The following is a 56,760-nucleotide window of genomic DNA, read 5'->3' on the forward strand; positions in this document are numbered from 1 at the left end:
AGGAACTCCTTCCCGATCCGCTGGACCTGGAACGGCATCGTCGCCGAGAACATGTAGGAGTCGCGCTGCTTCGGGAGGTAGCGGCGGACCTTGATCATGTCCGGGAAGAAGCCCATCGAGAGCATCTCGTCGGCCTCGTCGAGGATGATGGTCCGGAGCTTGTCGAGCTTGAGCGACCCGCGCGCGAGGTGGTCCAGCACGCGGCCCGGCGTGCCCACGACGAGCTGGACGCCGCGGTTGAACGCGTCGATCTGCGGCCCGTAGCCGACGCCGCCGTAGACGGGGATCGCGTCGAGCTGCTCGTCCTTCGCGAGGCCGGCGTTCATCCGCTCGAACTCGGCGTGGATCTGGCTGGCCAGCTCGCGGGTCGGGCAAAGCACGAGGGCCTGCGTCGTCTTCTCGTTCGGGTCGAGCTTCTCGAGGAGCGGGAGCAGGAACGCGCCCGTCTTGCCCGAGCCCGTCCGGCTCTGCACGATGAGGTCGCGCCCTTCGAGGATGTAGGGGACGGCCTCGGCCTGGACCGGCATGAGCGCGGGCCACCCGAGGGCCTCGATGCCCTGCTGAAGCCGCTCTGGGAGGTCGGCGATCCCCGCCGACTCGCGGTCGGCGTCGGGCTCGTCGAAGGGGGTCTGGAGCTTGCGCTCGGACTTGGCCTCGTTCTGGGCCTTCTGGGTGAGGTCGAATACGGCTTTGAACGCCATGATCGGGGGGAGAGAGTGAGGACCGCCCGGGCTGTGTCACTCTTCCCGACCGGCGTCGCAGGCACCGGCCTTCCGGCCTCGGCACCGACGCGGGGAATCCGCGTCTGCGGCAGAGTACGCACGAGGCCGCGCCTCTCGCGTCCGGGCCTCCCCTCTTCCGCCGGAGTTCTCCGCTCCGGACGGCCCGCGGGCGTATCCGGCCCCCTCCCGCCTCGACGCCGAGGCGGGCAGGGCTAGAGGTCGACCTGGAGGCGGAGCCCGGCCCCACGCTCTCCCTCGGGCCCGACCAGCGCGGCCGGCGTCCCCCGAACCCCGCGGAGGTGTGACAACCGGATCACGTGGGCCGCGGCCACAGTCGCGGCGCCCACGGCCGCGCCGACCACGACGGCCTCCGTCTGCCCCCAGAAGTTGGGATCGGTGGACCGCCGGTACACCTCGTACGTCGCGAGGCCGGCCACCGAGCCGACCGCCGTGTCGAGCAGAACGCCCGGCACCGTGGGACGGAGGCCGAGCGCGGAGCTCGTCCCGAGGACGGCCGCGCCCATCGCCACCGGAACGGCCAGTGTCGGCGACGACTCGCCCACGGCGGCGAACGCCGCGATGGACGCCCCCACCCCGACGACGGTCAACACGGCCCCGTCCTCGACCGTCGGGACGCGGTGGGAGGTCGCCGGCTGGGCGTGGGCGGCGACGCAGAGGACGGCGGAAGCGATCAGGACCGAGCGCACGGCGAGCATCAGAGGGAAATGGAGAGGGTGAGACCAGGCGGCGGGCCGCCGGCCGGAGTCCGGAGCAGCGCGGGGGCGGTTTCCATCCGCAGCGTCGCCAGCCGGACGCCGTGAGAAACGCCGATCGCGGCCGAGCCCACTGCAAGACCGACGAGCACGCTGCCGATCGAGGTGCTGAGGTCGCCCTCGGCCCCAGCCACCTCGGTGAGCACTCCGTAGGTGCCGGCACCGACCAGGATCGCGACGCCCGTCCCCACCGCCGTGTCGAGCACGACACCGCCGATCGTCGGGTCGAGGTCGAGGAGCGCACTCGCGACGTACGCCCCGGCCCCCGCCCCGATGAGCAGGAACGGCCCGGCCGGCGACGCGACGACGCCCCCGGCCAACGCGCCCGCCACGAGCCACATTCGGTCGCCCCCCGTCGGTGCCCGAGGCGGAGCGACCTGGGCGCGGGCGGAGGCCGCCAGCAGGACGATCAGGAGCAGGGCGCGGCTCACAGGTCGAGCGCGATCCACAGTCCGAGGGTGCGCTCGCCCTCGGTCCCCATGACGGGGACGGGCACAACCTCGAACCCGTGCAGGGTCACGGCCAGGGGGACCACGGCGTACGCACCGGCCGCCAGCACGGCCACGCCCAGCCGGTCGAAGAACGCGTCCGACTCGGGCGTCACCGCCATCCCGACGAGGTACACGGCCGCCCCGACCCCGAGCCCGAGGGCGGACCCGCGGGCGGCGTCCCTCAGCACGCGCACGAACGCGCGGTCGCGCCCGAGGACCGGGCCGATCGCGGACATCCCCAGCGCCACGCCGAGCGGGTAGCCCACGAGGATCGCGACCGCCTCGGCCTCGGTGCTCCCGTCCCCAGGGACGAGCGTGACCGCGGCGCCGGCCGTCGCCCCCCCCCCGACGAGCCCACTGACGGCAAGCACGGGCACGTCGAGGTCACGCGGTTGCGCGCTCACGGAGACCGCCAAGAGGGCGACGAGGGGCAGGAGGCGGGCCTTCATCGGTTAGGGCGGACGGTCAGCACGCACGATAGCGGGGCCCGACAGCCACCCCATGGTGCAATCGAACCAAAACGTCTCCACGGCGAGGGCCGGCCAGATCATGTCAAATCACACGTTTCGAGTACGTAACGGTACGCCCCCGGCTGGGAGGCCGTACGTTGGCGCCGTTCCCACCACATGACACGGGATGGACAGCACGACCCTCGCTGAGGAGAGCACCGCCCTCCTCGACGCACTCGGTCGCGGGGAGGCCCCGTCCGGCGCGCTCTTCGAACGACTGTACGACGACCTCCGGCGGATCGCCGAGCGGCAGCGGGCCCGATGGGTCGGCAACGACACGATCAACACGACGGCGCTCGTCCACGAGGCGTACCTCAAGCTGGAGGGCTCCACCGTCGAGAGCCGGTCGCACCTCCTCGCGGTCGCCTCGCGCGCGATGCGGCAGGTGCTCGTGAGCTACGGCGAGGCGCGGAAGGCCCAGAAACGCGGCGGCGGCGCGGCCCACACGGCCATCAACGACGAGATCATGAGCTCGCCGTTCACCGAGGCCCAGGCCGACCGCGCGGCGGTCATCGAGGACGCGCTCGCACGGCTCGAGGAGGCCGACCCGCGGGCGGCGCGCGTCGTCGAGTGCCGGTTTTTCGGTGGGCTCACGGTCCAGGAGACGGCCGAGGCCCTCGGCGTCTCGGAGGCGACGGTCGCGCGGAGCTGGCGGGCCGCCCGGGCCTGGCTCTACGGCGAGCTCCAGAACGACGTGACCGGTGCGCGCGACGCGCTCGACGTCAGTTCGTGAAGAACGGATGACAGGCGGGCCCGTGCCTCACGGTACTGGAGGGTAGACCCCGCCACCCATGACGTCCGACCGCTGGCACGCCATCGAAGCCGTCTTCGACGAGGCGGCCGACCTCCCCCCGGCCGAACGCCGGGCCTTCCTGGACCGGTCCTGCCGTACGCCCGACGGCCACCCCGACCCCGCGCTCCGCGAGGAGGTCGAGCGCCTGCTCAAGCTCGACGTCGGGGCCGAGGCGTTTTTCGAGAGCCCGGCCGTTCCCGACCCGGACCGGGCGCCGCCCGAGGCCGGTCCGTGGCGGCTCGTCGAGCGGGTCGGCGTGGGCGGGATGGGCGAGGTCTGGCGCGCCGAGCGGGCCGACGGTGCCTATGACCAGACGGCGGCCGTCAAGCTCGTCCGCCCCGGCCTCGGCGACGACCTCCTCCGGCGGTTCCAGGCCGAGCGCGCCGTGCTCGCGCGGCTCGACCACCCGGCCATCGCGCGGCTCCTCGACGGGGGCACCGCCAGCGACGGCCGGCCGTACCTCGCGCTCGAGTTCGTCGAAGGCGAGCCGATCACCGACTTCTGCGACCGCCGCCGCCTCGGCGTCAACGAGCGGCTGGCGCTCTTCGGCGACGTGTGCGAGGCGGTCGCGGCGGCGCACCGCCGGCTCGTGGTCCACCGCGACCTCAAGCCGTCGAACGTCCTCGTGGCCGAGACGCCGGAGGGGCCGCGCGTCAAGCTCCTCGACTTCGGCATCGCCAAGCTCCTCGACGACGACGCCGGCCTCTCGCTCGTCCAGACCCGCGCCGACCGGCGCGTCCTGACGCCCGAGTACGCCGCGCCCGAGCAGATCCGCGGCGAGGCACCGACGACGGCGACCGACGTGTACGGGCTCGGCGTCCTGCTCTACGAGCTCCTCACGGGCCAGCGGCCGTACCGCCCCGCCAGCCGCGTCCGTCGCGCCATCGAGCAGGCCATCCTCGAGGCCGACCCGACCGAGCCCTCGACCGCCGCCACCGACGCCCACGCGGCCCGGGCCGCGGCCGAGAACCGGGCGACGCAGCCCGATCGCCTCCGACGCCGCCTCCGCGGCGACCTCGACCGGATCGTGCTCAAGGCGCTCCGCAAGGAGCCCGACCGGCGCTACGACGGCGCCGCCGCGCTGGCCGCCGACCTCGACCGGCACCTCGGCGGGCTCCCCATCGAGGCGCGGCCGGAGTCGACCGGCTACCGGATCGGCAAGTTCGTGCGGCGGCACCGGGCGGCGGCGGCCGCGGCGTGTGTCGCACTGCTCGGCGTCCTCGGCGGGGCCGGCGCCGCGCTCTGGCAGGCCCGCGAGGCGAGCGCGGAGCGAGATCGGGCCGACGCGCGCGCCGCCGAGGCCGAGGCGGTCACGGGCTTCCTCGTCGACCTCATCGGCGAGGCCCGGCCCGCGGGCTCCGACGGCGACACGCTCCGCGTTCGCGACGTGCTCGACGCGGGCGTGGCCCGGCTCGACACCGGGTTCGCCGACCGGCCGCTCGTGGCCGCGGCCCTCGCGACGGCGTTCGCGCGGTCGTATGCCAAGCTGGGCCAGAGCGAGCGGGCCGTCCCGCTCTTCCGCCGAGCCCTCGACCTCCGCCGAGCCCACCTTCCCCCGCTCGACCCGGACGTCCTCCAAGCCGAGAACGCGCTCTCCCTCGCCCTCCTCAACAGCGACGATCTCGACGGCGTCGATTCCCTCATGACCGCCGCCGTGGCCACCCGCCGCGCCGGCCTCGGAGCGGCCCACCCCCAGGTGGCCATCGCCCTCAACGACCTCGGCATCGCCGCCGACGCGCGCCGGCCCGACTCGCTAGCGCGGGCCGCGGCGGAGGGCTACTTCCGCGAGGCCATCGACGTGATCGAGGCCGCCGGCCCCGCGGCGTTCGCGGCGGCCTACGACGGCAGCGCCTCGTTCGACGGCTTCCGGTCCGGCCTCTACTACAGCCTCGCCGTCCACTACATGACCACGGGCCGACAAGAGCAGGCCGTCGAGCCCATGGGGCGAGCCGTCGAGCTCGACGACGCGCCGCCGGAGTCGCTGGATCACCAGATCCTGGCCAACGGGTACGGCGTCCTGCTCCGCCAACTCGAGCGCTACGACGAGTCGATCGCCGTCCACCGCGAGGTGGTCGAGGCCGCCCGCCGGGCCCACGGGCCGGACCACCCGTTCTATGGGCATCCGGTCCTCAGCCTCGGCTCGGCGCTCCAGGCCAGCGGCGACGCGGAGGGCGCAATCCCCGTCCTGAGAGAAGCGCTCCGCGTGTTCGGCGGGCCCGACGCCGACGACCAGGCGGCCCTCGAGGCGCGGTTCTACCTCGGCCGCGCGCTCGTCGAGGCGGGCCAGGCCGCCGAGGGCCGTCGCGTCCTCCGGGCCGCGCTGCCGGGGCTGGCCGAGACGTTCGGCCCCGACAACGTCCGCGTGCGGAGGGCGCGCGAGCTCACGGCCGGCGCCTGAACCAGCCCGCCTCGGGCGCCCTGTGGAGAGGGCCGCCTCCCGACCGCGCCGGGACCGGCTACATCGCCATCCCGCCGTCGACGCAGATGACCTGGCCCGTCACGTAGGCCGCGGCGTCGGAGAGGAGGAAGAGGACGGCCGCGGCGATGTCGTCGGGCTGGCCAAGGCGTCCGAGCGGGATCTGGCCCATGAGCTTCTCGGCGGCCGGCCCGAGGTCGGCCGTCATGTCGGTCTCGACGTAGCCCGGCGCGATCACGTTGGCGCGGACGCCGCGGCCGGCCAGCTCGCGCGCGAGGCTCTTCGTGAACCCGATGAGCCCGGCCTTCGACGCCGCGTAGTTCGCCTGCCCCGCGTTGCCCATCACGCCGACGACCGACGAGATCGTGACGATGCTCCCGGCGCGCTGCTTCATCATGGGCCGATAGGCCGCCTTCGCCACGTGGAAGGCGCCCGTCAGGTTCGTGTCGATCACGGCCTGCCACGCCTCGGCGTCCATCCGGATCATCAGCCCGTCGCGCGTGATGCCGGCGTTGACGACGAGCCCGTCGATGGCGCCCCATTTGTCGAGGACGGCCTGGACGGCGGCCGCGGCGTCGTCGGCCGACGCCGCGTCGGCCTGGATCCCGAGGGCCTTATCGTCGCCGAGCTCGGCGACGAGGGCGTCGGCGGTGTCGGACGAGGAGCGGTAGGTGAACGCGACGTTCGCGCCGGCCGCGGCGGCGGCGTCGACGATGGCGCGGCCGATGCCGCGCGTGCCGCCGGTGACGAGGACGGTCTTTCCGGAGAGGTCGAGGGTCATGGATCGAGGTCAGAGGGGCCGGAAAGATCGCACGCGCCCCCGCCCGCTGCCTCCGCCTCGGCGCCGAGGCGGGCTAGGCCGTGAGGGCGTCGATCTCGGCGGCCGTGCCGGCCTGCGCCGTCTCCGCGTCGCGCCCGAGCGTCCGCCGCACGAGCCCCGAGAGCACCTTCCCCGTGCCGACCTCCACGAACCGCGTCGCGCCCTCGGCCTGCATCCGCTCCAGCGACTGCGCCCAGCGGACCGGCGCCGTGAGTTGATCGAGGAGCCGGAGCCGGATGGCGTCGGGGTCCGTCGTCGGCTCGGCCGTCACGTTGAGCACGACGGGGCACGACGGGACGCGGATCTCGAGCGCGTCCAGCGTCTCCTTCAACCCGTCGCGGGCGAACTTCATGAGCGGGCTGTGGAACGCGCCCGACACGGGCAGCGGCACGACGCGTCGTGCGCCGGCCTCCGAAGCCGCGGCGCCTGCCCGCTCGACGGCCGGCGCGTCGCCCGAGATCACGATCTGGCCCGGGTCGTTGTAGTTGGCCGGGACGACCTCGCCCTCGCCCGCCTCGGTCGCCTCCTGGCAGACCGCTTCTAGAGCCTCCGCGTCCAGTCCGAGAACGGCCGACATCGCGCCGGGCCGGACGTCGCCGGCCTGCGCCATCAGCTCACCGCGCCGACGAACCGCCTGGAGCCCGTCCGCAAACGACAGGGCGCCGACGGCCGCGAGCGCGCTCCACTCGCCGAGGCTGTGGCCTGCCGCGAGGTCCGGCTTCACACCGCGCGCGGCGAGGGCCGCGTTGGCCGCGAGGCTGTGCGCGTAGAGCGCCGGCTGTGTGATCTCGGTCGGCTTAAGCACCTCGGCGTCGTCCCCGAACATCAGCTCGGTCAGTGAGAAGCCGAGGACGTCATCGGCCTCGTCGAGAATCGCGCGGGCCTCGGGGATCTCGGTGAGGTCGGCGGCCATCCCGGGCGCCTGTGAGCCCTGGCCGGGGAAGAGGAATGCGAGCATGTCCGTGATGCGTGATGAGTGAGTCGCGATGGTGGCCCGTGGCGCGGGGTGCCAGACGAGCACCCGTCACGCACGAACCACACATCAGAGCGCGCGTCAGCGCGCGCCGTCGTAGCTCCACTTGAGCCAGGTCGCGCCCCAGGTGAAGCCGCCGCCGAAGGCCGCCAGCACGAGGTTGTCGCCGGCGCGGAGCTGGTTCTCCCAATCGGCGAGGCAGAGCGGGAGCGTGCCGGCCGTCGTGTTGCCGTAGCGCGCGATGTTGATCATCACCTTGTCGTCGGTGAGGCCCATCCGGCGGGCCGTCGCGTCGATGATGCGGAGGTTGGCCTGATGCGGCACGAGGTAGCGGACGTCCTCCGGGCTGAGGTCATTGCGCTCCATGATCTCGGCCGCGGCGTCGGCCATGCCGGTGACGGCGCGCTTGAACACGGCCCGGCCGTCCTGCTGCGCGTAGTGCATCCGGGCGTCGACGGTCTCGTGCGTCGCCGGGTGGAGCGAGCCGCCGCCGGGCTGGCTCAGCGAGTGGACGCCGGTCCCGTCGGCGTACTGGACCGTGTCGAGGACGCCCGTCCCGTCCGTCCTCGGCTCGAGGAGCACGGCGCCGGCGCCGTCGCCGAAAATGACGCACGTCGTCCGGTCGGTGTAGTCGATGATCCGCGTCATGGCGTCGGCGCCGATGACCAGGACCTTCTGGTGCATCCCGGCCTCGATCATCTTGGCGCCCGTCGTGAGCGCGTAGAGGAAGCCCGAGCAGGCCGCCGAGATGTCGTAGCCCCACGCGTTCGTGGCGCCCAGCTTGGTCTGGACGAGGCAGGCCGTGGCCGGGAAGACCATGTCCGGCGTGACGGTCGCCACGAGGATGCAGTCGACCTCGGTAGGCGCGACGCCGGCCTTGGCGAGGCACTCGCGGGCGGCCTCGACGGCCATGTCAGAGGTCGCCTTCGTCGGGTCCTTGAGGATGCGGCGCTCCTCGATGCCAGTCCGCGTCCGGATCCACTCGTCGTTCGTGTCGACCAGCTTCTCGAGGTCTGCGTTCGTGAGGCGGTCCGGGGGGAGGTACTTGCCGACCGCGGTGATGGCGGCCGTCGGGGTCGTCTGGGGCATCCGTCGGGGTGGGGCCTAGGAGGTGGCCTCGGAGGAGTCGTGGAGCGCGCGGGCGATCCGCGCCGTCAGGTTCTGCTCGACGAGGCCGGCCGTGGAGAGGACCATCTGCTTGCACGCCCGCGCCGACGACCCGCCGTGGCCGATCACGACCGTCCCGTCGATCCCGAGCATCGGCACGCCGCCGAAGGCCTGGTAGTCGAACGGCGCCAGCATCCCCTTGAGCACGCCGCCGACGGTCTGGGCCGAGGGCCCGTCGAGGTCCTGGCGGCCGATCTCGGTCTTGACCATCGCCGGGAGGATCGTGGCGACCGACTCGGCCAGCTTGAGCACGACGTTGCCGACGAACCCGTCGCAGACGCAGACGTCGGCCCCGTGCTGGAGGATGTCGCGGCCCTCGACGTTGCCGACGAACCGGAGCGCGCCGCGCTCGCCGAGCTCGCGGAGCGTGTGGTGCGCCTCCTTGACCGTGTCGGTCCCCTTGCCCGGCTCCTCGCCGACGTTGACGAGGCCGACCGACACGTCGTCCTTGCCGAGGAACGCCGCGCCGAAGACCGCGCCCATCTGGGCGAACTGGACGAGGTGCTCGGGCCGGACCTCGACGTTAGCGCCGACGTCGAGGAGCACGCACGTGCCGGTCGGCGTGGGGAGGTAGCCGGGGAGCGCGGGGCGGAGGACGCCCGGGAGGCGCCCGAGGCCGAAGAGGGCGGCGGCCATCACGGCGCCCGTGTTGCCGGCGCTGGCGAACGCGTCGGCGCGCCCTTGCTTGACGGCCCCGATGCCGAGGTGGATCGACGACTGGGGCTTGGCCTTGAGCGCGACCGTCGGGCTCTCGCCCATTTCGATGGCCTGCGGCGCGTCGACTACGCGGAGGTGCTCGCCCTCGGCGCCCCCGATCCGGTCGAGCTCGGCGCGGACCTCGGCCTCGCGGCCGACGAGCAGGACGGTCAGCCGGTCGCCCGCCTCGGCGATGGCATCGAGCACCCCCTCCACGACGACGCCCGGGGCGTGGTCTCCGCCCATGGCGTCGACGGCGACTCGGACGGGCATGGGCGGGCGGGGCGGAGGAGTGGCGGGGCGGGGAGGGGCACCCGAAGATACCCGCCCCATCAACGGACGACGCCCGCGCGGGCTCCCGGGAGCTCGCGCGGGCGCGGTACAAATCTGTGCGAACCGGCGGGCGACGGCGGTGCCGCCCTGGCGAGAGCGCTAGTAGAGCTCGCCCTCGACCTCGATCACGGCCCGGCCTCGGTAGTGCCCACACGTCGGGCAGGCCCGGTGCATCAGCTTGGCGTGGCTGCAGTTGGGGCACTCCTGCGTCGTCGGCACGCTCTTCACCTTGTACTGGGAGCGGCGCTTAGCGGTACGGGCCTTCGAGTGGCGGCGCTTCGGGTTGGCCATGGGAGTCGGGGGAGGGTCGCCCGGAGGCGGGGGTCAATCGGAGGAATCGGAGTCGCCCTCGGCGTCGCCGGAGCGGAGGGCCTGGAGGGCGGCCCAGCGGTCGTCGGCCAGGCCGTCGTCCGAGGACTCGCCGAACGCGGTCGGGATCTCGGCGGCGCGGGCGGCCGGGCTCACGCGGCGCAGCGGGAGCGCCAGCAAGAGCGTGTCGTGGACCGAGGCGGTGAGGTCGATGTCGAGCGAGTCGTCGGCGAGCGGCTGGATGTCGTCGTCGGGCTCGTCCTCGGACGGCGGCGGGGCGTCGGCCGTGAAGAGCACGGCGTGGTCGCCCTCGACGGGCTCGTCGTACATGTCGAGCGTCCGGTCGCACTCGAGGCGGGCCGTGGCTCGCGCCGTGTAGGCGGCGAGCACGCGGCGCTCGGCCACGTCCAGCCGGAGGTCCACCTCGACGCCGGAGAACGTCTCCGGGTCGAGGCCGAGGTCGTCGGCCGACGGACGGTGGGTCTCCTGGTGGAGACCGTCGGGGAGGTGGGCGATGCGGACCCGGAACACGGTGTCTCGAGCGTCGGTCGTCAAGGAACGCGGGCGGAACGTCTGCCCGGCGGGGGCATGGAGCCCCGGGAGCCCGTGAAGGTAGACCGTCACGCCAGCCGCGTACAAGGGCCTCACGGGATGTTCGAGGAAGCCCCACCGGCCATCCATCGACTGCCTGAGGCCTCCCAGCAGGGGCCGCGCCGTCCTTACAGGCTCCCTCCGAGGGTGGCGCGCGCACGCGTTTCTCTCGTGCGCGGGCGGGCGGGCACGGCCCGCCTCACCCCCTGGGGCTCTCCGAGCGAACGGGCATAGGGGGTCTTCCGAGCCCACCTCTTCCGATACTCGAGCTCCTCCGTTGGCAACGTGTGGACAACCGGGTTACGAAATCTGGACCACGGCGCAGGAGGCTGATAATCTCGGGGTCATCTGACGACTTTCGACTCTACCTACCCGCCCTATCTCCCTGTGCGGCAGGGATGCGGCCTCTTATCTAGAGCGTGGATGGCTGGTGGACAACCTGCGGGGAGAATCCACGATCGCAGCGCGTATTCGGCGGTGACTCCGCTCGAACATGTGGACAACTCGGTGGGCAGCGCGGCGGGACCCCTTCTTTTTGTCCCGGGGCTCCCGATATTCCGGCCCCCCTCACCCCCTCTCCTCGCCCGCTCTCGCTCCATGGACCGCTCGCGCGACGACGTCTGGAACGAGTGCCTCGGGATCATCCGGGACAACATCAGCCGCCAGAGCTTTCGGACGTGGTTCGAGCCGCTCCGGGCGGTCGGACTCGAGGAGGAGGACGGCGCGCTCAAGCTGACGGTCCAGCTCCCGAGCCGGTTCTACTACGAGTGGCTCGAGGAGCACTACTTCGCGCTCCTCCGCAAGACGATCACGAAGGTCCTCGGGCCGGGCGGCCGGCTCTACTACGACATCGTGATCGAGCGCGACGAGCCGGCCGCGGGCGGGCGGCGTGGCTCGTCGATGGAGCTCCCGGCGCGCCAACCCGCCAACGTCCCGCCGGCCGAGCGGATGCCGAAGGTGGAGCTCCCCGACGGCGTGACGCCGCCGCGTACGTCGACCGACGTTCCGTCCGACGCCGGCCGCGCCGTCGACCCCACGCGCGGGTACGACGGGGGCGCCTCGGCACCGAGGCGGGCACCCTCGGCCCACCCGTTCGCGTTCCCGGGCGTCAAGCCCATCGAGGTCGACCCGCACCTCAACCGGTCGTACACGTTCGAGCGGTTCATCGAGGGCGACTGCAACCGGCTCGCGCGCTCGGCGAGCTGGGCCATCGCGCAGGACCCGGGCGGGACGTCGTTCAACCCGTTCCTGATCTACGGCGGGGTCGGGCTGGGGAAGACGCACCTGATCCAGGCCATCGGCAACTACGCGCTCGCGAACAACCACGCCAAGACGGTCCGCTACGTCTCGTCGGAGATGTTCACGGCCGAGTTCGTCCAGTCGATCCAGTCGAACCGGATCGCCGAGTTCAGCCAGTTCTACCGCGGCGTCGACATCCTGATCATCGACGACGTCCAGTTTTTCGGGGGCAAGGAGAAGACGCAGGAGGAGTTCTTCCACATCTTCAACGAGCTCCACCAGCAGGGGAAGCAGCTCGTCCTCTCGGCCGACCGGCCGCCGAAGGACATCGTCGGGATCGAGGAGCGGCTCCTCTCGCGGTTCCAGTGGGGCCTCGCCGCCGACGTCCAGCCGCCCGACTTCGAGACGCGCGTGGCGATCCTCAACCGCCGCGCCAAGGACGACGGGACGAAGGTCAAGCCGGACGTGATCGAGTACATCGCGACGCACGTCAAGAGCAACATCCGTGAGCTGGAGGGGGCGCTCATCCGGCTCCAGGCCCACGCCGCGCTGACGAGCCGCGAGATCGACCAGGACCTCGCGCGGGAGGTGCTCAAGGACCTCATCAAGGAGTCCCGCCCGGTGCTCACGATCGAGGCCATCCAGTCGGTCGTCTGCGACTACCTCGGGATCCCCGAGGACCTCGTCCGGGCGCGGACGCGAAAGCGGGAGGTCGTGCAGGCCCGGCAGGTCGCCATGTACTTCTCGAAGGAGATCACGAACCACTCGCTCAAGACGATCGGGCTCCACTTCGGCGGGCGCGACCACTCGACGGTGATCCACGCCGTGCGGAGCGTCGAGGACCAGGTCGACACGGACCCGAGCTTCCGCGAGATGGTGGGCAACGTGCAGAAGAAGCTGGAGATGCACCAGCGGTAGGCGGCGGCATCGCCGGGACTGGGGCCACGGCGGGGCCGGCGATGGCCTCCTCAGGTGGGCCCGCCTCGGCGCCGTGCTCGCCAGAGGTCCTTCGGCGGCGCCGCTCCGGGGCTCCGCTCTGGACGACACGTGGAGAGGCCGAGGCGACACCGGGAGCCGTTGTCTCTGGCCTCCTCTGCCTCGGCGTCGAGGCGGGTGGAGTCGGCGATCGGAGTCCGTCGACGGCGGTCGCCGAGGCCTCCGGTTTTCATCCGCCAGCGGGACCGTGGGAGGGGGCCGGCGAGTACCTTCCTTGACCAGCAGATGCCTCAGGCCGATACCGCGGCCGCACCCCGCCGACACCATGAAGTTCACCGCCTCCAGCGCCGACCTCCAGCGGGCGCTCACGACCGTCAACGGGGCCGTCCCGTCCAAGAGCACGCTGCCCATCCTCGAGTGCGTCCTGTTCGAGCGCGAGGAGGACACGCTGAAGATCGCGGCGACGGACCTCGAGATCTCGATCGTCCAGCGGCTCAAGGTCTCGTTCGAGCAGAACGGGACGGACGCCAAGCAGCGGATCGCGGTCCCGGCCAAGCGGCTCCTCGACACGCTCCGCGCGCTCCCCGAGCTCTCGGTCACGGTCACGACCGACGCCGACTTCAACGTCGAGCTGACGACCGACCAGGGCCGCTACAAGATGGTCGGCTACGACGGCGGCGACTACCCGGCGCTCCCGGCCCTCGACGGCGCGCAGGCCATCACGGCCGCCGGGCCGCTCGTCAAGCGGGCCATCGAGAAGACGGGGTTCGCGGCCTCCAAGGACGCCCTCCGGCCGGCCATGATGGGCGTCCTGTTCCAGGTCCGCCCCGAGAAGTCGACGATCGTGGCGACCGACGGACACCGCCTCGTCAAGCTCGTCTCCGACGGGATCACGGCCGAGGAGCCGGTCGACGTGATCGTGCCCGAGAAGGCGCTCTCGCTCGCCGGCAAGGCCGCCGGCGACGGCGAGTGCACCATCCGCATCGCGAGCGGCTACGTCGGGTTCGACTTCGGGGACACGCAGGTGATCGGGCGGCTCATTGAGGAGCAGTACCCGAACTACGAGGCCGTCATCCCGGTCGAGAACGAGAAGCGGCTGACGGTCGGGCGCGACGCCATGCTGGCCGCCGTCCGCCGCGTGGCGCTCTACTCGTCGTCGATGACGCACCAGATCCGGCTCGCGCTCGAGAGCGACCAGCTGGCGATCTCGGCCGAGGACATCGAGCGGGCGAGCGAGGCCAAGGAGCGCGTCCTCTGCGACTACGACGCGGACCCGATGGAGATCGGGTTCAACTCGCAGTACCTCCAGGAGGTGCTGTCGAACGTGGACGGCGAGGACGTCGTCTTCGAGTTCTCGTCGCCCAACCGGGCCGGCGTCGTCTCGCCCGCCGAGGGCGCCGACGGCGAGGAGCTCCTGATGCTCATCATGCCGGTCATGCTCAACACGTACGCCTAGGGCGTCGGACGTAGAGCGTAGGATCTTGGACGCCCCGGTCGCGAGTCGGCCGGGGCGCTCTTTTGGGGTCGGCCCGCCTCGGTGATCTCCCGGGCCACCCCGCAGACCCGCCAAGGCGGAAGGGTCCGAATCAGCGGGTGCGGATTGCTCCCTCGATGGTGGTGAGTCCGCGTATCCTTTCGTTCCCCACCCCGCCCTCATGCGTCGCGCCCTCGCCCTGCTCGCCGTCCTCGTCTCGCTTCCGCTCGCCGCGCAGGAGGCCGGCGTCCCGTTCGCCGCAGCCTACGGGGCGCCGGGGGTCCCGGACTTCCCCCCGCTGGCGCGCGGGCTGACGAACCCGTCGATGGTCACGGTCCCCGTTCCAGACACGTCCCAAACGATCCAGATCGCGTGGGGCGAGCGCGAGGGCGAGAGGGTCGCCGTCGTGTTCCACCGGTGGTCCGACGGGGTGTCGTTCACCCCGTTCCCGGTGAACCCCGACGGCGTCGCCGCGCAGACCGTCGACCTGAAGCTGACGCCCGGGAGCGAGACCGCGACACCCCTCGAGGTCCGCGTGATTCCGGAGCATGGGCTCGCGCTGTACCGCTGGACGCTCTCCGAGGCGACGGCGGCCGGCGGCGTCCCGACCGCCGCGCCCAACCCGCTCGCCCTTGGGACGACGCCCGCCCTCACCGTCCGCCACCTCGACGGGACCGAGGCGCGCCTGGCCGACTACCGCGGGCAAGTCGTCGTGCTCAACTGGTGGTCCGTGACGTGCTCGCCGTGCGTGGCCGAGATGCCGGGCCTCAACCGGCTCGTCGAGGCGTACGGCGACCGCGCGACGTTCCTCGCCGTCTCGTGGGACACCGCCGAGGACGTCGACCGGCTCCTCGCGCGCTTCCCGTTCGACTACACCCAGACGCTCGGCGACGACACCGCCACAGCCCTCTTCGGCGAGGCGTTCCCTCGGCACGTCGTCCTCGACCGCGAGGGCCGGGTCGTCTTCGACACGTCGGGCGGGAGCGAGGGCACCGGCGACGAGCTGGCGCCCGAGATCGAGGCCGCGCTCGCCGGCTGACCCGGCCCGCCTCGGGGAGCCCGTGGGCCGACCGAGGCGGAGCTAGTCGCGGTCGCCGTAGAGCGTGCGCGTCCGGATCTTCTCGCACAGGTCGAGCGCGCGCCGGACGCGCGTGGCCGGGCGCTTGGCCTGGTCGATGTAGACGCCGAGCGACCGCTGGCGGCCGGGCGTGAACGTCTCGAACCGCTCGCGCGCCGCGTCGTCCTGCCGGAGCGCCTCTTCGAGCTCGGCCGGGAGGTGGACGGCGTCGGGATCGGCCGCGGGCTCGAGCTCCACGAACGCCGTCGCGCCGAACGCGAGGCCGGCCTCGGCCAGCACCTTCTTGCCAAAGAGGAGCTTCGGGGCGCCGTCGCCGCGGCCGTGGACGGCGCGGCGGAACGGGACGCCGTCGCTCTCGGACCCGGCCAGCGTGCCCGTCACGATGCGGGCGCCGTCGAGCGCGCCGTCGACCTCGGTGGGGATCGGGACGTAGTGCATCCCCAGCCCGCCGTCGGTGCGGAGGACGGGGCCGGCGAAGACGTGCTCGGGCATGGCGCGGCGGGGGGACCGGCCCCAGACTACGACGCCTCGCCCGATGGGCGGAGCGCGGCGACGAGCGCCTTCGCCTCGGCGTCGGCCTGGCAGCGGACGAGCCAGTCGTGGGCGTTCCGCCGCTGGATCCAGACGACGGCCTCGTATCGCTCGACGCCGCGGATCGTCCGGAGCGACGTGGTGCGCCGGCGGTGACCCTCGAAGATCAGGTGTTCGTCCGTGACGGAGACCGCGCCGGGGCCGTCCCATCCGCCCGGTCCGTGTTCGAGCCGGCGGAAGACCTTCCGCCGGGCCGGCTCGCCGAACCAGCCGACGGTGGCGTCCTTCACGTCGCTCACCAGGACCGCCCGCCAGCGGGCGCCGACCGCCGCGGGCTTTCAGTCGGGGCCCTCGGCCCGCCGGGCGAACATCGCCTTGTGGAGGACCGTGTAGAACGTCTCGTTGCGCGTGCCGGGGTCGAGGTAGAGCCGCCGGTCGCTCTTGGTCCGGAGGACGGTCCCGTTCCGAAAGCGGAGGATCTGCAAGAGCCGGTCGATCCGGATCTCGTCGGGCAGCACACCGTCGGGACGCAGGAGGATGCGACGGTCGGTGAGGACCACCTGGCCGATGTAGCGGCTGCCCGAAAGCACGTGGCCGGGGACCTCCAACCCACCGGTTCGCCCCGTCTGGAGCGCCGTCGCGCCGACGTGCCGCTCGTACCGGCGGACGTCGAGCCGGCTCCACCGCATCCGGCCCTCGAAGTGGGCGACCTCGTCCCGTCGGAGGTCCACGTCGACCTCGACCGTGGGCATCTCGCCGCGGCGGACCTTCCACCGCTGCCGGGCGTGGCCGAGCATCGTCTCCAGATGGCGCGGGATCTCGAGGCTCAGCGACCGGCGGACGGCCTCGATCTCTTCCTCCTCGTCGGGCGAGAGCTCGCCGTCGCAGAGCGCCGCGGCGATCGTCTTGAGGAGCCGCTCGCGGGCGATGACGTCGTAGGCCCCGTCGGCGAGGCGCGGGTCGAGGCCGAGGAGGTGCTGGAGCTTGTAGAGCAGGAGCCGCTCTTCGACCTCGAGGCAGTCGTCGGAGACGGCCTCCGAGACGACCGTCCCGAACGCCCGCTCGTGGACGGCCCGGAGCGAGTCCGGGTCGAGGGCGAGGGTCTCGGCCACGCGAGCGAGGACCCGGCGGTCGTCGAAGTCGAGGTCGCCGTTGACCAGGCGGTCGTCGAGGAGGTCTTGGTAGAGGGTCCGCCGCTCGTCGACGAACTCGTGGGCGAGGTCGACCCCGTGGCGCCGCGAGATCCGGACCCGGTCGGCCGGCCCGAACTCGGCCGTCGACGCGGCCGCGGCGATGAGGTTGTGGAGCTCGACGTACGCGTTCCGCCGAGGGGCCGCGCCGAACCGGGGGGCGGGCTCGGGCGCGAGGAGATCAAACGGTCCCATGCCGGGAAGCTAGTGGCGCGCCGGGGACGTGAGGCGTGAGGCATCGTGCTGCCGACCACGCGCATCGCTGTCAGTCCGATCGGAACCACCCCACTCTGTCATCCTGAGCGCAGCCAAGGATCTCGCATCCGTTGGCGGCCTGCCTGTCGCAAGCGGAGCGGTCGCGTCTGACGAGATCCGTCCCTCCGCCGCGGCGCGGCCCCGCTCCGGATGACAGGGAGTAGACGCCGCGTTCGCCGAAGCTGCCTCGCCTCCCGCTCCACAGCAGTCTCCGCCCCAGCCCCGCCCGCCTCGGCGCCGAGGTGGGCAGAGCTCGGGGCCGAACGCCGCGCCGCCACTCGGAGTGAGAGGAACTTATCCGAGGCCGTCTGCCCTATCCCCCCCCCCTCCTCTCCCGCCCCTCATGACCAACAAAGCCGTCGCCCGCCACCTCAAGCTCACCGCCGACCTCGTCGAGCTCACCGGCGGCAACCCGTTCCGGGCGCGGGCCTACGGCTCCGGCGCGCGCGCCGTCGAGCGGCTGGACGTGCCCGTCGAGACGCTCGTGGCGGATGGCGAGCTGAGCACGGTCCAGGGCATCGGCAAGGGGCTCGTGGCCGAGATCGAGGAGCTGCTCCAGACGGGGACGATGGAGACGACCGAGGACCTCCTCCAGTCGCTCCCGCCGGGGCTCCCGGAGGTCCTGCGGGTGAAGGGGCTCGGCGTCAAGAAGGTGCGGACGCTCTGGACCGAGGCGGGGGTGACGTCGATCGAGGACCTGGAAGGCGCGGCGGCCGTCGGGAAGCTGGCCGACCTGCCGGGGTTCGGCAAGAAGACGGTCGAGAACATCCTCGCGTCCATCGAGGAGCTCAAGGCGTACCGCGGGAAGGCGCACCTCCGCGACGCGGCGACGGAGGCGCTCGTCGCCCGCCAGCGGCTCCGCGACGCCGGCCTCCGCGCCGACCTCGCCGGCCCGGTCCGCCGCCAGTGCAACGTGGTCGACCGCGTGGACCTCGTCGCCGTCGGCACGCCCGAGGCCGTCGCCGAGGCGCTCGGAGGCGGCACGACGCACGACGACCGCGTCGAGGCCACGCTCCCCCTCGGCCTCCCGCTGACGGTCTGGACGACGACCGAGGCCGCCTACGGCCGCACGCTCTTCGAGCGGACCGGCCCCGAGGCCCACGTCGGCGCTGTCGCCGAGAAGGCCGGCCTCGGTGACGTGGCGGAGGAGGACGCGGTCTACGAGGCCGCCGGCCTCTACCCGATCCCGGCCCCGCTCCGCGACGACCCGCACTGGCTGACGGTCGCCGCCGACGGCCCGATCCCCGCGCTCGTCCGCACGGCCGACCTCCGGGGCACGATCCACAACCACACGACCGCGTCGGACGGGGCGCACACGCTCCGCGAGATGTGCGACGCGGCGCGCGAGCGCGGGCTCGGCTACTTCGGCGTGTGCGACCACAGCCGGAGCCTCCAGATCGCCCACGGGCTGAGTCTGGGCGAGATGGAGGAGCAGATCCGGCGCGTCGAGCGCCTCAACGCCGACTACGCCCAGGAGGGCGTCGACTTCCGCGTCTTCGCCGGGACCGAGGCCGACATCCTCTCGGACGGCGCGATGGACTACCCGGACGAGCTGCTGGCCCGGCTCGACCTCGTCGTCGCGAGCGTCCACACCGGCTTCCGGATGACGGAGGATGAGGCGACGGCGCGCGTCGTGGCGGCCGTCTCGAACCCGTACGTCGACGTGCTCGGCCACCCGACGGGGAGGCTCCTGCTCCGCCGCGAGGGCTACCCGCTCGACCACGAGGCGGTCCTCGACGCCTGCGCCGAGCACGGCGTGGCCGTCGAGCTCAACGCGAACCCGTGGCGCCTCGACGTCGACTGGCGGTTCGTCCGCGCCGCCACCGAGCGCGGCGTCCTCGTCTCGATCAACCCGGACGCCCACTCGACCGACGGCCTCGACGACACGCGCTGGGGCGTCGCCTCGGCCCAAAAGGGCGGCCTCACGCCGGAGCAGTCGCTGACGTCGAAGTCGGCCGACGAGCTGGCCGACTGGCTCACGGCGCGTCGGCCGTGAGGCGGAAGTGCCGCTGACAGGGCGCGTCGGCCCGCCCGAAACGCGGCGCCACCGCCGAGCGCTCATGCTCCCTGCCGTGTCCGGGCAGAGCGAGGGATCCCCTATCGCCCAGTGTTCCGCCCACTGCGAGCGAGCCGATCGAGTCCAGCGAGATCGTTCTCCGCCGCTGCGCGGCCCCGCTCAGGATGACACCCGGTGAGGTCGCGCCCGTCCAAGACCGGCCCGCGGGTCCGCCCGCCTCGGTCCCGAGGCCGAGGGAGCTGGCTACAGGAGGCGCGCGACGTGGAAGCTCACGACGGGCGTCCAAAACGCCTGGCGAGACGGCTCCTCGACGTCGGGGCGGATCTCGAGGAGGTCGACCTCGACGGGGAAGTAGGTCCCCTGGAAGCCGAAGCGGAGGGCCTGCGTGGTCCGCCGGCCGCGGCCGAAGAAGGCGCCCACGCTGACCTCGGCGCCCACCCCGACCCGTGGCTCGCCTTCGCCGACGGCGCCGAACGGACCGAGGACGGGCTCGCCGAGGTCGAGCCGGCCGTCGGCGTCCTCATCGTCGAAGTAGGGCCACTGGTAGGCCAGCGTGGGCCCGATGCCGACGTGGACGAACGGGCGGAAGTTGTCCTCGACCGACTGGCGGAAGAGCCGCCGCTCGATGCCGACGTGGAGCGGGACGAGGGCCACGTAGTTCCGCTTGAACGGCGTCGTCCGCTCGCCGAAGAAGCCGATGAAGCTCTGCTCCCGCTCGTCACGCCCGGCCCCGAGCGAGAGCTCGCCCACGAACGAGACGTCGTCGGTGAGGCGGACGCGCGCCGAGGCGCCCGCGCCGAAGCCGTACTCCGTAAGGACGAGGACGAGCGCGCCGCTCGTGCCGTAGCGCGAGGCCGTCGTGTCGGGGAGGGGCGGCGCCACGCGGTCCTGTGCCCGGGCCGGGCCGGCGGCGAGGGCCACCAGGAGGAGAAGCGGGAGGAGCGGCCAACGCATGACGTCAACGTACCCACCTCGGCCGTCGGGCGGTCCCGCGTAGGGCGTACGTTTCGGGATGCCCGATGCGCCGCCGCCCCCATCCCTGCTCGCCGAGCCGTCCCGCCTCCGCCCCGTCCTGCTGGCGGGCGGCGTGCTCGCCGTGTTCGCGCTGCTGTGGTCGCTCGGCGAGGAGCTCGGGCCGTTCTGGATCGCCGTCGCCGGCGCCGCGCTTCTCTGGCCGATCCGCCGGGAGCGCGCGGCGGAGGCCGTCCTGTGGGCCGGCGGCCTCGTGTTCGGCGCGTACGTCGTCCACCTCCTGGCCGGCACGCTGGCGCCGTTCGTGGCCGTGTTCGTCGCGGCGTACCTCCTCGACCCCGCCGTGACGTGGGCGGAGAAGCGGTGGGACGTCCCGCGCTGGGCGTCGACGCTGGCGCTCACGCTGTTCGTGGTCGGCGTGGTCGCCGGGGCGCTGGTGCTCCTCGTGCCGATGCTGATCGGTCAGATCGAGGACCTCGCGGGCCAGGCCGTCGCGCTGGCGCTCCGCGCGCCCGAGTGGGTCGCCGAGTCCGACGCGCTCGCGCAGGCCGAGGAGGCGGGGCTCGTCGACCGGAGTGCCCTCGTGCAGCAGATCACGACGTTCATCCCAGGCCAGATCCAGGCGGCGCTGGGCCGCGTGCCGGCGTTCGTGGGGGGCCTGTTCCGCCAGGTCGGCGCGCTCCTCGGCATCGTGACGACAGCGGCGCTCGTGCCAGTGCTGCTGTTCTTCACCCTCAAGGACTTCCCGATGCTCAGCCGCAGCGTCGTGCGGCTGCTGCCGCGCGTCAGTGGGGAGCGGGAGTACCTCGAGCGGGCGACGACCGTGTTCGGCAGCTACATCCGCGGCCAGCTCACGATCTCGGCCGCCAGCGCCGTGCTCGTGGCCGTCCCGCTCCTCCTGTTCGGCGTGCCGTACTCGCTCCTGCTGGGGCTCGCGGCCGGGGTCCTCAACCTCATCCCGAGTCTCGGCTCGGTCCTGACCTACGTGCTCGGGGTGGGGCTCATGCTCGCCTTCGGCACGTTCTCGGACGTGCTGATCGTGCTCGCCGTCCTGGCGGTCCAGGCGGTCATCGAGCAGGCGGTCCTCACGCCGAACATCATGAGCCAGCAGGTCGGGCTCCACCCGGTCGTGATCCTGGTGGCCTTGTTCGCCTGCGGCGCCCTGTTCGGGTTGCTCGGGCTGATCCTCGCGGTCCCGGCGGCCGCGCTCGTGGCCGGCGCCATCCGGGCCCGGCGGGAGGCCCTCGTCATCGACCTCGGCGACGACGAGGGCGACGAGGTCGTCTAGCCGCCCGCGACGGCGGCCGGCGCCGTCTGGACGACCTCAACGGTGGCGGCCGGCGCGGTCTCGGTCTCGACGGGCGGGTAGGCCGAGCCGCACTGCCCGAGGAGCCAGAACAGGAGGATGAAGACGATGACCGTGGAGAAGCAGCCGCCGCCGAGCTTCTTGGCGCCGTAGCCGGCGATGAGGGTGCGAAAAAGGTTGTTCATGGGAGAGGGGCCAGGGGGGAAAGGACCGCTCCTACCGCACGGTGTCCTCAAAGGGTCCACCCGGTCCGCCTCGACGTCGAGGCGGGCGGGGCGGATGTACGTTCCGCCATGCGCGTGTTCGTCACCACGGCCGGCTCACGGGGCGACGTCCAGCCCTACGTGGCCCTCGCCGCCGGGCTCCGGGACGCCGGCCACGACGTGACGCTGTCGACGGCCGGCCGCTTTGAACCGCTTGCCGAGGCCCACGGCGTCCCGTTCGCCCCGACGACGAACGCGCTCCTCCACCTCATGGACGAGCCAGCGATCCGCCAGGGGCTGGAGACGATGACGGGCCTCGGGCCGATGCTCCGCCAGATGCCACGGCTGGTCAGGCTGAGCGGCGCCGTCCAGGCCGAGCTCGTCGACGACTCGTGGGAGGCCATCGGCGACGCCGCGCCGGACGTGATCGTCTCCAACCAGAAGGCGTACTGGGGGCCGTCGTTCGCCGCCCACCTCGGCGCGCGCTCCATCTTCGCCGTCCTCCAACCGGTCTACGTCCCGACCGGCACGGCGCCGCTGGCGGGCGCCCCGGCCCTCCCGCTCGGCGCGGCCTACAACCGGCTGACGTACCGCGCCGTCGCACTCGGCCTCCGCGCCTCCGCCCGCCGCTATCTCGCCGGCTGGCGGAAGCGGACCGGCGCAGGCCCGCCGCCACGCGCGGCGGTCCCGACCGTCCACGGCATGAGTCGACACGTCGTCCCCGAGCCGCCCGACTGGCCGGACTGGGCAGCGATGTCTGGCTACTGGTTCGTGGAGGAACCGTCCTGGGCACCGCCGCCCGATCTCCAAGCGTTCCTCGACGCGGGCGAGCCGCCGGTCTACGTCGGCTTCGGGAGCCTCGCCGGACGCGACCCGGAGCGGGCGACACGGCTCGTGGTCGAGGCCCTCCGGGCCGCTGGCGTCCGCGGACTGCTGGCGACCGGCTGGGGTGGACTCGCTCCCACCGACCTCGGTGACGACCTGTTCATGATCGAGCAGGCGCCACACGACGCGCTCTTTCCACTGTGCGCCGCTGTGGTCCACCACGGCGGGGCTGGGACGACGGCGGCCGGCCTCCGCGCGGGGCGGCCGACGGTGATCTGTCCGTTCTTCGGCGACCAGCCGTTCTGGGGCCGCCGCGTCCACACCCTCGGCGCCGGGCCTGCGCCCGTCAAACAGACCGACCTCACGCCGGTCACGCTGGCAGCGATGATCACCGAAGCGACCACGTCCGCCTCGGTGCGCCAGCGGGCGGAGGCGTTCGGCGAGGCGATCCGGGCGGAGGACGGGGTCGCGAACGCGGTCGCGTTCATCGAGCGGTTCGGCTCGCGGTAGGTCCGACCGAACGCCCAGGGGGGGCGGGGCCGAGTTCGCCGACGGTTGCCGGTCCCATCCGCGTGGCGACGCTACCCTGACCGCCTGCGAACCGACCGACCGATGCCCCTGACCTTCGAGCTCCAGGCCGAGTGCCCCGAAACCGGCGCCCGCGCCGGCCTCCTCCACACCGACCACGGGACGGTCGAGACGCCCATGTTCATGCCGGTCGGGACGGTCGGCAGCGTCAAGGCCGTCGCCCCGCGGACGCTCCGCGACGACCTCGGCGTCCAGATCCTCCTCGGCAACACGTACCACCTCGCGCTCCGCCCCGGCCGCGACGTGCTCCGGACGGTCGGCGGGCTCCACCCGTTCATGCAGTGGGACGGCCCGATCCTCACCGACTCGGGCGGCTTCCAGGTGTTCTCCCTCGCCGATCTCCGGAAGGTGACCGAGGAGGGCGTCCGCTTCCGGAACCACCTCGACGGCCAGTACCTCACGTTCACGCCCGAGTCCGTCGTCGACACGCAGCGCGACATCGGGTCGGACATCATGATGGTGCTCGACGAGCTCACGCCGGCGACCGTCGACGAGGCCGAGGCGCGGCGGGCGAACGCGCGGACGGTCCGCTGGGCCGAGCGGGCCTTTGCGCACTACCGCGCGACGGAGCCCCACTACGGGCACCACCAGGCCCTCTTCCCCATCGTCCAAGGGGCCGTCTTCCCCGACGTCCGCCGGGAGAGCGCCGAAGCCCTCCTCCAGCTCGACGCCGAGGGCTACGCCATCGGCGGGCTGGCGGTCGGCGAGGAGGCCGAGGTCATGTACGACACCGTCGCCCTGACGAACGAGGTTCTCCCGCAGGACCGGCCGCGCTACCTCATGGGCGTCGGGACGCCCCAGAACCTGATCGAGAACGTGGCCCGCGGCGTCGACCTGTTCGACTGCGTGATGCCCACGCGGAACGCCCGGACCGGGACGCTCTTCACGACCGACGGCACGGTCAACATCAAGAACGCCCGGTTCAAGACCGACACGTCGGCCATCGACGAGGCGCTCGACGTGTACCACAGCCGGACGTTCTCGAAGGCGTACCTCCGCCACCTCACGAAGGCCAACGAGCCGCTCTACATGGAGATCGCGAGCGTCCAGAACCTCGCGCTCTACCTCTGGACGATGCGGTCGATGCGGGCGGCGATCCTGGAGGGCCGCTTCCCCGCCTTCCGCCGCGAGTGGTCCGACCGCCTCGTGCAGAAGGCGTAGCGCCAGCCCACCCGCCTCGGCGTCGAAGCGGAGGGGGTCGGCTACCAGAAGCCGTCGTCCTCCCGCTGGCGGACCGCCTCGGCCCGCCGCTCGGCGATCTGGCGGATCAGGTCCTCCGGCAGTGGCTGGTCGTAGCGGACCTTGAGGTAGTTCTTCGTCGCGGCGTACGGCCCGAGCGCGTCGCGGAACGGGTCCAGCCCCTCGGGCGACGGGGCGAAGGCGAGGTGGGCCGTGAACGCCGAGAACGAGAAGAGGTAGCGCGGCTCGACGTAGAACGGCGCGTTCCACTTGATGACCTCGTCGGCCTCGGGCGCGACCTCGCGCAGGAGCGCGCGGAGACGCCGGAGGTGGCCCCGCCCCGCCTCGGGCGCGGCGTCGATGTAGGCGTCTACGGTCGTCGGTCGGTCGGCAGCCATCGGCTCGGGTCGGGCTCGGCGTCAGGATAGCGCGAGTACGCCCGCCTCGGCGACGGCACCGAGGCGGGCGGGGCCGGGCTACTCGAACCGCTCGAAGCGGAGGTCGCGGGCCCGGCCCGCGTCGACGGTGAAGGCGACGACGGCGCCCGACGCGTCGCGCTCGAACGCGACGGTGAAGGCGCCGGCCATGAACGTGTCGCCCGTCGTGTGGCGGAGCGCCTGGCCCTCCGGGAAGCGGAGGCTGGAGGCGCGGAGCTCGCCGTCCTCGACCTCGATCGTGCGGAACGCCTCCAGCGTCGCGCTGGCGTACTGCCCCACGTAGTCGTCGAGGTCGATGGGCTCGGCCGCCTCCGCCGGCTCCACGCCGAGCTTCGTGGCCCGGTGGTCGCCGTTCTGGTGGAGCGTCGCCGAACGGACGACGCCGTCGGCGTCGCGGTGGAACGTGACCGACGCGTCGACGACCGTGACCGCGAACGTCGAGTCGGAGACCGGGACGATCGGGGCCTCGGGCTGGCCCGTCGCCTGGGTCACGTAGCCCCCGTCGTCGCCGCGGCGGAAGGCGAGGACGAAGTCGGGCGCGATGTCGAGCGCGTACTCGCCGGCGTAGTCGTCGAAGAGCGCGTCGTCGAAGTCGACGGCCTCGGGACCGTCCGCCTCGGCGGCGGGCTCGTCCGAGCCGTCGGGGATCCGGTCCTCAAAGAACGCCTCGGCAACTTGGCCCGCGAGGGCGTCGACGTCGGCCGGCGAGTTCGTCAGGACGATCACGCCGAAGTCGAGCTCCGGCACGAACGCGAACGATGAGCGGTGGGCCGAGTCGGCGCCGCCGTGGTGGATGCGCGTCACGCTCCCCAGCTTCTCGATGAACAGGCCGAGCCCGTAGCTCGTCGTGTCGCCGTCGGCGAGGACGTAGCGCGTCGTCATCTGGTCGACGGCGTCCTGGCCGCCGAGCGTCGGCGTCCAGTAGCGCCCCATCCACCGCGCGAGATCGCCGAGGGTCGAGTAGATCCCGCCCGCGCCGATGGCGCCGCCGAGGTCGCGGGCGTCCTTCCAGCCCTCGTCGCCGGACACGTAGCCCTGGGCGCTGTTCGGCACGAGCGTCGACGGCGTCGCGCGGACGACCGTGTGCTCCATCCCCATCGGCTCGAACACGTTCTCAGCCATCCACTCGGGGAACGGCTGGCCCGTCACGCGCTCGACCACGAGCGCCGCCAGCCCGTACCCGCTGTTGTTGTAGTTCCACTCCGTCCCCGGCGCGTTCTGGAGCTCCGGCTGGCGCTGGATGAGCGCGACGATCTCCGCCCGGTCGACGTGGTCGCCCTCGTCGAGCCGGCGCCCACCGACGGCGAGCGCGTTGAGGAACTCGCGGTAGCCGCTCGTGTGCGTGAGGAGGTTCCGCAGCGTGACCGTCTCGCCGAAGTCCGGCAGCTCCGGCACGTACTCCCGGACGTCGTCGTCGAGGTCGAGCTCGCCGCGCTGCTCCAGCAGGAGGAGCGCGAACGCCGTGAACTGCTTCGACGTCGAGCCGATGTTCGACCGCGTGTCGACGGTCATCGGGACACTGTGCGTGAGGTTGGCCGTCCCGTAGGCGCTCTGGTAGACGACCTCGCCGCCGTCGACGACGGCCACGAGCGCACCGGGCGCGCCGTCGCGGTTCCGCTGCGCGAAGATCTGGTCGACGCGGCCCTCGGGCGTCGCCGCCAGCGGCTCGACCCGCTCCACCGTGAGGACGTAGGCGCCGGCCTCCTCCTCGAACGGCGTGACCGTGAGCGTGTACGTCCCGCCCGCCTCGGCCTCGAACTGGAAGAGGTCGTCGCCGCGGGCCGTCTCGTCGAACCGACCGACCTCGTCGCCGTCGGGCCCCGTGACGGTCACGACCACGTCGGCGGTTTCTTGAAAGGCCGCCCCTGTGACGAAGGAGCCGGCGTCGAGGTCGAGCGCGTAGGCGTCGGCGCCGTCGGCGGCGAGGGTGCCGGCACGCGGCTGGCCCGGGTCGATCGGCTGCTGTGCCGAGGCGGACAGGGCGAGAGCGAGGAACAGGGCGAGGACGGGCGCGAGGCGCATGGAGAGCGTGGTGTGTGTCGGCTCGTGCGTTCGGACGATCGGCCTCCAAGTTGCGGCTCCCCCGGCCTCGGTGTCGAGGCGGACGGGGCCGCGGCGTGGGCCGACACAAAAAACGGCGGGGCGGAGCCCGAAGGCCCCGCCCCGCCGCGGTCCGTCAGAGGACGCGGTCGCTAGCGGACGACCGTGACCGTTCGGCTGACCATCACGTCCTCGCCCTGGAGCCGGAGGACGTAGACCCCCGAGGCGAGGCCGGCCGCGTCGAGACGCGCCGTCCGCTCCTGCGGGCCGGCCGGGCCGTCGGCCACGACGGCGACCTGGCGGCCGAGCATGTCGAACAGGGCGACCGACACGTCGCCCGCCGTCTCCAGCGAGTACCGGACCGTCGCGCCCGTCCGGATCGGGTTCGTCACCGAGAGCGTCGCCGCGGTCTCCTCGACCGGGTTCTCCGCGGCGACCTCCCCGGCCGGCGTGATCGACAGGTTGTCGATGTAGATCGTGTTGCCGACGTTGGCCGCGTACGAGAAGTGGATCGGCGCGCGGATCTCGGTGACCCCATCGGGCACCGTGAACTCGACCGTGAACTCCTGCCACTCCGTCGTCAGCGCGGCGTCACTGATCCGGCCGAGCTCGTTGTACGACGGGGCCGGCTGACCAATGGTGAAGCTGGCGGTCCCACCGTCGGTCTCGGACCGGGCCCACACCGAGTAGAGGTAGGTCCGGCCGGCCTCGACCGTGAGCGGCTCAGCTGCCACCTCGATCTCCCAGGGGTTCGCGCCGGTCCCGTTGACCGTAACGGCGAGCGACTGGTCGCCCTCATAGGCCACGTCGTCGACGATGGCGAACTCGGGGGCCATCGTGACCGCCCCACCGACGTTGAGCGCGAAGCCGGGGACGTCGCCGCCGGTGACCACGCCCGGAGCCGGCATCTCGAACCCGCCGTTCACCACGACGTCGAGCGACGGCGCCGGCGCGTCGATGTCGGCCGCGTCGAGGACGAGGAGCTGGAAGCCGCCTTCGGGGTCGTCGGCGTTGAACTGGCCGATGACGCCAATGATGCCGACGGGCCCGTCCGGGATCGGCGTGTCGTCGACCGTCGTGTCGTCCGCGTTCGGGACGCGGAGCGTGACGAGGCCGCTGGCCTCGGAGTTGTCGTCGATGAGGTAGGTCGTGGCCGCCGTGAAGGCGCCCGACCCGTCGACCGTCACGCCGGCGACGTAGACGAGCTCGCCTTCGTAGTCCTCGCCGTTCGCGGCGAGCTCGGCGAGCGTGACCACCTGCGGTTGCGGGACTGCGGCCGTGCCCGTGACCTCGTAGCTCTCGAGGTCGCCCCCGTTGATCTGGAGGAGGCCCCGGAACTCCGAGAGCGTCCCCGTCACGTCGAGCACGGTGCCCGGCCCGACGTCGCCGCTGGCGATGGCGTCGAACAGGTCACCCGAGGTCTGGCGGATCGTGAGGGCGCCCGTCTCGTCCTGGAGGTACAGGAACGCGCCGGCCGCGCGCGTCACGACGCCCTCGATGCGGACCGTGGCGCCGACGCCCTCAGCGCGGGCCTCGGCGATCGGGACGATCTCGTCCCCGCCGCCACCGCCGGACGCGTTGCCGACGTCCTCGGCGTTGATGAGCAAGAGCTGGTAGCCCCCGTCCGGGTCGTCGGCGTTGAACTGGCCGATGATAGCCGTGACGTCGGCGACCTCCGGGATCTCGGTCCCGTCGACCGTGCTGTCGGAGCCGTTCGGCACGCGGGCCGTGACCACGCCGGAGTCGTCCGAGTCGTCGGAGACTGTGTAGGTCGTGGCCGCGGAGAACGTGCCGGTCTCCGCGAACGAGACGTTCCGGACCGTGACGAGCTCGCCCTCGTAGGCCTCGCCATTCTCGGCGAGCTCGGCGAGCGTGACCACCTGCGGCTCCGGCGCGTCGGTCGTGCCGAGGACGTCGTAGCTCTCGAGGTCGCTGCCGTTGATTTGGAGGAGGCCCCGGAACTCGGACAGCGTGCCCGTCAGGCGGATCTGCGTGCCCGGCGCGACGGCGCCGCTAGCGACGGCGTCGAACAGCGGGCCCGAGGTCTGGCGGATCGCGAGGCCGCCCGTCTCGTCCTGGACGTAGAGGAACGCGCCGGCGGCGCGCGACACGACGCCCTCGATGGTCACCGACTCCCCGACGCCCGCGGCGCGGGCGTCCGCGACGGTCGCCGTCTGGGGCGCGTCGTCGACGGTGACCGTCAGGATGTTCGGGGACCCGGTCACGGCGTCGCCGCTCGTCACGGCGAGGCGGAACGTGGCCGTCTCCGGGCCCTCAACGAGGTCGTCATCGGCGAAGACGAACGTGACCTCGGCCATGTTGTCCCGTGCGCGCTGACCCGGGAACGTCGCGGACGCGACCGAGGCGCTCGCGAAGTCCGCCGTGGTGGCGGAGCTGGCCCCGCCGACGAAGCTCACGAGGACGGTGACGGGGCCCGACGGCTCGTTCTCGTTGTAGTCGAGCTCGAGGGCCACCGTGAGGGTGTCGCCCTCGCGGACCATCCGGGTCTCGTCGGCGAACGAGACCTCGACCGGATCGGGATCCGGCGGCGCCGGCGACTCGAACGTCTGGCCCGTGTTGACCGCGCCCAACGTCGCGGCCATCGGGCTGGCCCACGTGAACCCGTCATAGGTGGCGCTCGTCCCGGTCAGCTGGAGCGAGAATCCGACCGGCGTATCGCCGGCCTCGGAGACGCCGATGTCGTCGCTGGTCTCGCCGTTGGCCGGGCCGTTGGTGGCCGTGAACGACCCCTCGTAGGAGAGGAACTGGAGGACGTCCCCCTCGGTCGTGCTGAGGGCGATCCCGTCGGGCGAGCCGTTCTGGATGCCGTTGGACGGGAAGGAGTAGGTGTAGAGCGTGTAGCCGTTCTGGCTCGCACCGACCGTGAGATCGGCGCCGCTGACCGTGTTGTACGACGCGCCACCGCTGCCGTTGTAGAGCGTGATGACGACGTCCTCGACGTCGAGGATGCCGTCCGCGACGGCGATCTCGACGAACTCGCCGGTGTCACCGCCGTCGTTGTCGTAGTGGAACTCGTTGAGGAACGCACTCTGCGCGAGAGCCGACGGGGCGGCGATCAGCGCGGCGAGCGTGAAGAAGAGAGAGAAGCGAAGTCGCATCTGGGAGGGCTGGGATGGGGAAGGGAGTCCGAACGGACGTCGCGGGCGGAGGGTCCGCGGCGCTCGAAGGGAAACAATCGGATGATCTGCGAGGCCCCGTCCGCGTCGCGGAACGGCCTCCCGACGAACGTAGCCGGGCCTGCCGGGGCGGGCCAGGGGCAATCCGTCGGCACTCCTCAGAATACGTCGCGCGAGGGATCCGGTCCCCTGGCATGGCACAGGGGGCCGATCTCCAGTAAAACCAGCGGGGCACGACCCTACAGCAGCGGGGCGGAGCCCGAAGGCCCCGCCCCGCTGAGGCGTCACCGAGGTGGACGCGCTAGCGCACGATCGTGACCGTCCGGCTGACCATCACGTCCTCGCCCTGGAGCCGGAGGACGTAGACGCCCGAAGCCAGCCCGGCCGCGTCGAGGCGGACCGACCGCTCCTGCGGGCCGGCCGGGCCGTCGGCCACGACGGCGACCTGGCGGCCGAGCATGTCGAACAGGGCGACCGACACGTCGCCCGCCGTCTCCAGCGAGTACCGGACCGTCGCGCCCGTCCGGATCGGGTTCGCCACCGACAGCGTCGCCACGGGCTCCTCGACGGGCGCGTCGACGGCCGTGTCCATGTCGCGGATCGAGAGGTTGTCGATGTAGACGGGGTTGCCGACGTTCCCGGCGTACGAGAAGTGGATCGGCGCGCGGATCACGGTCTCCTGGTCGGTCACCGTGAACTCGAACGTGAACTCCTGCCACTCCGTCGTCAGCGTCTGGTCCCCGAGGCGGGCGTACTCCGAGAACGCCTGATTCCCGACCGTGAAGCTGGCGGTCCCGCCGCCGTTCTCGGACCGGGCCCAGACCGAGTACGTGTACGTCGCGCCCGGCGTCACGGCCAGGTCCGTCGCGACGGCCTCGATGTCGTACGCGTTGGCCCCCGTCGCGGCGACCGTCACGCGGAGCGACTGGTCCCCGTCCTGGGCCGCGTCGTCAACGACGGCGAACTCGGCCGGCGTCGCGACGCCCGCGGCGTTCCGGACACCCCACCCCGGGATCTCGGCCCCGGTGTAGACGCCGGGCGCGCCGTCCTCGAAGCTCCCGTTCGTCACGACGTTCTCCCCGTTGCCGCCGCCACCGCCGACCGGCGTGAGCGTGAGCGTGTCGAAGTAGTTGTACCCGTAGCAGCGCGAGATGACGAACTCGAACGCGCCGTCGTCGCCGACCGTGACCACGTCCGTCTCCGGGCTCGTGATCTCGATGTCGGTGAACGTCGCCACGCCGGCCGGCAGCGCGAAGCCGAGGCCGTCGTCGTCGCCACAGTCGACGGCGTCGCCGTAGCGGACGCCGTTGGCCGTGATCCGGTCGAAGCGGAAGCCGTCGGCGTTCCCGTCGAAGGGGGCCGCGTAGCTCAGCGTCGCCGTGTACTCGCCGGCGGGGAGGTCGTCGGCCGTCACGCGGACCGAGCCCTCCTGGGTGTAGATGAAGCCGTCGCCCGAGAACGGGCCGCTCACGTTGCCGTCGAGCTCCGTGAGGACCTGGACCTCGGCGACGTTCTCACCCTCGAGGAAGAACGAGGCGTCCTCGAGTTCGAACACGTAGCTCCCGTCGACCTCGGTGTAGGGCGTCGTGTCGTCGCCGCCGCCTCCGGGGCCGGCGAGCGAGAGGTCGTCGATGTAGACCGCGTTGCCGATGTTCACGTCGTAGCCGAACGCCAGGCCGACGTTGACCGACTCCAGTCCCTCCGGGACCGTGAACGTGATCTCATACTCCGTCCACTCCGCCGACAGCGTGGCCCCGTAGAACGGGGTCCCGAGCGCCGAGAAGTCCGACGGGTTCTGGACCGCGAACTGCATCTGGCCCCCGGCCGTCGTCGACTTCGCCCACACCGAGGCCGTGTACTCCGTCCCGGGCTCGACCTCGGGCTGGGCCACGAACTGGAAGTTGTAGGCGTTCGCCGCCCCGCCGGTGTAGTCAGCCCGGAGCGACTGGTCGCCCGTGTGGGCCTCGGTATCGACGATGGTGAACGTGCCGTTGTTGGCCTCGATGAACCCGGAGTCGAGCGTGAGCGCCGACCCAGGCTCAGGCGCCTCGAAGTCACCGAACGCGAGCAGGTTGGCACCGCCACCGCCACCGACGGAGCCCGCGTCGAGGTCCGCGACGGTATATGCCTCACCGCTCAGGCCGAAGGCGATCTTGTCGAACCACAGGCCGTCCTCACGGCCGCCGATCTGGATCGTCTGCGTGAGGTCGCCGGCCGCGACCGTGATGTAGTCGTCGGCCGGGTTGTTCGGGAAGGCGCTGGCGCGGACCCACTTCCAGACCCCCGCGCCGAGCGTGCCCGCGCCCGCGACGACGTCGCCGGGGGCGGAGAAGCCGCCGGCCGCGAGGCCGTTCACGACCACCCAGCCGGCCGCCGCCGTCGGGTCCTGCATGCCCGGCCCGCTGGCCAGGAGGAAGCTGTCGTCGTTGAACGCGCCCGCGCCGACGTAGACCCGAACGAACGCGGTGTACGTCCCGGGCGCCGGGAACGTCACGTCGTAGGACGCGACGCGGGCGGCCGTCTGCGGGATGGCCGGGTCCGGGTTGGCGCCGGCCGAGAAGTCGGTCGTGACGAACGCGTAGTCGACGTCGCCATCCGAGGCCGTATCCCACTCGGCGCCGAGGTCGCCGTCCTCGGCCTCGACGACGACGAGCGGGAAGCCGCCGGCCGGCGGCGCGTCCGAGATTGTGACCTCGATCACATTGGGGGCCTCCACGACGGCCGTGCCGCTCACCGCCGACAGGCGGAAGACGGCGGTCTCGTTGCCCTCCTCGACCCCGTCGTCGGCGACTGTGAACTCGACCACCTGGACCTCGCTGTCCCGCTCACCGTCGAACGTCACCGCCGCGATCGTCGTCTCGAAGTCGGCGACGTCGGCCGTGCCCGCGCCTCCCACGAGGCTCACGCGAACCGTGCTCGGCGAGTCGTCCGTGCGCCGGATGACGAGGGGGATCTGGACGGTGTTGCCCTCGACGACCGAGAACGCCGTGCTCTCGAACGAGATGGCCGGCGGCGGCGGGACCTCCGGCGGCACCGGCGCGAGCACGAGGTTGTCGATCCAAACCGCGCTCCCGGCGTTGTTGGGGAAGGCGAACTGGGCCCCGATGTTCAGCGACGTGCCCACGGGCGACGTCACCGGGAACGCGATCTGCTGCCAGTCGCTCGTCAGCGTCACCGAGCCGGACGAGCCGTACGAGACGTAGCCCGCGTTCGGGTCTTGGACGTTGACGTTCACGTTCGGCCCGGCCGACGCGTTCGTCCGCGCCCAGAACGAGAGGATGTACTCCTCGTTCGCCTCGAGCGCGACCTGGGGGACGAACTGCATCTGGAACGAGTTCGTCGCGCTCCCATCGTAGTTGGCACGGAGCGACTGCCCCCCCTCATATGCGACGGACCCGTCGATGACGAACGTCGAGGTGCCCGTGACCTGGCGGAAGTAGTTCGTCCCGTTGACCGTCCCGCCGCCGGGAAGCGTCCCGGGGCTGAAGGCTTCGAAGTCCCCGAGCGCGAGAACGTCGCCCTCTGTCGGCGGCGGCGGCACGGCGGCCACCAGCGACAGGGCGTCGACGTACACCGGCTCGCCCACGTTTTGCGCGAAGCCGTACTGGGTCACCACGTTGACCGTCGAGTACGACGCGTCCGAGGGGACCGTGAACGTGAACCCGAACTCCTGCCACGCCCCCGTGATCGCCGTCCCGTAGTTGACGGTGGACGGCGTGACCGGGGCGTACCCCGGTGTGAGGACTCCGAACGCGAGCCGCCCGTCCCCGTCGCCTCCGCCCGTCCGGGCCCAGACCGAGAACGTGTACTCCTCGCCGGGCGTGACCGGGATCCCCGTGCCGACGCCCTGGACGTCGTAGAAGTTGGTCGCGCCGCCGCCGTAGTTGACCCGGACCGACTGGTCGCCTTCGTACGCCACCACGTCGTCGATGGTGAACGTCGTGTTCGGGCCCTGGGTGAAGCCGGGCGAGAAGATCCCGGTCTGGGTGCCCGGGGCGGGGCCCTCGAAGTCACCGAACGTGACCAGGTTGGTCTGAGCCAACGCCGGGGTGGCGAGCAAGAAGCCCAGAATGGTCAGAACGACGGCTCGGAGTGTCTGTGTAGCGTGTCGCATGTGTGAGCGGGGGAAGGATGGGGAGCGTCCGCCAGGGCCGGGGGGAGCCCGAGGCGGGGCCACCGAATGTAGAGGCAGGATGAACCAATTGGAAGGGGTTCCATGCTGACTTGGTGATTTGATGAGTTTCCCGACTCCGCCACCTCTGGCCCCTGACCCTCTTTGCCGAGCCCCCAGGAGACTCATCCGGCGACCGCCCCCCCAGATGGCAGTCCCTGAAAAACGACGGCGGGGCGGAGCCCGAAGGCCCCGCCCCGCAGACCGGACTCGGTCGGGACGGTTAACGGAGGACGGTCACCGTCCGGGTCCGTGTGGCCCCGTCGACGTCGAGACGGAGGACGTAGACGCCCGCGGCGAGGCCGGCGGTGTCGAGCGTGGCCGTCTGCGCGCCGGCGCCGAGCGGGCCGGCGGCCAGCGTCTGGACACGGCGGCCGAGCACGTCGAAGAGCGCGAGCGTGGCCTGGCCCGGGGCGCCGGCCCCGAACTGGACCGCTGTCTGCCCGCGGACCGGGTTCTCGACGGCCAGCGTGAGCGCCGCGGCCGGGTCCGCCTCGGTCGCCACGCCGCGCGGGGTCACGTCGTCGGCGTCGAGCAGGAGGAGCTGGTACCCGTTGACCGGCGAGTCGAAGTCGAACTGGCTGACGATGCCCGTGAGATCGGCGACCTCAGGGATGTCGGTCCCGTCGACCGACGTGTCGTCGGCGTTCGGGATCCGGAGCGTGACGGTCCCGACGGCGCCCGAGCCGTCCTCGATCTGGTAGGTCGAGGCCGCCATGAACGTCCCGTCGGGGTCGGTCCCGGCGTCGGTCCCGTCGGGGTCGATGGTCACGGCCTGGACCGTGACCAGCTCGCCCTCGTAGGTCTCGCCGTCGAGCGAGATCTCGTTGAGTGTGACGACCTGCGGCTCGGGGACGTCGGTCGTCCCGAGGATCTCAAACGAGGCGAGGTCATCCCCATTGATCTGGAGGAGGTTGGCGAACTCCGAGAGCGTGCCCGTTACGCGGAGGCGCGTGCCCGGCTCGATGGCGCCGCTGGCGACGGCGTCGGAGAAGGCGCCCTCGACCTGGCGGACCGTGAGGCCGGCGGTCTCGTCCTGGAGGTAGGTAAAGTCCCCCATCGTTCGCGTGACCGTCCCCTCGACCGTGACGGTCGCGTCGACGCCCTGGGCTCGCGCGTCGGCGATCGAGCCGGACGCCATGTCCACCGCGGTGCCGATCTGGCCTCGGATCTCGCCGCTGGGGACCTCGGCCGAGTGGACGTTGACGTAGGCGAGCCCGGCCCGGATCGAGTCGGCGAACGTCGGGCGGACCGTGAACGTGTTGGCCGAGGCCTCGAACGTCCCCCCCCGCATGTCGGCGTCGACCGCCGGGGCGAGCGCCTGGACCACCGGGCCGTTCGCCCCGGCCGCGCCCGCGTGGATGTGCGACGCCGCGTAGGCGCCGGAGAGCCCGCTGAACGACCCCGTCACGGTGACCGTGGCGCCGTCGAGGCGGACGGAGCCCGAGCCCGTCGCGTCCGTGGCGACCGGAGGGACCTCGTTGTCTCCGCTCAGCGAGAACGGCAGCGTGTGCGTCTGCGTCCCCAGTTGGCCTCGGATCTCGCCGCTGGGGACCTCGGCCGAGTGGACGTTGACGTAGGCGAGCCCGGCCCGGATCGAGTCGGCGAACGTCGGGCGGACCGTGAACGTGTTGGCCGAGGCCTCGAACGTCCCCCCCCGCATGTCGGCGTCGACCGCCGGGGCGAGCGCCTGGACCACCGGGCCGTTCGCCCCGGCCGCGCCCGCGTGGATGTGCGACGCCGCGTAGGCGCCGGACAGGCCGACGAAGCGGCCGGTGACCGTGAGCGTGGTGCCGTCGAGGACGGCGGTCACGCCGCCCTTGGCGTCGGTCTCCACGGGCGGCACCTCGTTCTGGCCCCGCAGGAGCGCGTTGAAGCTCGTGGCCCCGGAGGAGCCCACGTTGGCCGCGCCCGGGGTCGCCAGCGCGGCGACGATGGTGTCGCTGCCGTCGGGCGAGCGCTGGGTGGACTCGTTGTCCTTGTCGCCGTTCTCGTCCTCGTTGTACTGGACGGTCTGGCCCAGCGCGGCGAGGAGGTCCGGGGCGTCGTCGTCGCTCGTGTCGTATACAATCGCGTCGACGAGGTCCGTGGTCGAGGGCGCCGTCCCGTTGGGGAAGTCGGCGGCCGACCCGGTGTAGAGGGCGACGGCGTCGGCGCCGTTCTGGAGCGCCCCGCTGGAGCCCGGCTCGAACGTCTGCGTCACGTTCACGACGCCGGGGTTGCCGAGGACGTAGTACGCGCCGGGGGCCAGGGTCCCCGAGAGGTCGTACGCCCCGTACGACACGGTGCCGTTGCCGTTGAAGAACACCACGACGTAGTCGTCGAGCGCGACGGCGGCAGAGCCGGCGTTGTAGAGCTCGACGAACTCGGCCGTGTCGGAGCCGGGCGTGTCCGCGTCGACCTCGTTGATGACGACTTGGGCCGAGGCGACGCCGGAGCCGGCGAGGAGGAGCGCGAGGAGCGCGCCCAGGGAGTAGCGGATGGGCATAGGATCAGAGATGAGGTGGGATCGAGAGAGCCAGAGATGCTCAGGACGGTACGAGACGCCCAGCGGGAGGGTCCGCCTCGGCCGAGTCCCCACGGAAACATGACGCGGGTCTCGGGCGAATGCCGAGGGCCAATTCTGTGCGGAGCGCGCGCCGCATCGCAACGCCGCCCGCCCGGCGCCGTTGGTCCGGGTAGCTTTCCGCCCCGCCCGAGCCCGTCCGCATGGCCCGCCAGTTCGACGTCCCCGCCTTCTACCGGAGCCCGATCGTGACGCGGGTCAAGGCGGCCCGCCGCGCGGCCGACCCGCGCAAGAAGGACCTCGCGCCGAGCGTGCTCAACTTCGGCCCGCTCCGCGTGAAGCTGGCCCGCCACTTCGGGTTCTGCTTCGGCGTCGAGAACGCCATCGAGATCGCGTACCGGGCCCTCGACGAGCACCCCGAGGCGGCCGCGGCCGGCCGGATCCACCTCCTCTCGGAGATGATCCACAACCCGCACGTCAACGAGGACCTCCAGGCCCGCGGCGTCCGGTTCCTGCGGACGACCGCCGGCGAGCAGCTCATCCCGTTCTCCGACCTCGGCCCGGACGACCTCGTCATCGTCCCGGCCTTCGGCGCGCCGACGGAGACGCTCGCCGAGCTCACCGCGCGTGGCGTCGACGTGCAGGCCTACGACACGACGTGCCCATTCGTCGTGCGCGTGTGGAAGAAGGGAGCGCAGATCGGCCAGAAGGGGTTCACGGTCGTCGTCCACGGCAAGCGCCAGCACGAGGAGACGCGGGCCACGTTCAGCCGGGCCGCCGCGGACGCGCCCGTCGTCGTGGTGCGGGACATGGAGGGGACCGAGGCCCTCGCGGCCGTCATCGAGGGCCGCGAGGGCGCCGATTTTTTCTGGGACCGCTTCGAGGGCATGACGACGGAGGGCTTCGACCCCGGCCGCGACCTCGCCCGGATCGGCGTCGTGAACCAGACGACGATGCTGGCGACCGAGACGGCGGCCATCGCCGAGCGCCTCCGCCAGGCCGTGATCACCCGCGACGGCGACGACGCGAACGTGGCCGACACGTCCGACACGCTCTGCTACGCGACGAAGGAGAACCAGGACGCGACGGACGCCCTCATCGCCTCCGGCGCCGACCTCGCGATCGTCGTCGGCGGCTACAACTCGTCGAACACGTCGCACCTCGTCGAGCTCTGCGAGGACGCTGGCCTGCCGACCTACTTCGTCAAGGACGCCGACGAACTCGTCTCCCCCGAGCTCATCCGCCACTTCGACTGGCGGACCAAGACGATGCGCGAGACGGCCGACTGGCTGCCCGAGGCGCGCCCAGTCGAGGTCTTGCTCACGGCCGGCGCCTCGTGCCCCGACGCTCTCCTCGACGCCGTCATCCAGCGGCTGCTGGGCTGGGTCGAGGGCACGCGCCCGGTCGACGACGCGCTGGAGCCGTTCGAGGCCGAGCCGGCGTAGCCCCGCCCGCCTCGGCGCCGGCGTCAAGGAACCCGATGGGCAATGGCCTCGCGCCAGCCCCTCGCCCTGAGCGGAGCGAAGGATCCGGCCGGGGCCGAGCGTGGCCGAGATCCGAGACCCTCCACCTCAGCCCCGAGGTGGAGGGAGCCGGCGGAATCGGCTGGCCCTCTATGTTGGCGGCATGCCCCGCTCGTCGCCATGCGCGGAGCCCTGTCCGTCCTCACCGGCCTCGTCGGGCTGGCCCTCTTCATGGCCCTCCTCTGGGCCGGCTGCTCGACGTTCCTCAAGAACAACGGCGCCTACGAGCGCGGCGTCGCGACGGCACGGGCCGACCCGGTCGTGGAGAAGGCGCTCGGCGCGCCGGTCCGCGAGAGCTGGTTTCTGAACGGGAGCATCGAGGGCGACGGGATGACGACGCGCGGGTCCTGGCTCGTCCGCCTGAGCGGCGAGCGGGGCGCCGGGACGCTCCGAATCGCGGGCTACAAGGCCGACGGCGACTGGCGCGTCGTGTCGATGGCCCTCGATGCCGACGACGTCCGCTACGTGTACGTGCCCGGCGTGGGCTTCCGGGCGCCCGCCGAGGGCTCTGCTGTCGAGGGACCGCCCGACATCCTCGGCCACTGAGTCCGATCCGCTCCACGCGGAGCCGTGCGGCGTCACGGGCGTACGCGCTCCACACGACTCCACTCCCCTCTCCCCTCGAATGGACGCCCCCCTCCAGTACGCCAAGGACCACGCCGACCGCTTCGTCGAAGAGCTCAAGGCCTGGCTCCGGATCCCTTCCATCTCGACCGACCCGACGTACGCCACGCAGACCCGGAGCGCGGCCGAGTGGCTCGCCGACAACCTCCGCGACGCGGGCATGGGAGACGTCGAGGTCATGGAGACCGACGGCCACCCCGTCGTCTACGCCGAGCACCACGTCTCGGACGACGCGCCGACGGTCCTCGTCTACGGCCACTACGACGTCCAGCCGCCGGACCCGCTCGAGCTGTGGGACAACGACCCGTTCGAGCCCGTCGAGAAAGACGGCGACCTCGTCGCGCGCGGCTCGGCCGACGACAAGGGCCAGGCGTTCATGCACGTCAAGGCCGCCGAGTCGTGGCTCGCTACGGACCAGCCGCCCGTGAACCTCAAGTTCGTCATCGAGGGCGAGGAGGAGAACGGGAGCGTCCACCTCCCGGGCTTCTTGGAGGAGCACAAGGACAAGCTGGCGGCCGACGTCTGCCTCGTGAGCGACACGGCCCTCTTCGCGCCGGGCGTCCCGTCGATCGCCTACGGCCTCCGCGGCCTCGCCTACGTCGAGGTCACGCTGACGGGCCCCAAGAAGGACCTCCACTCGGGCGTCTACGGCGGCGGCGTCGAGAACCCGATCAACGCGCTCGCGGCCATGATCGCGGCCCTCCACGACGACGACCACCGCGTGACCGTCGAGGGGTTCTACGACGACGTCGTGGCGCTGAGCGACGACGAGCGCGAGGCGTACCGGGACCTACCGTTCGATGAGGCGGCCTGGAAGGACGAGGCCGGCGTGTCCGAGACGAAGACCGAGGCGGGCTACTCCGTCCTTGAGGGGACCACGGGCCGGCCGACGCTCGACTGCAACGGGATCTGGGGCGGCTACACCGGCGAGGGCGCCAAGACGGTCCTCCCGTCGAAGGCCAGCGCCAAGATCTCGTGCCGCCTCGTCCCGAACCAGACGCCGGGCGACATCACGGAGAAGCTGCGGACGCACTTCGAGGCCCACGTTCCGGACACGATGTCGCTCACGTTCCGCGACCTCCACGGGGGCCACGGCGTGCTCGTCGACCGCGAGGCGCCGGCCATGCAGGCGGCCTCGGAGGCCCTTGAGGCCGTGTTCGGGCAGACGCCGTACTTCACGCGCGAGGGCGGCTCGATCCCCGTCGTCGCCGACTTCAAGCGGATCCTCGGGCTCGACACGGTGCTGATGGGCTTCGGCCTCGACTCGGACTCGATCCACTCGCCGAACGAGCGGTTCGGGCTCGACCGGTTCCACCAGGGGATCGAGGCGTCGGTCCGGTTCATGGACGCCTACGCCCGCCAGAAGGAGGCGGCCTAGGTGCGCGCGCCGCTCGCCGCGCTGGCGGTCGCCCTCGCCGCGTGCGGGGGCGCCCCGGCTCCCGAAGCGGCCCTCCCTCCGCCCCCCGCGCTCCCCGTCGGCCTCGGCGAGCGCCTAGCCGAGGCGGGCCTCGTCGCCGAGCCCCTCGACGGCGCCGACGGCTACGGCCTCGCCGAGGTCCGGTCGGACTCCGGCTCGTTCCTGGGCCAGTGGATCGACCTGCGCCGCGTCGAGGTGCGGCAGGTGATGGGCGAGGTCGAGCCCGGCTCCGACGAGCCGTCGGCGTTCCACCCGGAGGCACCGAGCCCCCAGTTCGCGCTGGTCGACCCGGCGGCCGTGGTCGCCGAGGCGGAGGGAGACGGGGCGTTCGCCGTGCTGAATGGGGCGTTCTTCGAGACGCCCGGCGTCCCGACGTCGCAGCTGGCGTTCCCCGTCGCCCTCGGCGGCGTGGCGGTCACGGGTGGAAGCAGTCCCTACGGGCCCGGGAGGCCCGGCGCGGAGGGGGAGCGATGGGCCCGACCGCTCCGCGCGCTCGGCCTCGACACGCTCGCCAACGTCGCCGACTACGACCCAGCGACGGGCGCCCCGCTCGGGGCACCCGGGTTCGCCGACGCCGTCGTGAGCTATGCGCCCGAGGCCCACCCGGCGCGGATCGCCACGCGCTTCCACGTCCTCGGCCCGCTCGACGCCGACGGCGACGGTGCGGCCGAGACCCTCGTCATCGTCACCAGCGATGGGCGGACGCGGATCGGCGCGGCGGCCTCGGTCCTCGCCCGCCTCGGCGTCGACGCGGGCCGGATGCTGGCGCTCGACGGCGGCGCCTCGGTCCTCGTCCGGAACCGGCGCGCGGGCACGCTCCACGAACCAACGTCGGCCGGCGGGCGCTCGCCGCAGTGGCTGCCGCACTACCTCGTCGTCGCGCCCCGATAGGCAACCCGGGCGGTGAAGAGCAGATGCGCCGGCCCCCGGCGACGAACGTTAGGGAAGAGGTGGCGTTGGAGGGGCCCTTTCCCCCTGGCCCCTCCCACCATGCGCGCCCTCCCGCTGCTCCTCGCCTTCGGCTTTGCCTTCGCCGCCTGCCAGCTCGACGGCGGCGAGACGGAGCCCACGACCGACCCCGACCCGGCGCCGGCCCCCGACACCACGTCCGCCTCGGGGCGGATCTCGACCACCGGCGGCCTCGGCCTCCCGTCCGCCGACGACCTCGAAGGGGGCCGCTACACCGGCCGGGGCCGCGACCTCGTCGAGGTGGACACGGCCGGCCAAGCGGCGGCGGCCCGGACCAACCCGGAGACGCTGGCCGCGATCGACACGACCGAGGCGTGGTCGAGCCCGATCCGCGTGCCGCTCGGCGGCGACGTGGCCGGGCCGAGCGTCGTCAAGCTCCAGACGCTGCTCGACCGGGCCGGCTTCTCGCCGGGCCAGATCGACGGCCGCTGGGGCGACAACACCGAGCTCGCGCTCTCGTGGTTTCAGAAGGCCGAGGGCCTCCGCGTGACCGGCATCGCCGACCGGGCCACGGTCCGCTCGCTCTCGCAGCGCGCCGGGCAGCCGGGCCAGCTCATCACGACCGTCACGCTCTCCGAGGACGCCGTCGCCGGGCCATTCACCGAGATCCCCGACGACGTCTACGCCAAGGCCGAGCTCGACCGGCTCGGCTACGAGTCGCTCTCCGAGAAGCTGGGCGAGCGGTTCCATGCCGCGCCCGAGCTGCTCGCGCGGCTCAACGGAGGCCGCGACCTCGACGCGCTCTCCGCGGGCGACACCCTCCGCGTGCCGAACGTCGGGAGCGCGCCGCGCCCGTCAAGCGCCGTCTCGCGGCTCGTGATCTCGAGCGAGGCCGGCTACCTCCACGCCCTCGCCGACGACGGGACCGTCCTGTTCCACGCGCCCGTGACCGTCGGCGCGAGCTACGACCCGTCGCCCGAGGGCGCCTTCGAGGTCCGCGCCATCGCCCGGAACCCGGAGTGGCACTACCAGCCGGCGATCCTGGAAAGCGTGCCGGACGACGCCGAGGAGGCCACGCTCCCGCCCGGCCCCAACAACGCCGTCGGCGTGGTGTGGATGGCGCTCTCGAAGGAGCACTACGGCATCCACGGGACGAGCGCGCCCGAGACCATCGGCTACGCGTCGTCGGCCGGCTGCGTGCGCCTGACGAACTGGGACGCCGAGCGGCTGGCGGCCATGATCGAGCCCGGCGTGCCGGTCCGCTTCCGCGACGTCGCCGGCCGGCCCGGACAGCGCGCGCCCACCGACACGACCACGATGGCCGCGCGGTCGCGGTAGCGACGGCCCCGTGACTCCGCCCGCCTCGCCCCCGAGGCGGGCCGATCTAGCGCCGGCTCAGCAGCGGGTACGGGTTGACCGGCGTCCCGTCCCAGAAGTCGGCGGGGTCGGCCGTGCGCCAGATGGCGAAGTGGAGGTGCGTGTTGCCCGGCGCCGCGTTGCCCGTGTCGCCGACGCCGCCCAGAAACTGCCCGCGGCGGACCCGCTGGCCTGCCTTCAGTCCCGGCGCGTAGCTGTCGAGGTGCGCGTAGTAGTAGACCGTCCGGCGGTCGGCGCCGAGTTGGTAGATCGTCAGGCCGCCCCTGTCGCTGGTGAACAGGCGGACGATCTCGCCGGCCACGGCCGCCCGCACGGGCGTCCCCCGCGGGGCCAGGATGTCGATGGCGTCGTGCGACCGCCCCTCACTGCGCGCGGCCTCGAACGTGTCGACGAGGTCGCCGGGCTCGATGCCGGCCACCGGCATCGCCAGTCCGGACGCGCTCACGGTGGGTGCCTCGCGGATCGGTGGGTCGGTTCGGCCCGCCTCGTCCGGCGTCACGCGTCTCGTGTCGGCGCCGGCCGCGGGCGGCGTCTCCTCGGCCGGCGGGGGCACGGCTCTCGTCGTGTCGGTGCTGGGCGCCTTCGCCTCGGGCGGCGCGTCGACCACGTCGCGGCCGTCGGCGCAGTCGCACTCGACGCCGGGAGGCCGCTCCGAGGCCGGTTCGAACCGGCACGCGGCGAGGGCGCAGAGCAGGAGTAGGGCGAGTGCGCGCATGGGCCTGGGGGAACGCCGGTCCCCTACGCCCAGCCCGGATCGCCCGATCCACGCGCCCGTTGGTACCGGGCATTCCGACCTCCTGCCATGTCTGTCCAACTCAACACCTCCGGCCGCGACCACGCCCGCGACCTCGTCGCCAAGGACCAGTACGTCAAGGACTCTGACTGGTCAGAGGCCCAGCCCTCCACCGACGACGAGAACGACTTCATCGAGCGGAACGGCTGGGACGCCTACGCCCAGTGGCACCTCGCGATCGACACCGACGAGAACGAGGAGACGAAGGGCCGCTACAAGTTCCCCTTCGGCGACTTCCGACGCGTCCACCGGAGCGGCCTCGTCGCCGCCAAGCAGCGGGCCGGCGAGTGGGACTATGCCGACGTGGAAGAGGCCGCCGACGCGCTCCTCCAGGACGTGCCTTCCGCCTGACCCCGCCCGCCTCGACGCCTCCGTCCACCGACTCCTCGAGGCGGGCGTGGTCAGCCGCGTGTCCGGTCCGGGTCGACGGGCCGGATCAGGCCCTCCTGCGCCGCGCTCGCCACGAGCCGGCCGTCGGCGTCGGTGACCTGCCCGCGCGTGAAGCCCCGCGCGCCGGCCGCCGTCGGCGCCTCCATCGAGTACAGGAGCCAGTCGTCGGCGCGGAACGGGCGGTGGAACCAGAGCGCGTGGTCGAGCGAGGCCGCCTGGATCGTCCCGTCGAACACCGACCGCGCGTGCGGGAGCAGCGCCGTCTGGAGGAGGCCCCAGTCGCTCGCGTAAGCCAGCACGGCCTGGTGGATCAGCGGGTCGTCGGGGAGCGGGCCGGCCGCCTTCAGCCACGTCGCCGCGCGTGCCTCGCGGGGCTCCGGCGCGAGCGGGTTCACGGGGTCGACCGGCCGGAAGTGGATCGGGCGCTCGCGTGTGAGGACGGTCCGGAGCGGCTCCGGGATCTGGTCGGCGACGGCCGTCGCGAGGTCGCGCTCGGACGGGACGCCCTCGGGGCCGTGCACGTCGGGCCGCTCGGGCTGATGCTCGAGGCCCGGCTCGTCGCGGTGGAACGAGAGCGACGCGTTGAAGATGGGCCGCCCGTGCTGGATGGCCGTCACGCGCCGCGTCGTGAACGAGCCGCCGTCGCGGAGCTTCTCGACCTCGTACACGATGGGCGCCTCGACGTCGCCCGGGAGGATGAAGTAGGCGTGGAGCGAGTGGCACTGGCGACCGCCCTCGACGGAGCGGCCAGCGGCCACGAGCGCCTGCGCCAGCACCTGCCCGCCGAACACGCGCGGGCTCGCGAGCGGCCGGTTCCGCCCGCGGAAGATGTGGACCTCGATGGGCTCGAGGTCGAGGAGGTCGAGGAGGTCGTCGAGCGCGCTCATCTGGGGTCGAGAGAGGTGAGGCCCAAGAAACCGAGGCCGGACGCCCTCGGGGGGCGTTCATGCGTTTTCATCGCGGGGGCTTGCCAGGACGCCCCCCTGTCGGGTTATTTCGCGTCGTGCGCGGCGGGACCCCCCGCCCGCACCGAGCCGAGTCGCTCCGGCCCGTTCACCCTCACCCACCGGCGCTCTGCGCCCCCCGTTGACATGAAGAAGTTCCTGCCCCTGATTGCTGCCCTCGCCGTCTTCGGTTGCGCCGAGGAGCCGGCCGACGTCGACACGACCATCGTGGAGCCCGCCGAGACCGTCACCCCCCCGGCCGACGACATGATGATGGACGACACCACCATGACGGACGACATGATGATGGAGGACACCACCATGGTGGACGGCGAGATGATGGAGGACACGACGTCCACCATGTAATCGCCTCGGGCCTCGGCCCGATCGATTCCCGCGCCCCGGTTGCCGCTTGGCAGCCGGGGCGCGCTCGTTTCTGGCCCGCCCCGCCTCGGGCACGAACCGCCCGAGGCGGGCGGGGTCAGCGGGCGCCCGTGGGACCGGCGTGGGCGTTCGGCTCCGCGCCGGGGTGGAGCGCGACGGTCTCGGAACGGGCCTGCTCCGGCTCCGACGGCGTCTGGCCCGAGCGCCGGCCCGGCCCGCGCTCGTCGAGCGCCCGGTCGATGTTGTAGGCCGCCGAGATCAGGCCGAGGTGGCTGAACGCCTGGGGGAAGTTGCCCAGCGCCTGCCCGCTCAGCCCGGTCATCTCGGCGAACAGGCCGAGGTGGTTCGAGTAGCCCAGCATCTTCTCGAACATGACGCGGGCCTTCTCGAGGTAGGCCGGCTCGATCCGTCCGGCCCGCGCGAGGGCCTCCACGAGCCAGAACGAGCACAGGTTGAACGCGCCCTCCTCGCCCCCGACGCCGTCGTCGATCTCGCCCGTGTTGTAGCGCCAGACGAGGCAGTCCGACGTCAGGCCGCCGTCCTCGGGCGCCTTGAGCGTCTCCTCCAGCGTCGCGATCATCCGCGGGTCGTTGGGCCCGGTGAAGAAGACGAGCGGCATGAGGAGGTTCGAGGCGTCGAGCGCCGTCCCGCCGAAGGCCTGGACGAACGCGCCGCGCTCCTTGGACCAGCCCCGCTCCATGATGGCCTTGTAGATCTTGTCGCGCGTCTTGAGCCAGCGCTTGCGGGGCGCGGGGAGCGACCGCTTGTCGGCGAGGCGGAGCGCCCGGTCGAGGGCCACCCAGCACATCAGCTTCGAGTACACGAAGTGCTCGCGCGCGCCCCGCACCTCCCAGATCCCCTCGTCCGGCCGGTCCCAGTTGGCGCAGACCCAGTCGACGTACTTGACGATGTCGGTCCAGAACTCCCACGCGACGGGCGTCCCGTACTTGTCGTAGAGGTAGACGGCGTCCAGCAACTCGCCGTAGATGTCAAGCTGGAGCTGGTCGGCGGCCCCGTTCCCCACGCGGACCGGCCGCGAGCCCATGTACCCCTCGAGGTGGTCGAGCTCGAACTCCGGCATGTGCCGCCGCCCGTCGATGCCGTAGACGATCTGGAGCGGGCCGTTGGGGTCGTCGGGGATGCCGGCCTCGCACCGGTCGCGGAGCCACCCGATGAACGACCGGACCTCCGTCGTGAAGCCGATCCGGAGGAGCCCGTAGAGCGTGAACGCGGCGTCGCGGATCCAGGAGTAGCGGTAGTCCCAGTTCCGGTGGCCGCCGAGGTGCTCCGGCAGCGACGTCGTCGGCGCGGCGACGATGGCGCCGGTCGGCTCGAACGTCAGGAGCTTGAGCAGGAGGGCGCTGCGGCGGACCGTCTCGCGCCAGCGGCCGGTGTACGTGCAGCCGACGAGCCAGTCGCGCCAGTAGTCGGTCGTCTCGCGGAACAGGGCGTACTCGGCCTCGCGCGAGAGCGGCTCCTCGAGGCGGCCGGTCGCGTCGAGGTAGCGGAGCTCGAGCGTCACGCGGTCGCCGCGCTCGAGCTCGAAGTCGCGGTAGACCTCCGGCCGGTCGGGGTCGGAGTCGTCGACGTAGAGCGTGCGGACGGTGCTCAGGCCGAGCCGCATCGGCCCGCCGTCGGGGCCACCCGACTCGGACGTGAACACGGCGCCCTCGTCCGTGAGCTCGACCGTGTGCCGGCTCCGGGCGTAGTCGAACGCCGGCGCGACGCGGACCGACACCTTGATGGTCCCGCGGATGACGCGGACGTGGCGGACGAGGCGGTGGTACCCCGCGTCCGGCCCGATGTCGCCGACGGGCATGTAGTCGACGACCTCGGCCGCGCCCTGCTCGCCCGTGAACCGCGTCACGAGGACGTTCGAGTCGGGGAGGTACGTCTGGCGGCAGGCGTACCCGCCGTCGACCTCGATCCGGAAGTGCCCGCCCTTCTCGTGGTCGAGGACCGCCCCGAACACGGACGGCGAGTCGAAGTGGGGCAGGCAGAGCCAGTCGACGGCGCCGTTCTTGCCGACGAGCGCGGCCGTCCGCATGTTGCCGACGAGGCCGTAGTCGCCGATGGGGAGGTAGGGGGAGCTCACAGGCGGTCTCTGGGTCGGGCGCGGGGGAAAACCGGAAGGTCGGCGAACGGCCGCCCTACGGCAGAGGTCCGCAGGGTCCGCCGATGCGGCCCCGCCCGACACGCGGGCGGGGCCGGCTCTATCAGTCCAGGAACCGCCGGAGGTAGGCGACCACGTCCTCGACGCCGCCGAGGCGGTGGCCCGCGACCGTCTCGCCCTCGCCCACTTTGACGGTGACGGTCGGCTGGCGGAGGGCTTGGAGGGCGCGGAAGGCGTCCTCGTCGGTCACGTCGTCGCCGAGGTAGACGGGCGTCCGGTCGGGGTGGGCGGCGGCGAGGCGGGCCACGGCCGTCCCCTTCGAGACGCCCTCGGCGCGGAGCTCGACGACGGCCTTCCCCCAGATGGGCACGAGGCCGGCGGGGACGGCCTCGGCCCACCGCTCCAGCTCCGCCCGCGCGGCGTCGGCGTCGGGCGCGTGGCGGTAGTGGACGGCGAACGCGGCGCCTTTGTCCTCGACCACGACGCCCTCGGCAGCGGGCACGGCGGCTCGGAGGTCGGCCAGCACGTCGGCGTGCTCGTCGGCCGCGCGGGTGTCGACGGTCCCGTCGGCCCAGCCCTCCTCGGCCCCGTGGAGCCCGACGGCCGGGAGCCGCTGGTTCAGGAGCCGGCCGAGGGCGGCCAGGTCGCGCCCGGTGATCACGACGACCTCGTGCGCCTCGGCGAGCTCGGCGAGGAGGTCGGGCACGGCCGGGTGGGGCACGGCCTTCTCGGGGTCGCCGACGATGGGCGCCAGCGTCCCGTCGTAGTCGAGGAAGAGGAGCGGGCGGTCGGGGACGGGGGGCTGGTCCATCGGATGAGTGGGGGAAGGTCAGATTGGGGAAGTGGACGTGCTGGGCACGCCAGCGGCACCGTCTCCCCATGTCATTCTGAGCGAGTGGAGCGAGCCGAAGGATCCCTGGTGCGGCCGAGTCTCGAGTTGACGCCGGGGGCGCGGCCCGGTCGCGGTGCTCGCCCGAGATCCGTCGACTCCGGCCCGCGGCCTCCGCTCAGGTTGACACGCAACGAGGGTAAGAGCGAGTTGGAGACGACGGGCGGCGTTAGTCCTCGCCCTCGGCATCGAGCGACTCGAGGAAGCGTTGGGCCCAGACGTGGACGTCGAGGTCGCGGACGGCCTCGCGCATCTGGCTCAGGCGGGCGCGGCGCTCGGTCTCGGGGAGGTCGAGCGCCGTGTCGAGCGTCCGCGCGAGGCCATCGGCGTCGTAGGGGTTGACGAGGAACGCGCCGTCGAGGTAGTCGGCGGCGCCGGTGAGCTCGGAGAGGACGAGCGCGCCGGGCCGGCCGCCGCGCTCGGCACAGACGGCGCTGACGGCGGCGAACTCGTGGGCCACGAGGTTCATCCCGTCGCGGAGCGGCGTCACGAAGGCGACGTCGGCGGCCTGGTAGTACGCCGCCAACTCGGCCTGGTCGAACGACTGGTAGCGGTAGCGGACGGGCGCCCAGGCGCCCTTCGCGTAGCGCCCGTTGATCCGGCCCGAGGCCTCGTCCATCTCGCGCTTGAGCTGGTCGTAGGCCGGCACGCCGGTCCGGCTGGGCGTGGCGATCTGGACGAGCGAGACCTCGCCGTGGCGCTCGGGGTAGAGCTCGAGGAACCGCTCGAACGCCTCCATCCGCAGAAGGAGGCCCTTCGTGTAGTCGAGCCGGTCGACGCCGAGGACGATCTGGACACCGCCGAGGTCCTCGCGGATCTCGGCCGCCATCTCCGCCGCGCCGGGCGCCATCGCGAGCCCCTCGAACCGCTCGACGTCGATCCCGATGGGGTGCGACTCGGCCCGGCAGCGGTGGCCCTCGAAGGTGATCGTCTCGCCCTCCACCTTCGCCCCCAGCAGGTCCCGGGCCGACTCGCGGAAGTTCTCGGCGTACCCCTCCGTGTGGAACCCGACGAGGTCGGAGGCGAGCATCCCCCGCAGGAGGTCGCGGGCCGATGGGAGGATCCGGAAGACCTCCGAGGCGGGCCACGGCACGTGCCAGAAGAACCCGATGCGGGCGTCGGGCAGCCCCGCCCGGATCGTCTCCGGGACGAGCATCATGTGGTAGTCCTGGACCCAGAACGTCGGCTGCTCGCGGCCGGCCGCCAGGTCCGTGCGGGCCACGTCGAGCGCGGCATGCGCGAACCGGCGGTTGACGGCGCGGTAGGCGTCGCGGAAGCTCCGGTCGGGCTCGACGTGCTCGACGAGGTAGTGCGAGAGCGGCCACAGCACGCGGTTGGCCATGCCCTGGTAGAACGCCTCGAACTCGGGCTCCTCGAGCGGCACGCGGCGGACGGTGAAGGCCGCGGTCTCGGGCGGGTACGTCTGGGTGAGCGGCGTCTCTTCGTCGGGCCCGCGCATGGCGACCCACGCGCCGCCGCGGTCTTCGAGCACGGGGAGGAGCGCCGAGGCGAGGCCGCCGAGACTGGGAGCCCACCCGTCGGGGGTCGGGCGGATCGGGGCGCGGTTGGCGACGAGGACGAGCGACACGAGGCGGACGGGCATGAGGAGGGGCCCGGGACCTACGCCCCGCGTCGCGCGCTGTTCGGGGCGTTCTCGGGCTCGGGGGTCTCCGCGCGGTCCTCCACCTCGGGGCCGAGGCGGGCCGGGTGGCGTAGTTTCGGGGCGCGCCCGGATGGCGGAATGGTAGACGCGGCGGTCTCAAACACCGCTGGCTTCACGGCCGTGTGGGTTCGAGTCCCACTCCGGGCACAACATGAGATCAGACGACTCCCGGTCAACTCCGGGAGTCCCCTTTTCTCCCACCTCAGGCACGTTTTGAGAGCGGCCGGGTATTGGATGAGTTCGGTTGATACCCTACTTTTCCTTTCACCCTACCTTTCGCCCCGGCGCCGCCCATGGCGACCGTCCGCCCCGTCCTCTGGGCCCACAAGACGAACCGGCACGGGCACCACCCGATACGGCTCCGGTTCGCCGACGCCTCGGGGTCGCTCTACCTCTCGGTGGGGGCCTACGTCCACCCCCGGCACTGGAACGGGCGGGCCGAGCGCGTGCGGAAGACGCACGACCTCTACGAGGAGTACAACCGGCTCATCGAGACGAAGTTGAACGCGGCCGAGCGTGAGCGGCTCCGGCTCCTGACGATCGGCGAGGTCCCGACGGCCGCGGCGCTCAAGGCGGCCGTGGTGGGCAAGGGGTACACCGACTGCTTCCTCGACTTCGTGCAAGGGCACCTCGACGTCGTCGAGGAGCAGGGGAACGTCGGGCGGGTTCGGAAGGAGCGGGCCGTCATGGCCAAGCTGGAGGCGTTCGGCGGCTCCCCCCTCCCCTTCCGACGCCTCACGCCCGCCTTCCTCGACCGGTGGACGGCGTGGCTCCTGACGGAGCGGAAGAACAAGGCGTCGACGGTCGCCAGCGCGATCACGATCGTCCGGCTCCACTACAACCGGGCCGCCCGCCACGGCGTCGTGCGCGCCTCCGACTCGCCGTTCCACAACTACAAACCCCCGCGGATCGAGAAGCCGTCGCGGGCGAAGCTCACGGCCGACCAGGTGGCCGCGATCCAGGCCCTCGACTTCGGGCCGGCCGGGCCGGAGGGGTCCGGGCTCGCCAAGGTCCGCGACTGGTTCCTCTTCTCGCTCTACGCGCAGGGGATGCGGTTCTCGGACGTCGTCCAACTACGGCGGTCCGACGTCGTTCGCACGGAGGCGGGCGAAGACGACGACGGCGAGCCCATCGTGACGTACCGCGTTCGGTACCGAATGGGCAAGACGAAATCGACGAACGACGTGCTCCTCGTCCCCCAGGCCTTGGCCATCCTTGAGCCCTACCTCGGCCGCGAGGTCCCCGCGAGCGGCGACGGAGGGGGAGAGGTCGAGGATCCCTATCTCTTCGACGCGCTCGACCGCTACGACACCTCGACCCCGGGGGGGCTCCACAAGGCGCTCTCCAGCCGGAACGCCTACGCCAACAAGGTCCTCCGCCAGATCGCCGAGCGGGCCAAGATCGAGGACCACCTCTCGTTCCACGTCGCGCGGCACACGTTCGCCGACCTCGCTCGGAAGGGCGGGTGGAGCGTGTACGACGTGAACCGGGCGCTCCGCCACTCCTCCCTCTCCATCACGGACGGGTACCTCGCCGGGTTCGACGCCGAGGCCCTCGACGAGCGGATGCGGGGCCTCTTCGGCGGCCGGTAACCGCGCACGGCACCCCAACCCCACGGCCGCGGCGCGGTCGTCCACGCCTCCCCAGACCCAGGCCGGTCTCGGCGACCCTACCCATCGATCGAATGGACGCATCGCTAGAGCCCTACGTGCGCAAGTTCGTGTCGACCCTCGGGTCAAAGCGCCGCTACAGGCGGGCGGCGACGGATCTCTACGTGTTCACGGAGAGGGACGACGGGCACCCCTTCGGCCGGGTCCTGTCCCGACCCCACGACCTCGTGTGGGGCCACACGGCCAGCGGGCCGAGGTACGAGTGGGAACTCGGCGTCGAGCCCGATATCCGAGACGTCCACGAGGAGTGGGACCGGCTGGTCGGGCCGGTCCTCGATGGGGCTCGGGAGCCCGGGGTCCAGGCCGCCGAGGAGGCGTACCTCCGCGGCGGGCTCCGAGAGCTCGGGGAGCACGAGGCCGTCGAGCGCGAGGGGATGGCCCGGGACCTCAAGGACGCCCGGGCGACCGTGGACCACGCGGCGGACGTGATCCGGGCCCTCGCCCTGGAGGCCGCCATCAAGAACGAGTTGCTGCCGAACCCGGACTGGGGAACGGACTGGCGCACGGCGATGGGGGACATCCCGGAGTTGATGGGGACGCTTGGCGGGGACGACTCCTGCCACTTCGCCCCCCTCACCGTGAGCTCCGCCTCGCTCTACTCGTTCGCGCGGCGGCTCCACCGGGGGGTCATGTGGGGCGAGGGCGCCGGGTTCGTGGGCGACGCGCTCTGTCAGCTCTACGCCGTCTATGGTCTCGACTGTTGTCTCGTCATCGCCCAGCACTCGGGTCTCCATGGCCTCGAATCCGAGGTTCGGGCGCACCGCGACTCCTTCCTGAGGCGAAGCGCGGCCGTGCGAGCCGCGAGTTCGCTTGCGTTGGACCGGCCCAGGGCCACGGCAGTCGCGAGCCGGGCGCGGGACCTAAAGGCCACGGAGCCCAAAATGGAGACGGCGAGTCCCGAGCGAGACGGTGTGACTATCGAGCCGTCCCGGTTCACTCACGACGAGTTCGCCGAGCAGGTCGTGCGGGCCCACTTCGCCGAAGGCCGGACGTGGACGGACGCGTACGAGACGGTCGAGCGGAGGGCGTCGGGGTCCGGGGGGTCACCGTTCACGGACTTCCTCTTGTTCGACCACAGCGCCGCGAAGAAGAAAGCGGCGAAGGGCTACCGCCCGGCCAGCGACGACGCCCCCAACGCCGTTGGGTAGAGAAACCACGCGACGTTGGTCGTGGTGGCGGTAGATGCCGTCGGACGTTGGATGCGTACCCACCGTGTCACCGATGACCGACTTCGCCGGAGTCATTCAGGAGCTAGTCCGCACCACGTCAGAGCAGGTCGCGGAGCGGACGGCCCGACGCCTCCTCAACGAACTCGTCCCCCACCTTCGGCGATCGCCGGGCCGGCCCTCAATCGGGTTCCTCACGAACCGCGAGGCGCAGGCCGCCTTGGGGGTGTCGAAGGCGACCCTCGCGAGGTGGAGGAAGGACGGGACGCTCGCGCACTCGAAGGTCGGGCAGAACGTGTACTACGCGATCGCCGACGTCGAGGGGCTCCTCGCTAGCCGCCGCGTCCGGCGCGAGGGGTAACCCGGAGCGCGCCCGGGGACGGGGTGTCCCCGGGCGCACGGCATCACCCACGCGGTCCGGCGGGGCTCTACGTCGCCGGGGCCGCAAGCGACTACATCCATGCTAGCACCAAATCCCGGGCCGTCAGCGGCCCCGTCCACGGACTCCGTCCCCGCTCTCCCCGGCGTCCTCGCCTCCGAGGTCGAGAGCGTCCCCGTCCACTGGCTCTGGCGGGGACGGCTGGCCCTCGGGAAGATGACGATCCTCGACGGGGACCCCGGCCTCGGGAAGTCGACGTTGTACGCGGCGATCGCTGCCTGCGTGACCCTCGGGAGGGAGTGGCCCGACGGCGGGCACTGCGAGCACCCGGGAGCCGTCGTCGTCGTGACCGGCGAGGACGACCCCGCCGACACGATCCGGCCTCGCCTAGAAGCGTCCGGGGCCGACCTCACGCAGGTCCGCGTGCTCGACGTAGTCCAAGACCTCCGCGGGCCGCGCACCGCCGTCTTCCCCCGAGACACGGAGCTCGTGGCCCGGGTGTGCTCGGAGATGGGGGCGACGCTCCTCGTCGTCGACCCATTCTCGGCGCACCTGGAGGGGTCCGTGGACTCGCACAACGACGCGAGCGTCCGGTCCGCCCTGGCCCCGTTGCAGGAGACCGCCCGGCGCCACGGGTTCGCCGTCCTCCTTGTCCGCCACCTCAACAAGTCCGGCGGGTCGAAGGCGATCTATCGGGGGATGGGGTCGATCGGCGTCATCGGGGCCGCCCGGATCGGCCTCGTCGTCGCGGAGGACCCGACGGACCCGGCCCCGCAGGGGGAGCGCCGGGTGGTCCTCGCGACGCACAAGAACAACGTGATGAAGTGGGCTCCGTCGCTCGCGTTCCGGATTGTGGACTCGCCCGAACACGGGGCCGGCGTGGTCCAGTGGGAGGGGCCCACCGGACTCCGGGCCGACGACCTGTTCGAGCCCGCGATGCGGTCGTCGTCCCCAGTCCAGGACGACGCCGAGTCGTTCCTTCAGGCCGCGCTTTCGACGGGTCCCCGGCCGTCGAGGGAGGTCGAGGCCGAGGCCGAGGAGGTCGGCGTCAGCAAGACCGCCCTTCGCCGCGCCCGCCAGTCCCTCGGCGTCGATCACCGCCGCGAGGGGTTCGGGGCGGACGGGGTGTACTACTGGTTCCTCCCGGAGCAGGGGGACGGGACGAGCTCGCATACGCCCAAGCTCGCCATGCCCGACCCCTCCCTGGAGGGGGGCAACCTTGACGAGCATGGGGACGAGTCCCCGTAGGGCCATGTACGACCCGTGCCCGTACCGACGGCTGGCCGACCTCGCCTTGTTCATCCGGAGCGCCCTCCAACGAGGCCCGGAAGGAGGGGCAGCTCTGCTCGCGGAGATCCAAGAGGCCGAGGAGCGGATCCTGACGATCCTTCGCGGGCTGGTCGGTTGACCGGGGCGCCTCCAAAGCGTGGGCGCCTCCCGTGGACCGGCAAGCATGGGCCGAGGTCAGCGGTCCCTCGTTCCGAACCGGGTTAGCCGTCGAGGTCGAACGCCTCGGCGAGCCGGTCGAGCGTGAAGCGGTTCCTGAGCTTGCACGCCGGGTTCTGGTTCGCAAACATCCCCGTCTCCCACACGGCCTCGCTAGCCGGTCGGGCCTGGTCCCACTCGACGCTTACGACCCATTCGCAGAGGTCGTCGTTGTCGGAGTGCTCCCGCATCCTCAGAGCCTCTAGGGGGACGTCGTGGAGCGGGACTGTCTGCCCGTTCACCTCAACAGTGACGTCACGTGAGGGGCGGGCCTCGGCCGTCACCGTCCCGACGCCGACGTATCCAGTTCCAGGAATGTGAGCGGAGACCCTGTGACCCGGGCGGAGGGCCCTCATCCTCTGGCTCGCCCACTTGCCCTCCCCGGCCGAGACGAAACCGTACCGCCGGAAGTCCTCCCACGTCCGGTGCGGGCCCTCGCCGACCGAGACGTAGAAGTCGGTCCCGTTCCAGGGCTCCTGCTTCTTCGCCTTCGTCGCACGGACCGGACCGGGCCGGGCCTCGGCCTCAGACGGGTCGATCAGCCACGTCCGCGCGAGGTACTCGTGCCCGTTCTCCTCGAAGTAACGGAAGAAGACGGCGTTGACGGGGACGCCGTACGTGTCCGAGAGGTACCCGATGATCCGTTCCGTGCTCGGGTCGAGCTTGGCCGCTACGACGATGAGCCGGTGCGACGTGTTCACGGCCTCGGGTGGGCCGGCCCCGAACCGCTCAGCGAACGCGGCCTCGAAGTCTTCGCCGCCGTTGTTGTCGGCGAACAGGGCGGCCACGTCCTCGTAGGTCAGGCCCTCCGCCCAAGAGCCGTAATCGAGGACCTGCCCGACGACCTCCCGCGGGGTCCGGTCCCGCTTGAGCTCGACGACGACGAGGTCCCCTTCCTCGTCGATGGCGAGGAGATCGACGAACCCCCCGAAGGCCGTCGTGATTTGGCGCCCGACGAGGAGGAGACCAGGGTCCAGGACGGACAGGTCGGAGGCGAGGACATCTTCGAGCCGGCTCTCTAAGGGAAGGGCCGAGAAGTGGATGGGGACGAGGCCGCCGTCGATCCGCCAGATTCCGAGTTCGAGAGGCATGAGTCAGGTTTACAAAGTGAAGGCATCGCCGACGTGGTGGACGAGGCCGAGTTCGGCGAGCGCGTCGAGGACTTCCTCGGCGGCGCGCGGCGTGGCCCCGTCGAAGCGGGCGGCGACCTCGGCCGGCGTCGAGGCCCCGGCGGCGACGGCCTGACGCACGGCGACCGTCCGTCCGGCGAGCGCGTCGGGCCACGGGCGCGTATCGGGCTCGTCGTCGACAGCGACGGGGGCGGGCGTGCGGAGGTCGAGCCCGCCCTGCGCTGGGGCCCCGGGGTTCTGGAACGCCGGGCGGAGGTACCGGACGGTCCCGGCCTCCTCCTCGGCGCGGCGCTCGGCGTTGAGCGCAACGAGCCGGTCGAGGACGGCGGCGCGGAAGGTGGGGGCCTCGGCGTCGAGATCGCCCCAGCCGTAGGCGTCGAGGACGGCCCGGTCGAGCCGGCGGTGGAGGTCGAGGAGCGTGTGAGCGAGCCCGTCGTCTGCGGCCCGCCGTTCCTTGGCCGTCAGGTCGCGGCCGAGGCGGAGGGCCTGGACGGCGTTGTAGAGGTCCGTCAGGCCGAGGCCGGGGTGCTCGGACTGGCGGGCCTTCCGGTGCGCGTCGATGGCTTCGCCGAACTGGCGGATGGCATCGGCCTGGGCGTCCGTCGCGTTGGGGAAGGGGAAGGGCTGGAAACAGCGCGTCGTGTTGTACACGGGATCGTTCCCCACGCCGAGCCGCCCGCCGGCCCGATCTGCCCACTCGCCGTGGACACTGCTCGATAACACGCCGAGGTGGTAGGCGTCGTCGAAGGCGATGGCGATGATCTTATGCTCAGGGAGGATCGAAGCGTCGAGGAACTGGAACAGCCGGTGCTTGGCCGTCTCCGGCGTGGCGATGTACCTGGGGAGGCCGGCGAGCGCGGAACGGAGCGTCGGGCGTGGTTCGGCGAAGAGCCACCAGTTCTCCCGGTAGCTCTTACGCCGGTTCGTGTCCCGAGCGGGTTTCACTTCCCGGACCAGCCGCTCGAAGGCCTCCGGGTACCTGTCGCGGGTCTCGTCCGCCGTGAGCCCGTAGAAGTCGAGCGCGTACCGCTCCCTCGGCGGCGCTGTCAAGTCCCGGCCGTTGAGCGTCGGCCGGACGTGGGGGTCGTCGCCCACTTGGGCCTTCATCCGCTCGGCCTCGTCCGGCGTGAGGACGAAGCCTCGGCCTGAGAACATCGACCCGACGCTGCTAATGCCTTGGTTCGCGTCGAGCGGTTCGGCCTGCGTCACGTCGGCGCCGACCGTCAG

General features: G+C 72.2%; 48 protein-coding genes and 1 tRNA gene (2 of these 49 running past the window's edge). 22 read left to right on the plus strand and 27 right to left on the minus strand.

Going from position 1 to position 56,760, the window contains the following annotated elements; genetic code table 11:
- The 4 genes from BSZ37_RS01730 to BSZ37_RS01745 all read right to left on the minus strand — a co-directional run.
- On the minus strand, positions 1-701 hold the beginning of the coding sequence (locus BSZ37_RS01730; protein ID WP_143537529.1) for a DEAD/DEAH box helicase. The gene continues 1,036 nt to the left of window position 1, outside the view; 701 of the gene's 1,737 nt are visible here — the first part of the coding sequence; the start codon lies at positions 699-701; the stop codon falls past the left edge of the window.
- A 233-nt stretch (positions 702-934) separates the two neighbouring features.
- Positions 935-1,438 (minus strand): hypothetical protein, encoded by a 504-nt coding sequence (locus tag BSZ37_RS01735; protein WP_095508886.1) that lies wholly within the window; start codon positions 1,436-1,438, stop codon positions 935-937.
- Positions 1,438-1,926 (minus strand): hypothetical protein, encoded by a 489-nt coding sequence (locus tag BSZ37_RS01740; RefSeq protein WP_095508887.1) that lies wholly within the window; start codon positions 1,924-1,926, stop codon positions 1,438-1,440. The genes BSZ37_RS01735 and BSZ37_RS01740 overlap by 1 nt, the downstream gene beginning before the upstream one ends.
- Complete coding sequence (locus BSZ37_RS01745; protein WP_095508888.1) at positions 1,923-2,435, minus strand: hypothetical protein; 513 nt, start codon at positions 2,433-2,435, stop codon at positions 1,923-1,925. The genes BSZ37_RS01740 and BSZ37_RS01745 overlap by 4 nt, the downstream gene beginning before the upstream one ends.
- A 187-nt stretch (positions 2,436-2,622) precedes the next feature.
- Between BSZ37_RS01745 and BSZ37_RS01750 the strand changes: the two genes are divergently transcribed.
- Positions 2,623-3,228 (plus strand): ECF-type sigma factor, encoded by a 606-nt coding sequence (locus BSZ37_RS01750; RefSeq protein ID WP_095508889.1) that lies wholly within the window; start codon positions 2,623-2,625, stop codon positions 3,226-3,228.
- A gap of 58 nt (positions 3,229-3,286) precedes the next feature.
- Entirely contained in the window at positions 3,287-5,686 is a 2,400-nt protein-coding gene (locus BSZ37_RS01755) for a serine/threonine-protein kinase (protein ID WP_095508890.1), read from the plus strand.
- Between the two features lie 58 nt (positions 5,687-5,744).
- Here the strand turns inward: BSZ37_RS01755 and fabG are convergent, their stop codons facing one another.
- The 6 genes from fabG to BSZ37_RS01785 form a co-directional block, all read right to left on the minus strand.
- Positions 5,745-6,485 (minus strand): 3-oxoacyl-[acyl-carrier-protein] reductase, encoded by a 741-nt coding sequence (fabG, locus tag BSZ37_RS01760; RefSeq protein ID WP_095508891.1) that lies wholly within the window; start codon positions 6,483-6,485, stop codon positions 5,745-5,747.
- A gap of 73 nt (positions 6,486-6,558) precedes the next feature.
- Positions 6,559-7,482: an ACP S-malonyltransferase gene (gene fabD / locus BSZ37_RS01765; RefSeq protein ID WP_095508892.1), complete on the minus strand. Its 924-nt coding sequence runs from the start codon at positions 7,480-7,482 to the stop codon at positions 6,559-6,561.
- Positions 7,483-7,578: 96 nt separating this feature from the next.
- Entirely contained in the window at positions 7,579-8,586 is a 1,008-nt protein-coding gene (locus BSZ37_RS01770; RefSeq protein ID WP_095508893.1) for a beta-ketoacyl-ACP synthase III, read from the minus strand.
- A gap of 15 nt (positions 8,587-8,601) precedes the next feature.
- On the minus strand, positions 8,602-9,633 hold the full coding sequence (gene plsX, locus BSZ37_RS01775; protein WP_095508894.1) for a phosphate acyltransferase PlsX: 1,032 nt from the start codon (positions 9,631-9,633) through the stop codon (positions 8,602-8,604).
- A gap of 159 nt (positions 9,634-9,792) precedes the next feature.
- Positions 9,793-9,984: a 50S ribosomal protein L32 gene (gene rpmF / locus BSZ37_RS01780; RefSeq protein WP_095508895.1), complete on the minus strand. Its 192-nt coding sequence runs from the start codon at positions 9,982-9,984 to the stop codon at positions 9,793-9,795.
- 33 nt (positions 9,985-10,017) lie between these two features.
- Positions 10,018-10,533, minus strand: coding sequence for a YceD family protein (locus tag BSZ37_RS01785; protein WP_143537530.1), 516 nt, complete (start codon positions 10,531-10,533; stop codon positions 10,018-10,020).
- A gap of 657 nt (positions 10,534-11,190) precedes the next feature.
- Here BSZ37_RS01785 and dnaA point away from each other — a divergent pair.
- The 3 genes from dnaA (at position 11,191) to BSZ37_RS01800 (ending at position 15,281) form a co-directional block, all read left to right on the plus strand.
- Positions 11,191-12,750 carry a chromosomal replication initiator protein DnaA gene (gene dnaA, locus BSZ37_RS01790; RefSeq protein WP_095508897.1) on the plus strand — a complete coding sequence of 520 codons (1,560 nt, stop codon included), beginning with the start codon at positions 11,191-11,193 and terminating at the stop codon, positions 12,748-12,750.
- A 343-nt stretch (positions 12,751-13,093) separates the two neighbouring features.
- Positions 13,094-14,224, plus strand: a complete 1,131-nt coding sequence (gene dnaN, locus BSZ37_RS01795; protein ID WP_095508898.1) for a DNA polymerase III subunit beta — start codon at positions 13,094-13,096, stop codon at positions 14,222-14,224.
- A gap of 199 nt (positions 14,225-14,423) precedes the next feature.
- Positions 14,424-15,281, plus strand: coding sequence for a TlpA family protein disulfide reductase (locus BSZ37_RS01800; protein ID WP_218830363.1), 858 nt, complete (start codon positions 14,424-14,426; stop codon positions 15,279-15,281).
- A 42-nt stretch (positions 15,282-15,323) separates the two neighbouring features.
- Here the strand turns inward: BSZ37_RS01800 and BSZ37_RS01805 are convergent, their stop codons facing one another.
- The 3 genes from BSZ37_RS01805 to BSZ37_RS01810 are packed head-to-tail and all read right to left on the minus strand — an operon-like array spanning position 15,324 to position 17,236.
- A complete protein-coding gene (locus BSZ37_RS01805) occupies positions 15,324-15,812 on the minus strand; it encodes a YdeI/OmpD-associated family protein (protein ID WP_179299423.1) in 489 nt (162 codons plus the stop codon).
- A 26-nt stretch (positions 15,813-15,838) separates the two neighbouring features.
- Complete coding sequence (locus BSZ37_RS21755) at positions 15,839-16,141, minus strand: hypothetical protein (protein WP_179299424.1); 303 nt, start codon at positions 16,139-16,141, stop codon at positions 15,839-15,841.
- 48 nt (positions 16,142-16,189) lie between these two features.
- The gene (locus BSZ37_RS01810; RefSeq protein ID WP_095508900.1) at positions 16,190-17,236 is read right to left on the minus strand and encodes a hypothetical protein; all 1,047 of its coding nucleotides are present in this window, start codon (positions 17,234-17,236) and stop codon (positions 16,190-16,192) included.
- A 403-nt stretch (positions 17,237-17,639) separates the two neighbouring features.
- Here BSZ37_RS01810 and BSZ37_RS01815 point away from each other — a divergent pair, with 403 nt between their 5' ends.
- Complete coding sequence (locus BSZ37_RS01815) at positions 17,640-19,292, plus strand: DNA polymerase/3'-5' exonuclease PolX (RefSeq protein WP_095508901.1); 1,653 nt, start codon at positions 17,640-17,642, stop codon at positions 19,290-19,292.
- Positions 19,293-19,556: 264 nt separating this feature from the next.
- Here the strand turns inward: BSZ37_RS01815 and BSZ37_RS01820 are convergent, their stop codons facing one another.
- Positions 19,557-20,267: a hypothetical protein gene (locus tag BSZ37_RS01820; RefSeq protein WP_095508902.1), complete on the minus strand. Its 711-nt coding sequence runs from the start codon at positions 20,265-20,267 to the stop codon at positions 19,557-19,559.
- A gap of 58 nt (positions 20,268-20,325) precedes the next feature.
- Between BSZ37_RS01820 and BSZ37_RS01825 the strand changes: the two genes are divergently transcribed.
- A complete protein-coding gene (locus tag BSZ37_RS01825; RefSeq protein WP_095508903.1) occupies positions 20,326-21,573 on the plus strand; it encodes an AI-2E family transporter in 1,248 nt (415 codons plus the stop codon).
- Here BSZ37_RS01825 and BSZ37_RS21760 read toward each other — a convergent pair.
- The gene (locus tag BSZ37_RS21760; protein ID WP_179299400.1) at positions 21,570-21,776 is read right to left on the minus strand and encodes a hypothetical protein; all 207 of its coding nucleotides are present in this window, start codon (positions 21,774-21,776) and stop codon (positions 21,570-21,572) included. The genes BSZ37_RS01825 and BSZ37_RS21760 overlap by 4 nt on opposite strands.
- 108 nt (positions 21,777-21,884) lie before the next feature.
- Here BSZ37_RS21760 and BSZ37_RS01835 point away from each other — a divergent pair, with 108 nt between their 5' ends.
- Together BSZ37_RS01835 and tgt are read left to right on the plus strand one after the other, a co-directional pair.
- Entirely contained in the window at positions 21,885-23,129 is a 1,245-nt protein-coding gene (locus BSZ37_RS01835; RefSeq protein ID WP_095508904.1) for a glycosyltransferase, read from the plus strand.
- Positions 23,130-23,237: 108 nt separating this feature from the next.
- Entirely contained in the window at positions 23,238-24,368 is a 1,131-nt protein-coding gene (gene tgt, locus BSZ37_RS01840) for a tRNA guanosine(34) transglycosylase Tgt (protein ID WP_425442613.1), read from the plus strand.
- Positions 24,369-24,409: 41 nt separating this feature from the next.
- Here the strand turns inward: tgt and BSZ37_RS01845 are convergent, their stop codons facing one another.
- From BSZ37_RS01845 to BSZ37_RS01865, 5 genes are all read right to left on the minus strand, one after another.
- Entirely contained in the window at positions 24,410-24,784 is a 375-nt protein-coding gene (locus BSZ37_RS01845; protein WP_095508906.1) for an iron chaperone, read from the minus strand.
- A 78-nt stretch (positions 24,785-24,862) separates the two neighbouring features.
- Positions 24,863-26,845 carry a serine hydrolase domain-containing protein gene (locus tag BSZ37_RS01850; RefSeq protein ID WP_095508907.1) on the minus strand — a complete coding sequence of 661 codons (1,983 nt, stop codon included), beginning with the start codon at positions 26,843-26,845 and terminating at the stop codon, positions 24,863-24,865.
- 170 nt (positions 26,846-27,015) lie between these two features.
- Positions 27,016-29,982, minus strand: coding sequence for a DUF5689 domain-containing protein (locus BSZ37_RS21765; protein WP_095508908.1), 2,967 nt, complete (start codon positions 29,980-29,982; stop codon positions 27,016-27,018).
- A gap of 319 nt (positions 29,983-30,301) precedes the next feature.
- Positions 30,302-34,114: a carbohydrate binding domain-containing protein gene (locus BSZ37_RS01860; protein WP_179299425.1), complete on the minus strand. Its 3,813-nt coding sequence runs from the start codon at positions 34,112-34,114 to the stop codon at positions 30,302-30,304.
- Between the two features lie 280 nt (positions 34,115-34,394).
- Complete coding sequence (locus BSZ37_RS01865; RefSeq protein WP_095508910.1) at positions 34,395-36,659, minus strand: CHRD domain-containing protein; 2,265 nt, start codon at positions 36,657-36,659, stop codon at positions 34,395-34,397.
- Between the two features lie 221 nt (positions 36,660-36,880).
- Between BSZ37_RS01865 and BSZ37_RS01870 the strand changes: the two genes are divergently transcribed.
- The 5 genes from BSZ37_RS01870 (at position 36,881) to BSZ37_RS01890 (ending at position 42,488) form a co-directional block, all read left to right on the plus strand.
- Positions 36,881-38,122, plus strand: a complete 1,242-nt coding sequence (locus tag BSZ37_RS01870) for a 4-hydroxy-3-methylbut-2-enyl diphosphate reductase (protein ID WP_095508911.1) — start codon at positions 36,881-36,883, stop codon at positions 38,120-38,122.
- Positions 38,123-38,320: 198 nt separating this feature from the next.
- Positions 38,321-38,746, plus strand: coding sequence for a cytochrome c oxidase assembly factor Coa1 family protein (locus BSZ37_RS01875; RefSeq protein WP_179299426.1), 426 nt, complete (start codon positions 38,321-38,323; stop codon positions 38,744-38,746).
- A gap of 79 nt (positions 38,747-38,825) precedes the next feature.
- A complete protein-coding gene (locus BSZ37_RS01880; protein WP_095508913.1) occupies positions 38,826-40,202 on the plus strand; it encodes a dipeptidase in 1,377 nt (458 codons plus the stop codon).
- Entirely contained in the window at positions 40,203-41,132 is a 930-nt protein-coding gene (locus BSZ37_RS01885) for a hypothetical protein (RefSeq protein WP_095508914.1), read from the plus strand.
- 99 nt (positions 41,133-41,231) lie between these two features.
- On the plus strand, positions 41,232-42,488 hold the full coding sequence (locus tag BSZ37_RS01890) for a L,D-transpeptidase family protein (protein WP_095508915.1): 1,257 nt from the start codon (positions 41,232-41,234) through the stop codon (positions 42,486-42,488).
- A 46-nt stretch (positions 42,489-42,534) separates the two neighbouring features.
- On the opposite strand, the gene BSZ37_RS01895 is transcribed toward BSZ37_RS01890, so the two are convergent.
- Positions 42,535-43,242, minus strand: coding sequence for a M23 family metallopeptidase (locus BSZ37_RS01895; RefSeq protein WP_095508916.1), 708 nt, complete (start codon positions 43,240-43,242; stop codon positions 42,535-42,537).
- A gap of 87 nt (positions 43,243-43,329) precedes the next feature.
- Between BSZ37_RS01895 and BSZ37_RS01900 the strand changes: the two genes are divergently transcribed.
- A complete protein-coding gene (locus BSZ37_RS01900; RefSeq protein ID WP_095508917.1) occupies positions 43,330-43,671 on the plus strand; it encodes a hypothetical protein in 342 nt (113 codons plus the stop codon).
- A gap of 50 nt (positions 43,672-43,721) precedes the next feature.
- On the opposite strand, the gene BSZ37_RS01905 is transcribed toward BSZ37_RS01900, so the two are convergent.
- Positions 43,722-44,597: an acyl-CoA thioesterase gene (locus BSZ37_RS01905; protein ID WP_095508918.1), complete on the minus strand. Its 876-nt coding sequence runs from the start codon at positions 44,595-44,597 to the stop codon at positions 43,722-43,724.
- Positions 44,598-44,801: 204 nt separating this feature from the next.
- Here BSZ37_RS01905 and BSZ37_RS21365 point away from each other — a divergent pair, with 204 nt between their 5' ends.
- Positions 44,802-45,020 (plus strand): hypothetical protein, encoded by a 219-nt coding sequence (locus BSZ37_RS21365; RefSeq protein WP_143537531.1) that lies wholly within the window; start codon positions 44,802-44,804, stop codon positions 45,018-45,020.
- A gap of 115 nt (positions 45,021-45,135) precedes the next feature.
- On the opposite strand, the gene BSZ37_RS01915 is transcribed toward BSZ37_RS21365, so the two are convergent.
- The 3 genes from BSZ37_RS01915 to BSZ37_RS01925 form a co-directional block, all read right to left on the minus strand.
- The gene (locus BSZ37_RS01915; protein ID WP_218830364.1) at positions 45,136-47,133 is read right to left on the minus strand and encodes a glycoside hydrolase family 15 protein; all 1,998 of its coding nucleotides are present in this window, start codon (positions 47,131-47,133) and stop codon (positions 45,136-45,138) included.
- Positions 47,134-47,254: 121 nt separating this feature from the next.
- A complete protein-coding gene (gene otsB, locus BSZ37_RS01920; RefSeq protein WP_095508920.1) occupies positions 47,255-47,962 on the minus strand; it encodes a trehalose-phosphatase in 708 nt (235 codons plus the stop codon).
- Between the two features lie 247 nt (positions 47,963-48,209).
- A complete protein-coding gene (locus BSZ37_RS01925) occupies positions 48,210-49,643 on the minus strand; it encodes an alpha,alpha-trehalose-phosphate synthase (UDP-forming) (RefSeq protein WP_095508921.1) in 1,434 nt (477 codons plus the stop codon).
- A 124-nt stretch (positions 49,644-49,767) separates the two neighbouring features.
- Here BSZ37_RS01925 and BSZ37_RS01930 point away from each other — a divergent pair.
- The 6 genes from BSZ37_RS01930 to BSZ37_RS21770 all read left to right on the plus strand — a co-directional run bounded on the left by BSZ37_RS01930 (position 49,768) and on the right by BSZ37_RS21770 (position 54,326).
- A tRNA-Leu gene (locus tag BSZ37_RS01930) sits at positions 49,768-49,850 on the plus strand.
- Between the two features lie 146 nt (positions 49,851-49,996).
- A complete protein-coding gene (locus BSZ37_RS01935) occupies positions 49,997-51,295 on the plus strand; it encodes a site-specific integrase (protein WP_095508922.1) in 1,299 nt (432 codons plus the stop codon).
- Positions 51,296-51,387: 92 nt separating this feature from the next.
- Positions 51,388-52,521: a hypothetical protein gene (locus tag BSZ37_RS21370; RefSeq protein ID WP_143537532.1), complete on the plus strand. Its 1,134-nt coding sequence runs from the start codon at positions 51,388-51,390 to the stop codon at positions 52,519-52,521.
- Between the two features lie 73 nt (positions 52,522-52,594).
- Positions 52,595-52,900 (plus strand): helix-turn-helix domain-containing protein, encoded by a 306-nt coding sequence (locus BSZ37_RS01945; RefSeq protein WP_179299427.1) that lies wholly within the window; start codon positions 52,595-52,597, stop codon positions 52,898-52,900.
- A gap of 99 nt (positions 52,901-52,999) precedes the next feature.
- Positions 53,000-54,166: an AAA family ATPase gene (locus tag BSZ37_RS01950; protein ID WP_095508925.1), complete on the plus strand. Its 1,167-nt coding sequence runs from the start codon at positions 53,000-53,002 to the stop codon at positions 54,164-54,166.
- A gap of 4 nt (positions 54,167-54,170) precedes the next feature.
- Entirely contained in the window at positions 54,171-54,326 is a 156-nt protein-coding gene (locus BSZ37_RS21770) for a hypothetical protein (protein WP_179299428.1), read from the plus strand.
- Between the two features lie 82 nt (positions 54,327-54,408).
- Here BSZ37_RS21770 and BSZ37_RS01955 read toward each other — a convergent pair whose 3' ends face one another.
- On the minus strand, positions 54,409-55,494 hold the full coding sequence (locus tag BSZ37_RS01955) for an endonuclease NucS domain-containing protein (RefSeq protein WP_095508926.1): 1,086 nt from the start codon (positions 55,492-55,494) through the stop codon (positions 54,409-54,411).
- Between the two features lie 9 nt (positions 55,495-55,503).
- On the minus strand, positions 55,504-56,760 hold the 3' portion of the coding sequence (locus tag BSZ37_RS01960; RefSeq protein ID WP_095508927.1) for a class I SAM-dependent DNA methyltransferase. It continues 2,148 nt past the right edge of the window; the window shows 1,257 of its 3,405 coding nt (coding positions 2,149-3,405); its start codon lies beyond the right edge, outside the window; the stop codon is at positions 55,504-55,506.

It is taken from the genome of Rubrivirga marina, from assembly GCF_002283365.1.
GTDB lineage: Bacteria > Bacteroidota > Rhodothermia > Rhodothermales > Rubricoccaceae > Rubrivirga > Rubrivirga marina.

Coding starts and splice junctions, on each gene's coding strand:
- dnaN (WP_095508898.1), top strand. CDS start 13,094: ATGAAGTTCACCGCCTCCAGCGCCGACCTCCAGCGGGCGCTCACGACC.
- BSZ37_RS21370 (WP_143537532.1), top strand. CDS start 51,388: ATGGACGCATCGCTAGAGCCCTACGTGCGCAAGTTCGTGTCGACCCTC.
- BSZ37_RS21765 (WP_095508908.1), bottom strand. CDS start 29,982: ATGCGACTTCGCTTCTCTCTCTTCTTCACGCTCGCCGCGCTGATCGCC.
- BSZ37_RS01880 (WP_095508913.1), top strand. CDS start 38,826: ATGGACGCCCCCCTCCAGTACGCCAAGGACCACGCCGACCGCTTCGTC.
- BSZ37_RS01810 (WP_095508900.1), bottom strand. CDS start 17,236: ATGGGACCGTTTGATCTCCTCGCGCCCGAGCCCGCCCCCCGGTTCGGC.
- plsX (WP_095508894.1), bottom strand. CDS start 9,633: ATGCCCGTCCGAGTCGCCGTCGACGCCATGGGCGGAGACCACGCCCCG.
- BSZ37_RS01755 (WP_095508890.1), top strand. CDS start 3,287: ATGACGTCCGACCGCTGGCACGCCATCGAAGCCGTCTTCGACGAGGCG.
- BSZ37_RS01805 (WP_179299423.1), bottom strand. CDS start 15,812: ATGCCCGAGCACGTCTTCGCCGGCCCCGTCCTCCGCACCGACGGCGGG.
- BSZ37_RS01865 (WP_095508910.1), bottom strand. CDS start 36,659: ATGCCCATCCGCTACTCCCTGGGCGCGCTCCTCGCGCTCCTCCTCGCC.
- BSZ37_RS01955 (WP_095508926.1), bottom strand. CDS start 55,494: ATGCCTCTCGAACTCGGAATCTGGCGGATCGACGGCGGCCTCGTCCCC.
- BSZ37_RS01890 (WP_095508915.1), top strand. CDS start 41,232: ATGCGCGCCCTCCCGCTGCTCCTCGCCTTCGGCTTTGCCTTCGCCGCC.
- BSZ37_RS01770 (WP_095508893.1), bottom strand. CDS start 8,586: ATGCCCCAGACGACCCCGACGGCCGCCATCACCGCGGTCGGCAAGTAC.
- BSZ37_RS01875 (WP_179299426.1), top strand. CDS start 38,321: ATGCGCGGAGCCCTGTCCGTCCTCACCGGCCTCGTCGGGCTGGCCCTC.
- BSZ37_RS01750 (WP_095508889.1), top strand. CDS start 2,623: ATGGACAGCACGACCCTCGCTGAGGAGAGCACCGCCCTCCTCGACGCA.
- BSZ37_RS01800 (WP_218830363.1), top strand. CDS start 14,424: ATGCGTCGCGCCCTCGCCCTGCTCGCCGTCCTCGTCTCGCTTCCGCTC.
- BSZ37_RS21365 (WP_143537531.1), top strand. CDS start 44,802: ATGAAGAAGTTCCTGCCCCTGATTGCTGCCCTCGCCGTCTTCGGTTGC.
- dnaA (WP_095508897.1), top strand. CDS start 11,191: ATGGACCGCTCGCGCGACGACGTCTGGAACGAGTGCCTCGGGATCATC.
- BSZ37_RS21760 (WP_179299400.1), bottom strand. CDS start 21,776: ATGAACAACCTTTTTCGCACCCTCATCGCCGGCTACGGCGCCAAGAAG.
- BSZ37_RS21770 (WP_179299428.1), top strand. CDS start 54,171: ATGTACGACCCGTGCCCGTACCGACGGCTGGCCGACCTCGCCTTGTTC.
- BSZ37_RS01825 (WP_095508903.1), top strand. CDS start 20,326: ATGCCCGATGCGCCGCCGCCCCCATCCCTGCTCGCCGAGCCGTCCCGC.
- BSZ37_RS01950 (WP_095508925.1), top strand. CDS start 53,000: ATGCTAGCACCAAATCCCGGGCCGTCAGCGGCCCCGTCCACGGACTCC.
- fabD (WP_095508892.1), bottom strand. CDS start 7,482: ATGCTCGCATTCCTCTTCCCCGGCCAGGGCTCACAGGCGCCCGGGATG.
- fabG (WP_095508891.1), bottom strand. CDS start 6,485: ATGACCCTCGACCTCTCCGGAAAGACCGTCCTCGTCACCGGCGGCACG.
- BSZ37_RS01925 (WP_095508921.1), bottom strand. CDS start 49,643: ATGCCCGTCCGCCTCGTGTCGCTCGTCCTCGTCGCCAACCGCGCCCCG.
- BSZ37_RS01895 (WP_095508916.1), bottom strand. CDS start 43,242: ATGCGCGCACTCGCCCTACTCCTGCTCTGCGCCCTCGCCGCGTGCCGG.
- BSZ37_RS01945 (WP_179299427.1), top strand. CDS start 52,595: ATGACCGACTTCGCCGGAGTCATTCAGGAGCTAGTCCGCACCACGTCA.
- BSZ37_RS01905 (WP_095508918.1), bottom strand. CDS start 44,597: ATGAGCGCGCTCGACGACCTCCTCGACCTCCTCGACCTCGAGCCCATC.
- BSZ37_RS01815 (WP_095508901.1), top strand. CDS start 17,640: ATGACCAACAAAGCCGTCGCCCGCCACCTCAAGCTCACCGCCGACCTC.
- BSZ37_RS01845 (WP_095508906.1), bottom strand. CDS start 24,784: ATGGCTGCCGACCGACCGACGACCGTAGACGCCTACATCGACGCCGCG.
- BSZ37_RS01735 (WP_095508886.1), bottom strand. CDS start 1,438: ATGCTCGCCGTGCGCTCGGTCCTGATCGCTTCCGCCGTCCTCTGCGTC.
- BSZ37_RS01870 (WP_095508911.1), top strand. CDS start 36,881: ATGGCCCGCCAGTTCGACGTCCCCGCCTTCTACCGGAGCCCGATCGTG.
- BSZ37_RS01820 (WP_095508902.1), bottom strand. CDS start 20,267: ATGCGTTGGCCGCTCCTCCCGCTTCTCCTCCTGGTGGCCCTCGCCGCC.
- BSZ37_RS01935 (WP_095508922.1), top strand. CDS start 49,997: ATGGCGACCGTCCGCCCCGTCCTCTGGGCCCACAAGACGAACCGGCAC.
- BSZ37_RS01900 (WP_095508917.1), top strand. CDS start 43,330: ATGTCTGTCCAACTCAACACCTCCGGCCGCGACCACGCCCGCGACCTC.
- BSZ37_RS01850 (WP_095508907.1), bottom strand. CDS start 26,845: ATGCGCCTCGCGCCCGTCCTCGCCCTGTTCCTCGCTCTCGCCCTGTCC.
- BSZ37_RS01835 (WP_095508904.1), top strand. CDS start 21,885: ATGCGCGTGTTCGTCACCACGGCCGGCTCACGGGGCGACGTCCAGCCC.
- BSZ37_RS01860 (WP_179299425.1), bottom strand. CDS start 34,114: ATGCGACACGCTACACAGACACTCCGAGCCGTCGTTCTGACCATTCTG.
- BSZ37_RS01745 (WP_095508888.1), bottom strand. CDS start 2,435: ATGAAGGCCCGCCTCCTGCCCCTCGTCGCCCTCTTGGCGGTCTCCGTG.
- rpmF (WP_095508895.1), bottom strand. CDS start 9,984: ATGGCCAACCCGAAGCGCCGCCACTCGAAGGCCCGTACCGCTAAGCGC.
- otsB (WP_095508920.1), bottom strand. CDS start 47,962: ATGGACCAGCCCCCCGTCCCCGACCGCCCGCTCCTCTTCCTCGACTAC.